Genomic DNA, 56,871 nt, shown 5'->3' with positions numbered 1-56,871 from the left:
TACTGAAAGAGAAGTACGCCATGCATGGCGGTCATCCTTGATTATAGTTTTCAGATTAATGGCTATATGATGGCTCTGCTATTTAATAGCATTATTGAAATCTGCTCGCAAGCACAAACGCCGTTAAATTTTTTGTGGGTTGAAACAGGGCGCTGATACCCGCAGGCCACTGCGTGCTGCCCTGTTTTCGAGCAGTTATTAAAGAGGAGGGTTTTATATTGCCTGGCGCCAAGGTTTGCAGTGGGGGTAACGTATTGATGTCGTTTGATTTGGTGGGCACGAGTTCATTCGCGAAGACGATTCAAACGACATCTATTCGTGCCGTATGTCAGGTCTTCCCGAATGAGTTCGGCCCTGCACAATGATACTGACCTTATTGCCAACCCCCACCCAATGCCAGAAACAGATCAATCTGCCCCATGGCCACCTGGGTATTGGCCGCCGCCAGTTGTGCGCGGACGTCGGTGTAGGTGCGGGTGGCTTGAAGGTCTGCCAGGAACGAGGCACGGCCGGCCTTGTAGAAGCGGTGGGTCTGGTCGGCGGCTTCCTGTGCCGATTGTTCGGCATCTTTCAAGGCATCGCGGCGGTCCAGCAGGGCGGTGTATTGCGCAAGGCCGGTCTGGGTTTCGCGAATGGCATTGAGGACCACGCCATCGAAGCGCGCCAGTGCTGCCTGGGTCGAGGCTTCGGCTTGATGGATGCGGGCACGTGAGCCATTGGACGGGACGGTCCAGTTCAGCAGCGGGCCAAAACCCCAGCGATTGGCCGCCGGTTTACCGAGGTTTTCGAGGATGCCGATGCTGCCGATGGTCGCGCCGATGCTGATGTCCGGGTACAGCTCGCCTGTGGCGACGCCTATCTGCGCGGTGGCCATGGCCAGATGCCGCTCTGCCTGACGCACATCCGGGCGGCGTTTGAGCAGTGCTGCACCATCGCCTACCGGCATGACTTGCGCAATATGTGGCAACTCGTTGCAGGTGCTGACCCCGGCAGGCAGTTTTTCCACTGGTCGGGCCAACAGCATCGACAGGCGGAACAACCCGGCCTGACGCATGGCTTCGTAGCGTGGCAGCTCGGCGCGCAGGGATTTGAATTGCGTCTGTGAGCGGGTGACCTGGGTTTCGTCGCCGCGCCCGGCATCGCGCAGGCGCTGGTTGAGGGTCACGCTCTGTTGTTGCAGGTTCAGCGACTCCTGAGCGATGTCATGTTCTTCATTGGCGGCGCAGATCTGCGTGTAGGCCCGCACGACATCGGCCACCAGGGTGATGCGTGCAGTATCGGCGGCGGCCTGGCTGGCATCGATATTGGCCTGGGCGGCTTCGATACCGCGTTGCAAGGTCCCGAACAGGTCGAACTGATAGGACGTGGTCAGCCCCACATCGCCGACATTGGCGACCGGTACCTTGTCGGCCAGCAGAAAGGCTTCACCCGATTCCTGCAAGCGCTGGACACCGACTGTTGCGCTGTTGGTAAAACCACCGGCGGCCCGGGCTTCGGCCGTTTGATAGCGGGCGCGCTGCAGGTTGGCGGCGGCGACCCGCAGGTCGGTGTTGGAGGCCATGGCCTGTTGCACCAGTTCATCGAGTCGCGGGTCCTTATACAGACGCCACCAGTGTTCCGGCACTGGTGCCGAAACGGTATTGACCGACTGGCCCGCCAGTTCACCTTGCAGGTCCGGGCGATTGATCGCGCCGTCCTTGGGGAGCTCGTAGTTCGGCCCGACCATCTGGCAGGCCGACAACAGTAAACCCAACCCCAGCGTGGCCATGTGCGTGGCGTGTTTCATTGTGCCGCTCCCTGACGGTCGTCGATGATCGATACCGTGGCGGTGCGCCCGGCGATCATGCGGAAGTCCGAAGGCACCTCGTCAAAGGCGATACGCACCGGAATGCGCTGCGCCAGACGCACCCAGCTGAACGCCGGGTTGACGTTGGGCAGCAGGTTCGAGCCGCTGGTGCGGTCGCGGTCTTCGATACCGGCGACGATGCTCACCACATGGCCAGTCAGGCGTGCGTTGTCGCCGACCACGCGGATGTCCACGCTCTGGCCGATATGAATGCCGTCCAGCTTGGTTTCCTCGAAGTAGCCATCGATGTGAAAGGACGCGGTATCCACCACCGACAATACGGCGTGGCCTGCCGTCACGAACTCATGGGGACGCGGCGCGCGGTCGTTGAGATAGCCGTCCACCGGGCTGCGAATCACCGAGCGATCCAGATTCAGCTGCGCGGCATCTACTGCCACCTTTGCTTCATTGAGGGCCGACAGGGCGCGGGCTTCGCGGGACTGGCTTTCTTCCAGTTGCTCGCGGGCCACCAGATTACCCAGGCCACGGTTGCGCTTGTTCTCGCGGCGCGCCTGCTCCCAGGTTTCCTGGCGCTCGGCAACCGTTGCCTGCGCCTGACGCAAGACCAGCTGGAAGCGGTCTTGATCGATGGTGAACAACACCTGGCCTTTGCTGACCTGCTGGTTGTCGCCCACGTCGACTTTCTGGATCAGGCCGGACACGTCCGGGGCGATCTGCACGATGTCGGCGCGGATATGCCCGTCACGGGTCCAGGGTGCATACATGTAATACATCACCATGCGCCAGACGACGACGGTGGCCAGCAGTACAACGAGCAGGGTCAGGACCACACGGCCCAAAGTCAGTAATGGTTTTTTCATGTCATCAGGTATCGACTGAGAGTATCCACGGCGCCGAGCAACAAAGCGTATAGACCTACGTTGAACAAAGCCCGGTGCCATACCAGGCGGTAGAAGTGGGCACGCGACAGCAACGCATGCACCCCGAGAAACAGCAGATAGGCGATGCCCATCAGCGCCAGGAAGGTGGGCACGAAGATGCCGCTGATATCCAGATCACCAATCATGACGGTGCTCCATCGATGCCATAGGGCGGTTGTTCGGTCGTTTCCCCGGCAACGCTGACGATCTCGACGCCTGGCAACAGCGCCAGGCGCAGGCCGCTCAAGGCATGCAGCAGGTGAATGCGCGCCGGGTCCTGGCCCATCCATTGATCGGTCAGCGAGCGACGCGCCCGGTCCATGGTCATCAGCAAGCCTTTGGGCGCTGGCAAGCGTTCGTCTGCCTTGATACAGGCTTTGAAATAGCTGCCGACTTCATCCACCACCTGATTCAGCAAGCCTTGGGCAACGGCGGTGGCACGCGGCGTATAAGCCCGCAGATCGAGGATGTTGAGGGCGACCCGCAATTCGCGCAGGGCAATGCCGGAATCCTGGGCGGTAACGGTCAGGCGCGGCAGTTGCTGCATGAGGCGGTCGAGCATCTGCACGCCCATGTGCCGGTGTTCGGCCAGGGTGGCCGGTTTGCTCAGGCTCACGATGTCGCGCCAACTGAAGCGGGTCAGGCGCTTGAGCGCCAGCTCGACACCGAACGGGCGGAACACCAGCGTCCAGATAAAGGCGAACAACAGGCCGGCAGGCCCTGCCAGATTGGCGTTGAGGAAGTTCAGAAAGTCGGCGTCATAAGCACTCTGGATGCTGATGAAGGACGAGGTGTTGACGATGGTCAGCAGCGTGCCGAGAAAGAAGCGCGGTTGCACCGTCAGCGTGCCTACACAAATGAACGGCACGGCAAAGGCCAGTACCAGCATCGGGAAATCATGCAGGTTGGGCAGCACCACGAACAGATACAGGCTGGCGAACACCACTGACAGCAGGGTCCAGAAAAAGAACCGGTAGATCTGCGGCGCCGGGTCGTCCATGGCAGCAAAGAAGCTGCAAGACACGGCGGCCAGAGCCACCGCGCTGGCGCCGTCTTTCCAGCCCAGCAGTATCCACAGCATCGAAGCGGCGATAATCGCCAGCACCGTCGATGCCACCGAATACAGCATCAGGCCACGGTCCAGAAACGGCGTAAGCCGACCCAGACGCCAGTGCCGATAAACAGCGCGCCAGGGCGATTGATCGTCTGTGTCGATGGCGTATTGCAAGGTGCGGCAGTCGAGCCACAGGTCGATCCATTCGCTCAGCCGATACAGCGCGTTGGAAAGCAGCAGTTGCTCGCGTTCATCCAGTTGTGCGGAATCCGGTTGCAGGCGCTCCAGCTCGCGATGCAGCAACTGCCATTGCTCCAGTTGCGGACCTTTGGCGGTGTTGCCCAGCCAGTTGCGGGCTTCCACCAGCAGTGGCGACAGGCTAGCCAGCAGCTCTGGCGTGCGGCGCTCCAGTGCCCAGAGTGCGTCGTCGAGGGCATCGATCACCGGCAGCAAGTGAATCATGCGTCCGCGCAATTCCATGGCGTTGCGCACGGTCTGTTTGCGCGCGCCCTCATGGCTCAACTGGCTGATGATCAGCTCCAGCGAATTGAAGCTGCCGACCATGGAGTTGCGCAGTGCGCCGACTTCTTCGGCCTGAACACTGCGCCCCAGGAACCGCTCGCTGTAAGCGCTGGCATCGCTGAACCATTTTTCAGTCGTGGCCTGGAACACCGGTTTCAGGCGACGAGGCCAGAACATCGCACCGACCACGGCGGCACAGATGATGCCCAGGAAAATCTCTTCGGTACGCGAGACGGCAATCTCGAAGACGGCTTGCGGGTTGTCCACCACCGGCAGGGAAATCAGCGGCATGGTGTAGCCCGCCAGCATCAGCGCGTAGCTGTTGGCGGTGCGCAGATGCAGGGAGAGAAACAGCAGGGTGCCAGTCCACAGGCCGATCACGATGGCCAGCAGCAAAGGCGTCTGTACGAAGACCGGCACCAGCAATACCGAGGCGGCGGCACCTGCCAGCGTACCGAGGGCGCGATACAGCGCCTTGGAACTGGTGGGGCCGACGAACGGGCTGGAAACGATATAGACCGTCGCCATGGCCCAGTACGGCCGTGGCATTTCCATGATCAGGGCGATATACAGCGCGAGCATGGCGGCGGCGAAGGTGCGCACGCCATAGAACCAGTCGCGGGCAGGTGGAAATCCTGCGAAGAAGCCGTTCACGACTGGCCTGCGTTGTCGGGGTGAGCCGCATCGGCGAAGGCCTTGAACACGCGCAAGGTGGCTTCGAGGTCGGCGGAGTCGATGCCTTTGAGCACATCGGCGCGCAGGCGAGTGAGTTCCTGTTCGATTGCACCGGCCAGCTTGCGGCCGTCTTCGGTCAGGCTCAAGGCCTTGGCGCGGCGGTCGCTGGGGTCTTCGGTACGGCAGACGATGCCGGCAGAGCAGAGCTGGTCCAGCAGACGTACCAGTGTCGGGCTTTCCATGCCGGCGGCCTGGGCCACTTTCACCTGATGCACGCCGTCGCCCAGTCGGGCAATGGCCAGCAACGGGCCTGCGCAGGCTTCGGAAATGCCGTACGTGGACAGCGTGGTCTGGCAGATGCGCCGCCATTGGCGGGAGGCTGCGACCATGCCGCTGCTGATGGCTCTGTGAAGTGAATCGAGTGACATGGGAAAACCGGAAATTTAGTTAGGAGCGATATTGTTAGCGAGGATATTAATAGCTTGCTAACTAATAATATCCTGTAACAAAGTCTTTCCGTCAACTGCAAATTTCCCGACGGTCGTGGAATCCAGCGTCAACTGCCGGTTTTGGCCTGATGGATCGGTAGCACGACCTTGAATGAAGTACCGGCTCCCACCTCGCTTTTGACGCTGATGCTCCCGCCATGCTTTTTGACGATGCCGTAGGAGAGCGACAGCCCTAGCCCGGTGCCTTTGCCCACGGGTTTAGTGGTGAAGAACGGGTCGAAGATACGTTGCATGACCTGCGGCGCCATGCCCGAGCCATTGTCGGTCACCTGTAGCCATACCGTGTCGCCTTCCTGGCCGCTGCGAATGGTGATCTGCCCGCGCTCGTCGCCGATGGCCTGAGCCGCATTGACCACCAGGTTCATGACCACCTGGTTTATTTGCGAAGGCAGGCACTCGATCTGCGGCAGATCGCCGTATTCCTTGATCACGTCGGCCTTGTACTTGATTTCGTTGGCCGCGATGTTCAGCGTCGAGTCGATCCCTTGATGCAGGTCCGCCCACTGCCACTGCTCGTTGCTGTCTGCCCGGGAGAATGACTTGAGGTCCTTGACGATCTTCCCGGCGCGGTCGATCCCTTCCTTGGATTCACTGATCAGCACCGGGATATCGTCGATCAGGTAATCCAGTTCTATGCGTTCGCGCAGGGCGGTCAGTTGCTCCCGTTCAGGGCCTGCGGGGATGGCCTGTTCGATGTTGCGGTAGGCCAGCAGCATTTCCTTCACCTGGGCGAAATAGTTTTCCAGGGTGCCGAGGTTGGAAGAGATGAACCCGATCGGGTTATTGATTTCATGGGCGACCCCGGCTGCCAGTTGCCCGAGCGAGGCCAGTTTTTCCGACTGCACCAGCTGGCTTTCCAGGTGTTTGCGCTCGTCGATCTGATGTTGCAGCTCTTCGCTGGTGCGGGTCAGTTCCTCGGTTCGTTGCTCGACCAGTTGCTCCAGCCGGTCCATCTGTACGGACGCCAGTTCAGTCATTTCCCATTTGGTGGTGAGCACGTGGGCCAGTTGCTGGACTTCAATATCGTTGAAAGGCTTTTTGCGAGTCAGCAGCCGGTCATGGCCTTGCAGGCGGTCTATCAGGGTTTCCCATGAATAGTCCGACTGCGCTGCACAGATCACGACTTGCAGGCGCGGGTCGATCTGCCAGAGTTTTTCGATGATCCGCACATCTTCCGCCAGATGCATGTCGACAAAGGCCAGTGCGTAGGGCAGGTCGTCATCCAGCGCCTGCTGTGCCCTGAACAGGCCATCTTCTGCGTCGTACACACAATCGAGCTGGTAGTGGTGGGTAATGATCGGCATGTCATTGCCGAACAGGGCGGCTTCGATCAGGTAAAGATCCGCCTGACCGCTGCTGTCCGGGACCAGCGCCTTGCGAAAGTCTTCGTGAGTGGCGGGGGTGCTGTCGATCAGGAGGATGCGTCGGTTGGACAGGATTTTCATGGCACACCTGCGGCAACGGTCGAGTGGGTGACAGGAAGCGTCCCTGACTGACTTGAGCATAGCGCTGCGGGTGAGCTTTCATCGGATTTAATCTCAAAGTGCCACTATTTTTTGAGTTCCAGCTATGCTCAGGGCAAGGTCGAAGCGCATGATGACCTGGCACTTCACAAGAACAAATGTGCCACTACCGCTGAGCGAGGTACTCGCGATGGACGACAAGTCTGTTTCTGCCGGTGCATTCAAGCCCAACGTGCTTCTGGTCGACGACGAGGAGCTGATTCTCAGCAGCCTGCGCCGTCTGTTGCGAACCCAGGGGTACACCATCCACTGCGCCACCAGCGGCGAAGAAGCCCTGAACATCATGGCGCAACACCCCATCGATCTGGTGATGAGCGACGCACGCATGCCGCACATGGACGGCTCGACGTTGCTGGCCCGTATCCATGCGCTCTATCCCGGCACCATGCGTTTGCTGCTGACCGGTTATGCGGACCTGGACATGATCGTCAAAGCGATCAACGAAGGTGGCATTCATCGCTATATCAGCAAGCCCTGGAATGACGAAGACATGCTGCTGACCTTGCGTCAGTCCCTGGCCCATCAGCATTCCGAGCGCGAGCGGCAACGCCTTGAGCAACTGACCCACGATCAGAACGAAGCGCTGCAACTGCTCAATGCCACGCTTGAAAAGCGTGTGCTGGCGCGTACGAGCGAGGTGCAGCAGACCGCCGACATGCTCGACCTGGCTTACGACGAACTCAAGCACAGCTATGCCACGACCACCGAAGTCTTCTCGTTGCTGGTCAATCAGCGCCTGCCGGCGGACAAGCAGACCAACCGGCAAATCATCGATCTGGTACGCACCTACTGCCAGGTTCACGGGCTGGACGAAGCCAGCCGACGCGACCTGTGCATGGCGGCCGCGCTGCACAATATCGGCAAGCTTGGCTGGAGCGACAGCATGATCGGCGCGCCTGTCGACCAGTTGTCCCACACCGAGCGTGAGCGTTATCGGGACTACCCGAAACAGAGCGAATCATTGCTCATGACCCTGGACCCCATGCGCGATGCAGCCCGCTTGATTCTGCACCATCAGGAGCACTGGGACGGCACGGGTTTCCCGGACCGGCTCAAGGGCGAGGCGATTCCCTTCGGTTCGCGTCTGCTCAAGCTGGCGGTTGATTTCATCGAGTTGCAGCATGGCCTGATCCTGCAGCGGCGTATGAACAGTGATGAAGCGCTGGTGTTTATCCGCCAGTACAGCGGGCGCTGGTATGACCCCGGCTTGCTGGAAGGTTTCATCAAGGCTTGCGCGGTCTACCGCTCGGATATCACGTTGGGCGATCCGCTGGTCAAGGCCATGAAACCCCGTGAGTTGAGTGCCGGCATGGTCCTGGCCCGTAACCTCAACGCTGATAACGGCATGCTGTTGCTCAATGCCGGCAAGGTGCTCAGCGAAGCTCTGGTCGAGAAGCTGATTGCCTTTGAAGCGATGGAAGGTGCGGCTTACACCGTGTTCATTCGCCTGCCTGAACCGGCTCTTTGTGCTGTCTGAGCAGGAGCCGATTCATTCGTGAGGGGCCTGTATATCCCAAGAGAGTCCATCGCCTTCAATGACGTCTCGCGACTGAAGTCGCCCCTTCACTGAGTAGGAGCGAATTCATTCGCGAGAGGCCCCTATATCCCCAGGAAATTTATCGCCGGAAGCGATGCGGTCGGGGGCTTTTGCTGTGCCCAAAAGGCGATGAACGGTCGTCGTGACAGTCCGTGGTGTGAAAAGTGCCTGGATTTTTAAAAATAATTGCTACCGTCTGTCGGTAAATTCCCGCAAAAAACAGCCGTTCTGGCGATGGCCATTCAAAAAAATGACGCGATCCGTTTGTGATCATTTCCAAATGAATGGCCGCTTAGAGCAAAAATCGCAGTTGTCAAACTTTGGATACAAATAACATCAAAGTAGTGGCTTTGGGGTGTTGATGACTTTCTTTTGACGCCAATTTAACGTTGGGCGGTGTTTAAAAAAGAAACGATTCAGCCGATAGTCAGGACGAATCCAGCGGGCGCCGAACGCCCGTTCCAGAGCCATCCTGCCGGTGCGAATTGCGCACCTTGCGAGCAACCCCATGATCGACCTCGCCACTTGGAATTTGTCCGTACCCGTCGGAACGCCAGCCACCACCATCGATACTCCCAAACTTATGGGCGGTTATCAGGATGGTTACTTTCGCTCAGGAAACACGCTGTTTTTCTGGGCGCCGGTTACCGGCTCCACCACGGAAAATGCCAAGTACCCGCGTACCGAGTTGCGCGAGACCACGGCGGATGGTCGAGCCTACAACTGGGCTTACTCGAGTGCGGACAATTTTCTGCGTGCGTCGCTGACGGTCAATCAGGTGCCTTCGAGCGGCAAGATCGTGATTGGCCAGATCCACTGCTACGGCAGCACCGAGCCGTTGCTCAAGGTCGAGTACCAGTTCAAGGAGAAGTTGCAGACCGGCAATATTGTCGCCAAGTTTCGACGCAGCCCGGATGCAGAAATCGAAGTCATCATGATTGCCCAGGGTGTTCCGCTCAACGAGCGCTTCAGCTACAGCATCCACCTGACGCCTGGCGGGAGTCTCACGGTCAATGCCTACGACCATATCTGGAACGCCAGCCTTGATTCGGCCTGGAGCACCAAGCTGTTCTACTTCAAGGCGGGGGTCTATACCCAGGACAACACCGGGTACACGACTGAAGGGGGCGCGGCTACGTTCTACAAGCTGACCATTGCCCACGACAAGAAGGCTTAACCGGTAAATACCAGGCTGAAGCAGATTCTCCCGGCCTTTGGCTGCGCGACTTCGACGCGACCTCCATGCAAATGCATGATCGCCGCGACGATGGCCAGCCCGAGGCCGTTGGAGTCGGAGCTTTCATGGCGCGACGAGTCGCCCCGGTAGAAGCGGTCGAACAATCGGTCCAGAGTTGCCGCAGGCAAGACGGGGCCTTGATTTTCCACTTCGATCCGCTGTTCATGCTTGAGGGACACGACTCGTACCAGAATCCGGCTGCCTTCGTCGGCATAGCGGATAGCGTTGGCGACCAGATTGCTCAAGGCCCGGCGCAGCAGGATCGGGTCGGCGTCCAGCTTGCCCTGGCCGCTGGCATGCAGTTCCAGTTGCCGCTCTTCGGCCAGCCCCTCGAAATAGCCCGTGACCCGTTGCAGTTCGTCCTGCAATTGAAGTGGTTGACGTTCCAGCACCGCCTGAGCCTCGTCGGCGCGAGCCAGGAACAGGATGCTTTCCACCAGCCGGGAAATTCGCTCCAGTTCTTCAAGGTTGGAGGCCAGCAAGGCTTGATAGTCATCGACGCTGCGATTCTGGCGCAACGCGACCTGACAATGCCCCATCAGCGAACCCACCGGAGTGCGGATCTCGTGGGCCAGATCGGCGGAAAACTGCGTCAGGCGCTGATAGCCGTCATCCAGCCGGTCGAGCATGGCATTGAAGGCGTCGCTCAATTGTTGCAACTCCACCGGAGTGTTTCGGGTATCGAGACGGTTGTGCAGGCTGGTCGGAGAGATACCGGCCGCATGGGCTGCCATCTGCCGCAACGGGCGCAAGCCGCGTCGCAACAGCACATAACCCAGCAAGGCCGTCAGTACAAAAGTCAGCGTCATCGCGGCATAGATGCGTTCACGGAAACTGGCGAGCATGGCCATTTCCTTGACCATCAGGTGCGCGGCCTGCAAGCGCAATTCGACGCCATGGGACATGGCCTGCACCGACGCCGCCCGCAGTGGTACGCCTTGCAGGCTCATGCCGCTGCGCAGGTCGCTGACACTGAGGGGCTGATCCTGAGCGACCGTCGGCAGCTCCGGCAGCGGAGCGCGTTGCGGGTTCACCACAATCACCGGCGGCTTGCCCGGTTCGCCAATGATGAAAATGTCTTCTTCGCTGTCGAGCATGTTCTCGAACAACTGCGGGCTGCCCTTCAGGGTGTCCAGGGTCAGGTCATAGCGCAGCAGTTTGCGAAAATGATCCAGGCGCGCGAGCACCGCATGGTCGCTGCGCTGCATGACGGTCTGCTTGATCGACTGATACAGATACAACCCCGCACCGCCAACGGTGAACATGGCCACCAGGGCAAAAGCCAGGGTCGAGCGCAGGGTCAGGGAAGGCTGGCGTCCGGGTTGCATGGCCGTACCTCGCAGACGTAACCGATACCGCGCACGGTATGGATGAGCTTGATCGGGTAGGGCAGGTCGACCTTGCTGCGCAGGCGCTTGATTGCCACGTCCACCACATTGGTGTCGCTGTCGAAATTCATGTCCCAGACCTCGGAGGCGATCTGTGCCCTGGACAGCACATCGCCCTCGCGACGTAGCAACAGATGCAGCAGGGCGAACTCCTTGTTGGTCAGGACGATGACCTGTTGCTGGCGGGTAACGCGGCGGCGCAGCAGGTCCAGCTCCAGATCGGCCAGATGGAAATGGTCGGCTTCGCGCACCACGCCCCGGCGCAGGATGGTGCGGATGCGCAGCAGCAGTTCGGTAAAGGAGAAGGGTTTGACCAGATAATCGTCGGCACCCAGTTCCAGGCCGCGAATCCGGTCCTGCAACTGATCCCGTGCGGTCAGAAACAGTACCGGCACATCCTGTTTTGCACGCAGTACTTCGATGATCTGCCAGCCATCGATGCCGGGCAACATCACGTCCAGCACGATCAGGTCGTAGCGGTTTTCCAGCGCCATGTGCAGGCCGTCGGCACCGTGTTGAGCCCAGTCGACCTGGTAGCCGGATTCGCCGAGGCCCTTTTTCAGGTACTCGCCGGTTTTGGTGTCGTCTTCAATCAGCAGGATATGCATTGTTGCGCTGGCTACACTCTGGCTGGCGCCATCAATCGCGCCGGTGCCGGCAGTCTACCCAGTTGCCAGCCGCGAGTCGGTGACATTTTTGTCATTGACCGGCCCGGTTTCGAGAATGACAAAAATGTCATTGGCGGGTCATTTTTCAGTACCGGTAGCGGAGCAATGATGGCGCTCCATTCAATCTGCCAGGGAATAACCGATGAAGACTGCGCTTTCCACTACCTTCGGCCTGCTGTTGCTCAGTGCCGCCGTCATGACCCAGGCCGCTGATCTGCCGGTGGTCAAACCGATGCGCGGCACGGTCGAGAGCCTTCAGGCCGACACCTTGAATTTCACTACTCGTGCCGGCCAGCACCAGAGCATTCAACTGACTGAAAAGACCGGTATCCGCCTGGTTTCCAAGGCTGATCTGGACACCATCAAGCCGGAAAGCTTCGTTGGCTCTGCAGCCATTCCTCAGGCCGACGGTACGCTCAAGGCGCTGGAAGTCACCGTATTCGAAGCCAGCCTCAAAGGCAGCGGCGAAGGCCACTACGGCTGGGAAAACGCCGATGGCAGCACCGGCACCATGACCAACGGCACGGTGGGCACCCTGTCCAAAGCCAATGGCCGTACCTTGAGCGTGCTGTACAAGGGCGGCGAGAAACAGTTGGTGGTGCCGGAAGATGTGCCGATTGCCTACGTCGAGCCGGGCCAGCGCAGCGAGTTGAAAGCGGGCGCGAAAATCGTGCTGTTCCCGGCCGATGACGGCAAGTCCGCTCGCGGGATTGCAGTGGGCAAGGATGGGTATACCCCACCGATGTAATCGAACGCGCGTAGGAGCGACCGGGCGGCGATCCGTTTCATTCGCGAAACGTTTCTTCGCGAATGAATTCGCTCCTACGGTTTGCCTATCGGTCAAGGCATACCTCCCACGGCACGAGAGGACAATCATGAAAACCCGTCCCATTCATCCCTGGCCCGTGCGCCTGACCCATTGGGTCAATGCCGTGGGCATGGTCTGCATGTTCATGAGCGGCTGGGCGATTTATAACGCTGCGCCGCTGATGGCTTTTACCTTTCCCAAATCGCTCACCCTCGGCGGCTGGCTGGGTGGTTCGATTGCCTGGCACTTTGCGGTGATGTGGCTGCTGGTGATCAATGGCCTGGTTTATGTGCTGTATGGCGTGTTCAGCCGCCACTTCAAGCGCGACTTGCTGCCGGTGCGTCCTGCCGAGGTGAAGCGCGATATTGCCGATGCCTTGCGCTTTCGTCTGGCCCATATCAAAGGCCGCTACAACGCCGTGCAACGCCTGATGTACTGGCTGGTGCTGGCCATGGGGGTGTTGATCGTGTTGTCCGGGCTGGCGTTGTGGAAACCGGTGCAGTTTCAGGAACTGGCCAGCCTGATGGGCGGCTACGACGCTGCCCGCTGGGTGCATTTCGGCGCGATGGCGGCCATCGGAGCATTCGTTATCGTTCACCTGGCACTGGTCGTGCTGGTCCCGCGTACCTTGTTGCCCATGATTACTGGCGGGCGTCTGCCGGCTGAAAACGGAAACCCCGGCCATGAATGAACCTCGTAAACGCATCACCCAGCGCATCCGTCTTGAGCCTGCACAACAGAAGCAACTGGTGGATATCCAGCGCCGTTCGTTCCTGCGCGCCGGGCTGACGGTGGGGGCCATGTCGATGCTGACCGGCTGCAATCTGCAGGATGGCGATCAGGTGGACAGAGCACTGTGGGCCATGTCGCGCTGGAATGACCGGGTTCAGGCCTGGTTGTTCAACGGCCAGAAACTGGCACCGACCTACAGCAAGGCGCAGATCACCAATCCATTCCCGTTCAATGCCTTTTACCCGGAATACAACGTGCCCGAAGTGGAGCTGTCCGACTATCGGCTGGCGGTGTCGGGGCTTGTGCGCGACAAGCAGCCATGGACGCTGGAAGCCCTGCGCAAACTGCCGCAACGCACCGATATCACGCGCTTGATCTGCATCGAAGGCTGGAGCGCCATCGGGCAGTGGGGCGGCGTACCGCTCAGGACTTTTCTGGAATATATCGGTGCAGACACTACGGCGCGTTTTGTTGGTTTCAAGTGCGCCGACCGTTACTACTCAAGCCTGGACATGCCCACGGCCCTGCATCCACAGACCCTGCTGGCGCTGGACTTTGGCGAAGTCGCCTTGCCGCCCGATTACGGCTACCCGCTGCGGGTACGGGTGCCCACCAAACTGGGCTTCAAGAACCCCAAGCATATCGTCGAGATAGTCGTGAGCAACGAGAATCCCGGCGGGTATTGGGAAGATCAGGGGTATAACTGGTTTAGCGGGATTTAAACAAACACCATATCCCCTGTAGGAGCGAATTCATTCGCGAAAAATGGCCTTCGCGAATAAATTCGCTCCTACACGCCATGTCAATTCAGACCCAGTTTCCCGCGCAAGGTCGACAGGTCTTCGGCCAGGGTGTTGACCGGGCCGACCAGTGCCTTGCGGTCGTTTTCCTTCACTTTGTCATAGGTCTCGAAGCCACCATCCTTGGTCTTGTACTTGGCCAGGATCTTGTCCACGGTGGCGAAGTTCTTGTCGACCTTGGTGGCAAAAGCCTTGTCCTGTTTCTCGATCTGCGGGCGGAACAGGTCGACGATTTTCTTCGCGCCGTCGATGTTGCCCTGGAAGTCATACAGGTCGGTATGGCTGTAGCGGTCTTCTTCGCCGGAGATCTTGGTGGCGGCGACTTCTTCCAGCAGTGCGGCAGCACCGCCGACGACTTTCTCCGGCGGGAAGGTCAGGTCGGCGACGCGGGCTTGCAGGTCGTTCACGTCGGCCATCAGCTTGTCGGCAATCGGGCCTTGGTCCTGGGTGGTGTTCTGCGAGAACAGGGCATATTCCAGACGATGGAAGCCGGTGAAGTCTTCGGCTTCAACGCCTTGCTCGTGATCGTCCACACGGGAGTCGATGGACGCATCCAGGTCGCTGAACAGCTCGGCAATAGGTTCTACCGACTCGTAGTAGACCCGCGTGGGTGCGTAGAGCTTCTTGGCCGTGGCGATGTCGCCTTTCTTGACGGCGTCGGTGAATTCCTTGGTGTGGTTGACCAGTTCATCGATGTTTTCGGTGACGTAGATCTTGTAGTCCGAAACCGGGCCGACCAGATCCAGTGGCGCCGTTGCGGCGAAAGCCGCCAGTGGGGTCTGAAGCAAGCCAAGGGTCAGCAGCAAAGCCAGAGGCGTCTTTTTCATGGTGCTCTTCCGGGTTAGGTGATTGAGGGTCATGCGGTTTGGGCAGTCGGTGCTGCGGCCAGCAATGAGCGGCCGATAAAATCCTTGTCGCCGGTCACGCCGGGCAGGGTGAAGAAATAGCCGCCGCCGAAAGGCTTGAGGTATTCCTCCAGCGGCTCGCCATTCAGGCGGGTCTGCACGGTGATGAAGCCTTTTTCCAGATCGCTCTGGTAGCAGATGAACAGCAGACCCATGTCGAGCTGGCCGTTCTTGTTGACGCCGTTGGAGTAGTTGAACGGACGGCGCAGGATCAGGTTGCGCTGGGTTTCGGGCGTGCGCGGGTTGGCCAAGCGGATGTGCGAGTCCATACGGGTTTTCTTGCCGTGCGGGTCGGCTGCATAGTTCGGCACGTCGCTTTCCACCTTGCCGTCCATGGGGGCGCCGCTGCTCTTGGTGCGGCCGAAAATGGATTCCTGTTCCTGCAAGGGCGTGCGGTCCCAGCGCTCGACGAAGTTGCGGATGAGCCGCACCGCCTGGTAGCTGCCATTGGCGGCCCAGGCGGGTTCGTCGCTGCCGGGCTGGACCCAGACCAGTTCGTTCATGGTCTTCTGGTTATTGGAATCCGGGTTGGCCGAGCCGTCACGGAAGCCCAGGAAGTTGCGCGCACTTTCCGCTGGCTGGCCTGGCTTTTTGGGGGCCTGGGCCGGCACCGTGCCTTCCTGTTTCCAGCGCACCAGCAGCAGGTCCGGCAGGTTCTTGACGATATCGCGCAGGGCGTGAATGTTGGTGTCGGGAGTGTTGGAGCAGAACTGGATGCTCAGGTCGCCGTGGCAACTGCTGGCCTCCAGCGCATCGTTCGGGAAACCTGTCATGCGGCTCAGGCGTTTGGGTTTGACCGAGGCCAGGCCAAAGCGCTCATCGAACAGGGATTCGCCCACCGAAACCGTGATGGTCAGGTTGTCCGGGGTGACCACCGGGCCAAGGATGCCCGAGTCCAGCGGCGGCAGCTTCGGATCGACCTCGGCCACCGGGCCACCGGTCATCAGAAAGGCGATGCGTTCGTTGAGGGTGCGGAACATGCGCTCCAGGTCTTCACGATCGGCTGCCAGCACATCGAAGGCCACCAGCATGCCTGCGGCCGGACGCGGGCTGACGATGCCGCTCTGGTGGATGCCGTGGAACGCATTGTGGTCCTGGGTCTTGTCGCTGTTCGGTGCTTCGGTGACCTGAGCGGTGGAGGCGGCCAGAGCATTGCCGCTCAGGCTGCTGCCCGCCAGTGCTGCACCGGCGGCACCCAGCCCCAGCAGAACACGGCGACGCTGGAGGGAGTGGGGCGCGTTATCGGATTCCGGGTTTTTCATCGTAGTCACTTGTTCACATCTGTCAGAGGTCGGAGAGGCCGAGAGCCGAGTCGATTCCGTCGAGCGCATCGGCCAGAGCCTTGGCTTTGTCGGCTATCGATTGACGCTGCGTTGCATCGACCTGATCGTAAGGTCGATAGCCATCGTCTGTTTTCAGTGCCTTGAGTTGTTCATCCAGAGCGTTCGATGCGCTGTCGATGCGCTGCAACTGGGCGCCTGCGCTCTTGGCCAGCAGAGGACGCAACAGGTCAATGACCTTGCGTGTGCCTTCCAGATTGGCGGCAAAGCCATTGAGGTCGCTGTGGCTGTAGCGCTCTTCTTCACCCTTGCTGCGCACTTCAGCCAGACTGCGCATGTTGCGGGCGACGATATCGGCCAGTTGTTCCGGTGCCAGGGTCTGCGCCAGCAGTTGCTGCTTGAGGCTGGTGACATCGGTTTGCAGGCGCTGCGCCACGGGGGCGAGGCCTTCGATGTTGCGTTGCTGGAACAGGGCGTATTCGATGCGATGGAAGCCGCCGAAGCCCGGGTCTTGCTCGCGTTTTTCGTAGTAGTCGGCGCGGGCGTTGATGGCGTTGTCCAGCTCGGCCAAGCGCTGTGCGGCAGGGGCAATGCGCTGATAAAGCGTGCGCGCCGGGGTGTACGCTGCTTGTGCTGCGCTCAGGTCACCGGCTTCGATGGCCTGTTGCAAAGCGTTGACGGCCTTGATCAGCGCCGAGCTTTGCTGGCTCAGGTACACGCGGTATTCGGACAGCGGGCCGATAAACGCCACCATGGACGGACGCGCTTTTGCCTTGGCTTCAGACTCGGCAGTCGGGGTGACATGCAAGGTGCCACGCGGGTTGCTCAGCAGGCCGCAGGTGATGGCGTAGTCACCGGGCTGCAAGTTGGCATTGATCACCTGGCTCAGGCCGGGCGCGATGTTTTCCCGCTCTTCGACCACCAGCACGCCATCGAGAATTTCCCATTCGACGGCACGTTCGGAGCGGTTGACGATGCGAAAGGCATTCTTGCCCGCAGGCACGGTCAGTGCGTTGGGTTCGCAGTTGTGGGCGTGGATGTTGACCACGGTTTCGTTGCCGCTATTGGCGGCACGCTTTTTCGAGGCCACTTGCGAGGCGTAGTAGAAGAGTCCACCGGCAGCGATCATCAGGATCACAGAACCGGCGACTGCCAATCGCAAGGCACGGGGAGGCCTGGCTTTACCGGAAAGCTCAGAGGAAGGGTTCGACATGTAGGCCCTTATTCGTTTGTGACGGAAGTGGGGGAGTGCTGCTGTTTTTCTGTCGGGGTGTGGGGCAGAAAGAACAGCACCAGCGCACCGATCAGGTAGATCAGGTAGGCACTCAGGGTGCTGACGGTGGGCGCGTCCTGATAACCGAACATGCCAGCCAGTATCGAACCGAGCGGGCCGTCCATCGGCAGGGTTGCGCTGAAGTCGATGACCACATCCTGCAAGTGGTTCCACACACCGGCTTCATGCAGTGCCTGCACGGAGTTGGACAGAATCCCGGCAGCAACCACGAGGATGAACAGCCCGGTCCAACGGAAGAACAGGCTGAGGTTCAGGCGCATGCTGCCGCTGTAGATCGCCACGCCGAAACCGATGGCCAGCAGCAGGCCGAGCAGAGCGCCCAATGGCGCGCTGGAGCCTTCGCTCTGCTGGAAGACGGCGAGCAGGAAGAAAACGGTTTCCAGGCCTTCGCGGGCCACGGCGAAGAACACCATGGCGATCAGGGCGTAAGTCTGGTTTTTCGAGCCGGCAAGGGCGGCGTCCAGGGAGGCATGCAAGGCATGCTTGATGGAGCGGGCTACCTTGCGCATCCAGAACACCATGGAACTGAGAATGCCGACCGCTATCAGGCCGACGATGCCCTCGAACAGCTCTTGCTGCTTTTGCGGGAATTCGGCGCTCATCAGCTCAAGGCCACCGCCAACGAACAGTGCCAGGGCGGCGGCGAGAAATACGCCGATCCAGACCGCAGGCATCCACTCGCCGCGGCCGGTCTGTTTCAGGTAACTGGCGATGATGCCAACGATAAGCGCGGCTTCAATGCCTTCGCGCAGCATGATCAAAAACGGAACAAGCATGGTTCACCGGGGTAAAGGCTTCAGGGTGAGATGTTTCAGCGAGGTGTTTGGCTGAAACAATAAGTAACATAATGATACTCATTCCCGAATGAGAGCCAGTGGTTTTTCCGGTGATGCCGATGCTGTTCAGGTCAGGTTCAGGTAGTGAGAGCGGTGCTCCGTAGGAGCGAATTCATTCGCGAAGACAGTGTTTCAAACGACATATATCTGTCGGATGTACCTGATCTTCGCGAATGAATTCGCTCCTGCCGGGGGCGCTGTTCAGCTCTTTGGTAGCGAGCAGCAGCCCAGTTCATTGAGGATGCGATACGCGATGCGAACCCGTGCTTCATTGGGGTAGTTCTTGTTGGCGAGGATCACGATGCCGAGTTTCTTGCCGGGTACAAAAGCGATGTATCCACCAAAGCCATTGGTCGAGCCGGTCTTGTTGATCCACACGTCTTGCTGCGCAGCAAGGGGTGGACTCAAGGCTGTGGCGGGCCGGGTTTCGTAGGCCATCTTGTTGGAGTTGCCTTCGAGCAGTGTCTCCAGTCTGACAGGGAGTGTGTACTGCTCCCAGATCAGGTCCTGGGTCATGGAGCCTGATTTGAAATAGCCGATCCGGGTGTCCGCGAGGGCGCGTTGCAGCGCGGGAGACGTCTGCACCATGCCCATGTTCGCTTCGACAAAGCGGATCAGGTCACCGCTGCCGGACTTCATGCCATAGGCTTCTGCGGCCAGTACACCGGGATTGAGCCTGACGGGCTCATTCTGCTTGTTGTAACCCTGCGCATACCAGGACTGCCGGTTGGCAGGCACATCGAGGTAGCTGTTGGTCATGCCCAGTGCCGGGTACAGATGCTGCTCCATCGCGACGTTGAACGGCAGTTTCATGCGGTTGGCCGCGATCATGCCCAGCAGGCCAATACTGGGGTTGGCGTAACTGCGGTGAGCACCGGGCAGGTATTGGGGCTGCCAGGCCTTGAAGTAGCTCATCATCTGCTCGTTATCCCGTATCGTTTCGGGAAATTGCAGTGGAAAGCCACCGGCAGTGTGGGTGCCCAGATGAAAGAGCGGCACCTTGCCCAGCCGGCTGCCGTACAACTGGGGAATATAGGTGTCGATGCTGGAGGTCAGGGAAAGCTGGCCGTTGGCTTGAGCCCAGGTGGCGAGGGTCGCGGTGAAGAGCTTGCTGATCGAGCCCAGTTCGAACAGCGTGTCGTTGCTGACTTTCTCCTGGTTGTCTCTGGACGAAACCCCGTAGTCATAGAAACGCCGCTGGCCATTGTCGGTGACGGCAATGGTCATTCCGGGAATGTTGTACTGCTGCATGACGCTCATGATTTCGTCATGCACGGTTTTATCAAGAGCTGGCGTCTTGCTCTCGGCAACGGCGACACTGCTGATCATGAGCAGCAGTGCCGGTGCAGCACATGCTTTGATCCATTGCATTTGAAGCTTCCTCGTATTCGGTGAGGGAGCAGACCCTACCACTTGGCTTTGTACGAAAAGTGGCTGCGCTCGGTGATGCTGCGTTAAAAACAGGCTCGGAATGCTCATTTACACCAGTAAAGTCGGGCGCGACTCCGACCGTTCCTCGCCTGTTTTTGCCTTGCCTGACCTTCGCTCGCCGACTTTTCGTATAAAGCCTTGCATGAAAGGGCTCAATAAACGTTCTTTCTCAAGATATGACCCATGTGTTTCAGACCGCTCAGTTGTCATGCGCTCCGGCGCGTTTGAGCAGTTTCTTGCAGCGCTCGGACAGATGGATCACACGCAAGTGTTTCCCGGCATTGCTATAGCGTTCGCGCAGGGTTTTCAGCGCGGCAATGGCCGAGTAGTCGACGAAGTTCAGATGACGGCAGTCAATGGTGACGTTCTTCGGGTCGCTGGCCGGGTCGAACTGGTTGAGAAACGGCGTGGTGGAAGCAAAGAACAGGGTGCCATGCATCAGGTAGATCTTGCTGCCGTCCTGCTCAAGATGAGTGTCGGCGTAGAGTTCGCGGGCTTGCTGCCAGGCAAAGTTGAGGGCCGCGATGATGACGCCGAACACGACGGCTGCGGCCAGATCGGTGAGCACGGTGACGATGGTCACTGCGATGATCGCCAGTACATCGTTCATGGGGATCTTGTGCAGTACTCGCAACGAAGCCCAGGCAAAGGTCTGCTGGGACACCACAAACATCACGCCCACCAGCGCGGCAAGCGGGATGCGCTCGATCAGCGGCGACAGGAACAGCACGAACATCAGGATCATCACGCCAGCCACAACGCCGGACAGTCGACCGCGTCCGCCAGAGCTGAGGTTGATGGCTGTCTGGCCGATCATGGCGCAACCGCCCATGCCGCCGCAGAAGCCGGACACCATGTTGGCTGCGCCCAGGGCCATGCACTCGCGGTTGGAATGGCCACGGGTTTCGGTGATTTCATCGGTGAGGTTCAGTGTCAGCAGGGTTTCCAGCAGGCCTACCATTGCCATCAGCACGGCATAGGGCGCCACGATCTGCAAGGTTTCCAGATTCCACGGTATGTCGGGCAAGGCCAGGGTCGGAAGGCCACCGGCGATGCGCGCCATATCACCCAGGGTGTGGGTCGGCAGTTTCAGCAGGTACACCAGCAGGCCCACGCTGAGTATCGCCACCAGCGCCGGTGGTACGGCACGGGTCAGGCGTGGCAGCAGATAGACGATGGCCATGGTCAGGGCGACCAGCCCCAGCATCAGGTACAGGCTCTGGCCGCTCAGCCAGACACCGCCGCTCTTGAAGTGCTCCATTTGCGCGAGGGCGATGACAATGGCCAGGCCGTTGACGAAGCCGAGCATTACCGAATAGGGCACCATGCGCACCAGCTTGCCAAGACGCAGCAGGCCGAAAGCAATCATGATCAGCCCGCCCAGTATCACCGTGGCGAGCAGGTACTGCGCGCCATGCTGTACCACAAGGGCCACGATCACCACGGCCATGGAGCCCGCCGCGCCGGAAATCATGCCCGGTCGCCCGCCGAACAGGGCGGTCAGGGTGCAGATGATGAACGCGCCATAAAGCCCCATCAGCGGATTGAGATGAGCCACCAGGGCGAAGGCGATGCACTCGGGCACCAGGGCAAAGGAAGTGGTGAGTCCGGCCAGGACTTCGGTGCGGATGCGCAGTGGTTTCATGACTTACCTGAGGGCGAACGTACTGCGTTACAGCCGTCGGCATACAAAAGAAGGGTGCAGATGTTACGAAATCTGCGTTTAACCGACCAGTTAAAAAGTAGTCATGTGCGACTATCATCTGCCTCGTGCTTCTATATGCTTGCAAACTTTCCTGAAGCCTAAGGTGCGTTCTCGATGGATGTCGTGTCTCCTCTGGATGCTTATGAACGAGCGGTCCAGCGTGGTTTTCAGCCTGACGAGGCGCAACTCCAGGCTGCCCGACAGTTACAGGCGTGCTATCTGGCACTGACGCAGAACGGCGCGACCCCCAAGGGCGTTTATCTGTGGGGGCCGGTAGGGCGCGGCAAGACCTGGCTGATGGACCGCTTTTTCGAGAGCTTGAGCGTACCGGCCCGGCGTCAGCATTTTCATCACTTCATGCGCTGGGTTCACAAGCGCATGTTCGAGTTGATGGGCACGCCCCACCCACTGAAGGTCGTGGCTCAGGAACTGGGCCGCGAGGTGCGCGTGCTGTGTTTCGATGAGCTGTTCGTCACCGATATCGGCGATGCAGTGATTCTCGGCGGCCTGTTGCAGGTCATGTTCGAGGAAGGCGTGGTGCTGGTCTGTACTTCCAACCAGCCACCGGATCAGCTGTACAGCCATGGCCACAACCGTGAGCGCTTTCTGCCGGCCATCGCCGCGATCCAGCATTACATGGATGTGGTGACGGTGGACGGCGGCGAAGATCATCGCTTGCATCCCGGCCAGTTGCATCAGCGTTATTGGGTCGCCGAACCTGGCCGCGCCAGTGCGCTGGGCGACATCTTCAAGGCCTTGAGTGGCGGGCAGGCGGTGTATGACTCGCAGGTGATGCTCGGCTATCGCAGCATCAATGTGGTACAGCACACCGACACGACGGTGTGGTGCCGCTATCGCGATCTGTGCGAACAACCTCTGGCGGCCATGGATTTCATTGCCCTGTGCGACCGGTTCTCAGGGATCCTGCTCAGTGAAGTCCCAGCCCTGAGCGCAGCCCAGCGCGAAGCGAAAATCGCCCGAGGCACCGAAGACGGTGTCGAGCAGGTCGTGGCGGGGGATCGGGAGTTGCCGCAGTTGTCACCCAACGATGACGGCGTGCGGCGTTTCATTGCGCTGGTGGACGAATGCTACGACCGGCGTATCCCGCTCTATATCGAAGCGCAGACCTCCATGGAGGAGCTGTATACCCAAGGCTATCTGTCATTTGCCTTTCGCCGCACCCTCAGCCGCTTGCAGGAAATGCAACTGGAGCGCTTTACCGGGCATTGATCGGTCAGGCCTTCAAACCGCATCCCGACGGCGCTGGGCCAGCATATGCCTGGCGCCCTCGATGACCAGCACCACGACTGCCAGCCAGATCGGCAGGTAAGTCAGCCATTCGTCATGGCCAATGCTTTCGCCCAACAGCAGCGCGACACACACCAGCAGTACCGGCTCCACATAACTGAGCAGGCCGAACAGGCTGAACGGCAGAATACGGCTGGAAAGGATGTAGCTGATCAGAGCCGATGCACTGATGATGCCCAGCAGCGGGATCAGGAAGTAGAGTTTGGGCGCCTGCTGCACAGCCAGTGGGTCGCCATTGAAAATGAACCACAGGCCAATGGGCAGCATGAACAGCATGTCGAACCAGAGCCCGCCCAGATTATCGGTCTTGAGCCTGCGCCGCAGCACGAAGTAAAGCGGGTAACCCAGAGCCACCAGCAGGGTTTCCCAGGAAAAACTGCCCAGCCGCCACAGTTCGTGGCCCACGCCGATCATGGCAAATGTGGCGGCGATCTTTTGCAGATGCGACAGGTGTTCGCCGTACACGATACGGCCCGTGGCGATCATGGTCAGCGGCAGCAGGAAATAACCCAGGGACACTTCCAGGCTGCGCCCGTGCAACGGCGCCCACATGAAGATCAGCAGTTGCGCGCCCAGCAGCAACGAGGACAGCAGAATGCCGAACACCAGCAGCGGCTGGCGCCTGATGCGCCCGGCCAGCGTACGCACCAGTTGCCAGTCGCCACTGACGAGCATGAACAGCGTGGCGCAAGGCACCGTCAGCAACATGCGCCAGCCGAAGATTTCCTCGCCGCTCAGCGGTGTCATCAGCGAGGTATAGAAATACAGGACCCCGAACAGCACCGAAGCCAGGACCGACAGCACGACACCTTTATACACAGCGGCCTCTTTGATGGATGGGCGAGCGGGATGCACTGCAAAGGTGCGTAGTCTAGTGCGAAGGTTTGAAAATAGCTGGAGTATTTCTGCCGTCAGGGGGCGTACATATCATGAAGTGGGAGGGGCCTTGGCCGCGACTTCACTGACAGGCAACACATTTTCAACGTCGGAACATGCTGTCGCGGCACAGGCCTCTCCCACAGACACCGGATACATCGCCCCATTTGTGAGCATTGCACATGTGGAACGCTCCCTGACTTTGCTAGTCTGTTGCGCTTGTCAGCACGATTCTGTCTGACATTCTCAAGGAGCTTGCATGACCTCTTTCAGCCACGAGGCCCAGATAACAAAGGCCCGGCAGGAACAGTCTTCCACCCGGATAGCGTTTTTCATTGCCGGTTTCAGCGTGGCTTCCTGGGCACCGCTGGTGCCTTATGCCAAGGCCCGTGTCGGTCTGGATGACGGCACACTGGGTTTGTTGTTGCTGTGCCTGGGAATGGGCTCGATCCTGTCCATGCCTTTGGCGGGTGCGCTGGCGTCGCGTTACGGTTGCCGCCGTTTGCTGGTCATTTCGACCCTGTTGATCTGTCTGTGCCTGCCCTTGCTGGCCACGGTTTCCAGCCTGCCGCTGCTGGTGGCGACTCTGTTTCTGTTCGGCGCGAGCATGGGCGGTGTGGATTGCACGGCCAATATCCAGGCGGTCATTGTCGAGCGGGCCAGCGGCAAGACCATGATGTCGGGGTTTCATGGCCTGTTCAGCCTTGGCGGTATCGTGGGGGCTGCGGGTGTCAGTGCCTTGCTGAGCCTGGGGGCTTCGCCGATGATCGCCATGCTGGTGGTGGTCGTGCTGACGCTCATCGCACTGGCCAAGGCTGCGCCACATCTATTGCCTTATGGCAGTCAGTCCGACGGGCCGTCATTTGCGATTCCCCGTGGCGTGGTGCTGTTCATCGGCCTGCTGTGCTTCACCGTGTTTCTCGCCGAAGGGGCGATGCTCGACTGGAGTGCGGTGTTCCTCAGTTCGCTGCGCGGTGTTGAAACGTCTTATGCCGGGCTTGGGTATGCGGTGTTTGCCGTGACCATGACCCTTGGGCGTCTGTTCGGTGATGCCGTCGTGCGGCGTGTCGGTTCCAATCGGGTCATCATTCTGGGCGGGTTGTGCGCTGCCAGCGGTCTGGCGATTGCCACGCTGGTGCCGGCCTGGGAAGCGGCTTTGTTGGGCTATGCGTTGGTGGGCGCCGGTTGCTCGAACATTGTGCCGGTCTGCTACAGCGCCGTCGGTCGTCAGAAGACCATGCCGGAAAGCGTCGCGATTCCGGCGATTACCACGGTCGGTTATGCGGGGATTCTGGTCGGGCCTGCCGCCATCGGCTTCATTGCCCATGTCAGCAGCCTGGAGCTGGCGTTCATGATCGTTGCCGTCATGCTGTTGGGCGTAGCGATCAGTGGCAGCCAGCTCAAGACCTGAGGCTGCCTATGCGTTACAGCTTGCGCGCCATGCCCGAGACACGAATCGAACTGCCGATCTGTTCCGGGATTTCGGCGCGCAGGCGTGACGGGCTGCCCATGTCTTCGCCTTGCAGAATGTCGATGACACCCCCGTGAGGCCAGCCGATGTCGCGCAGGTAACCGCCCAGCGCTGCCGTTGCTGCGCCGGTGGCCGGGTCTTCGTAGACGCCTCCAAAGGCGAACGGATTGCGGGTATGGAAGAACTGCCCGCTTTCGGCAAACGCCAGCAGGATGGTTGCCCAGCCTTCGCGCACCATCAACTGGCGTCCGGCTTCCTGGTCGTATTGCATGGCCTTGAGCTTTGAGCGGCTTTTGAGCGCCAGTACCAGATGCCCGGCGCCGCCGTTGATCGCTGCGGGTGGAATGCGTTCATCCAGATCACTGTGCTCATAGCCGAACAGGTTCAAGGCTTCCTCCAGCAATTGCGGGCTGATGGCTTTGCTATGAGTCGGTGGCGACTGCAAGGCGGCTGAGATCAGCGACCCATGGGCATGGCCTTCGACCGTGATCTGCGCCTGGTTGAGAGTGAGGTTGAACAGCCCGTCGCCCTTCAGCCCGGCCAGCGCTGCGCCGAGGGCGATGGTGGCGTGGCCGCAGAAGGGCACTTCGGCCAGGGGAGAGAAATAACGCACGCGCCAGCCACCTTCGACCGGGGCGGCGAAAGCCGTTTCCGAAAAACCGACGTCGGCGGCAATGCGTTGCATGGTGCTGTCATCGGGCAGCGCATCGCCAATCCATACACCGGCCGGGTTGCCGCCTTGATCGCCGTCGCTGAAGGCAGCCAGTTTGAGAATTTCCGTGGTCATGTCGGGCAGACCTTATCGTCACTGTGGGTCGATGATTGTGCCCGAACCCTTTCATTGCAATCCAACGGCAAATGCATTCAGGACCGTGAGGCCTCGCCACATCTGGACAGGCGGCGCTGCATGACCCGCTCGCGCACGAGGTCGTAGGCCCAGTTGAACAGCATGGTGTAAGGCAGGAACAGCAGCAGAATGCCGATATCCAGCAGGAAGGCTTCAAGCAGGCTGATGGACAACCACCAGGCGGCCAGTGGCACCACGGCGAGAATCAGCCCGCCTTCAAAACCCAGCGCATGAAGCAGTCGTTTGCCTATCGACATGGCGAAGCCGAACCGGGCTCTCAACTTGTCGAACAGGGCGTTGTAGACCATGTTCCAGATCATGGCCACTGTGGAAATCATCACCGTCATGGCCCCCATCATGCCGAGCGAATGCCCCATGATCCAGGCCAGCAGAGGCGCGATCATGATCACGCCGAACACCTCGAACAAGCTCGCATGCAGGATGCGCTCCTTGAAGGATTTGCTGGGCACAGCTGGGTGATTGTGGTTTGTCTGGCTCATTACAGATGACCTTTTGTGTTGCGGTAGAGTGCATTCTCATCGGTCATTGGGCTAAAGTGAAAATCGTTTCCATCGGAAAAACCGATAGTAGGTCGTCCATGAGTTTTTCACCCGAAGCCCTAGAAGCCTTTGCGCAGATCGTCGAACTGGGTTCTTTCAGCGCCGCTGCCCGTCGTCTGGGCAAGAGCCAGTCCACCATCAGCGAAGCCATTGCCCGCCTGGAAATCGATCTGGGGGTGGAGTTGTTTGACCGTTCTGCCCGCCAGCCGGTCCTGACCGAAGCGGGCAAGGCCATGCTGGGGCGAGTCGAGGATGTGCTCAGTGCTTCGGATCGCCTGCGCCGCACCGCCGGGCGCCTGGCGCAAGGTGCCGAACCGCGCCTGACTCTGGTGCTGTCCGATGCCAACCAGTTTTCCGAATTCGAGGCGCGCATGACGGAACTGGACCAGCGCTTTCCCGAACTTGAGCTGGAGTGCGTGTTTGCCGAGCATGGCGACGCGATCAACCTGATCCAGTCGGGGAGGGCGTCATTGGGTCTGTTATCGGCACAAGCGAGTTATCCGCCGGAAGTCGGTCATGCAACCATTGCCGAGTGCGCGGATTTCGGCCTGTTCGTGGCGCACAAACATCCGCTGGCCGCACTGGAGCAGGTGAGTTATCAGCAGCTGTCCCAATACCGGGCGTTGCGCCTCAATACCCTGATCGAGCACAGCATTCCCACCGACGATTTACCCACCAGTGGCTATCGCAACTGGTCAGCGCCCAATTACCTGTTGTTGATGGACATGGCCGCCTTCGGCTTTGGCTGGTCGGCACTGCCGCGCTGGCTGGTGTCGGGCTATGCCGGTGGGCGCTTGAAGGAACTCAAGGTTCCTGGCTGGCCGCGCAGCTCGGCAGTGGATGTGATCTGGTCGCGCCAGCGAGGCCTGGGACCGGCAGGGGCGTGGTTGCTGGAGACGCTGGTGCCAGCTTAGGCGTAATACTGATTAATCAAGGCACACACAAACTTGTAGGAGGCAGCTTGCTGGCGAAAAAGGCCTGAAAACCGCCAGATATTCTGCGTCTGTACGTGAAGTCGCCAGCAAGCTGCCTCCCACAAAGTGATTCATGACCTTATTGATCGGCTACCGGCCATTTTCTACAGGCAAATAAAAACCCGCCGAAGCGGGTTTTTCCCAAGACCATTCCAACTCCCTGTCGGCTGCCTTCCCGGCGATGGTCGATCATCCTTGATCCTGGCGAACTCCTTGTTCACCAGTTGTTGGATCCAATCTTACGAGCCTTGGCGAAGGGCAAAAAGAGCGAATTGTCCTCGGCTCGTGTAAGCCTTTGGCTATACGTCGAGGTAAAAATCTCCCACTGATGGCCGCGAGAATAAAAGGCAGGGTGTTCAAGAAAGGGTGAGCCCTGCATTGGCTGCCTCTAACGCCTTGTCATTGCTGGTTAATCCTTCCGGTAGCGCAGGGCGTCGACCAGCAGTTGAAAGGCGGGAGTATTCTGCCGACGGCTAGGATAGTAGAGGTAGTAACCCGCAAACTCAGGGCACCAGTCGTCCAGCACTCTCACAAGGCGTCCGGCTTCGACATGGCGTATCACTTGGGAGTCGAGTAGAGACGCGAGCCCGAATCCGGCAAGCGCCGCTTCCAGGATCATCTCGGGGCGGTTGAATGCAACTTGTCCCGAGACGCGAACCTGGGTCTGCCGACCCTCTTTCTCGAACTGCCACGCGGACATTCCACCCAGTGTCGGAAACCTGCGATTGATGCATTGATGATTGGCGAGTTGCTCTGGATGAGTCGGGACTGGATGCCTGGCCAGATATGCCGGTGAACCCACGATGACGCAGCGTTCCATGGGGCCAATAGGTATGGCGATCATGTCCTTGCTCACGTTCTCACCCAGGCGAATGCCTGCGTCATAGCGCTCGGCAACGATATCGACGAAGCCGTTATCGACAGTGACCTCGACTTCGATGTCAGGGTATTTGGGAAGCAGGCGATTCAGCGCAGGCCACAGGATGGTCTCGGCCACGTGATCTGCTGTCGTGATGCGGATGGTCCCGGCAGGTTTGTCACGCACATCGGTCAGGCTTTCCAACTGAGCCGTGATGTCGGCAAGCGCGGGCTTGAGTGTTTCAAGCAGCCGTTCCCCGGCATCGGTGGGGGACACGCTGCGGGTGGTGCGGGTGAGAAGACGCACGCCTAGCCGCGCTTCCAGCCTGCGGATCTTATGGCTCAGCGCCGATTGGGATGTTCCGAGACGGCCCGCAGCGCGGGTGAAGCTGCATTCTTCGGCAACGGCCACAAAAGCCATCAGGCTGCCCATCTCTTCCTGAAACATTTAGTCACCCTTGTCATGAACTGTGCGCCGATACGCCTTCAGGATCTTATAGGCTCCCCGTTTCACTGCCTATCTCCGGTTTATATATGACGTTGCGTCATATACCCATTCGATATTGCCTACTTAATCTTTCGGATCTTCCCGGTCAATAATCGGCGCTATAGCACCGCGCCGAGCGCTCGAATGACTGAAAGGAGATTTCATGAAAAGCAGCTTCTACGGACGAATGGGCTGGGTGACCTCAGGGTTCCTCTCGGTCATCTCGGCGGGTGTCCATGCCGCATCTTCCACCACCGTTGCAGATGCTTTTGACATCATCCCTGAACGACCTTCAAGCGTCTTCGCAGACGCGACCGCCACCCACGTGCCTGTCGCGCCGAGTCTCCATGCAACTGACTCGGTGTTCATCGATGTCGACAAGGACGGCGATCTGGATGTGGTGGTATCCGTCGAGCATGGTGTGAATCGCCTTTATCTCAATGACGGTCATGGCCGATTGACCGTTAAACCGGGCGCCTTTGGAACGGTGGTGCATGACAGCGAGCATGTCCGGGCCGCTGATTTGAATGCTGATGGCAACATGGACGTGGTATTCGTGGCTGAAGCCGATGAGGTGCATCAGCTTTTTCTGGGTGACGGGAAAGGCGGATTTACCGACGCCAGTGATCGTTTGCCTGAAACCAGCCAAGGCAATGCCCTGGCGTTGGGTGATGTCAATGGAGACAACCTGCCCGACATCCTGATTGGCAGCACAGGCGAAACGGATTACGCGCCCGACGCGAAGATTGTTCCAGCACGAAACCTGCTATTTCTGAACGACCCCAAGCGACCTGGCCATTTCATCAATGCCACGCAAACCCATTTGCCAAAGACCAACGATCAAACCGAAGGGGTGGTTTTGGCTGACATGGACGGTGACGGGGATCTCGATATGGTGCTGGCAAGCCCGGCGTTACCGAACCGGCTCTTGCTGAACGACGGGAAAGGGCATTTCAAGGATGCTTCCGACCGACTCGACCTGCGCGTACCGATGGAAACCCGGGAAGTACACGTTGCCGACATGAACCGCGACGGCCATCTGGATATCGTATTTTTCAATATCACCAGCAATAACTTCGGGTGGGACAAGGATCCTCAAACCCGGATTCTGGTGAACGATGGCAAGGGGCGTTTCCTGGATGAAACAGCGCAGCGGTTCCCCGCGCACACGTTTTCAAGCTGGGCCGGGACAGTGGTGGATTTCAACGGCGACGGGCACCCCGATCTGCTCGTCGGTGCAATTCAGATCCCGGGGTTCGTTCCGCTCCAGTTGCGTGCGTGGCAGAACGACGGTCAAGGCCATTTCAAGGATGTCACCGCCGATGTCGTACCCGGCATCACTGTAGGGCGTAGCTGGAGCATGGGGCGCGGTGATCTGGACGGCGATGGCAAGGACGATGTCTTTATCGGCGGTTGGGGAACCCAGGCACGGCTGCTGCTCAGTGACAAAGAGGGGTATCGGAGTTCGTTGCCGCCCATGACGCAGTTGACCCCGGTTTCACGCTAGGGTTGTTGTGTTGGATCGATCAGGTCTTTCGAGACAGTACCGGGTGTGGAGCACGTTTCTCTGCCGTGGCACTTGACGGTATGTTTGACAAGTAGCCGCCCAAAGCGGCTGCTTTGTATTTTATTTCAAGGTTGAAGCCGTGTTTCATACGTATCTCACTATTGCTTGCCTCTATGTCCTGGCGCGGTGTGTTTATCCGCTGAAGATTTCGAAGTTCGCACGCTTGTTGATAGCCATCGGTCTGCTGATCATTTCCAAGTATCACTATGGGTCCTTGTTGATCTATGGAGACATGTGGTCGCCAGAGTTACCTTTTGGGGTCGTACTTATCCTGGGCTGGCTGTTCTGCGCCTTTGTGTTGCTCACGGTGTTCACGTTGATCAGTGATGTGGCGGGCCTTGCTCTGATAGTGTCCGGGCGTCGGCCAGTATTCACGCGGATAGCCCCCAGGTTGCGGGTCGGCTCGGTCGTGGTGGCATTAGGTCTGGCGGCAGTGGGGGTCCAGCAGGCGACCAGGGTTCCGGAGGTTCGCAGGGTTGAACTGGCCATTGATAACCTGCCCCCGGAGTTCAATGGATTCCGTTTCGTACAGCTCAGCGACCTTCATATCAGTCGGCTGTTTCCTGAGCGCTGGGCCCGCGCAGTGGTCGATCGAACCAACGAACTTTCACCTGACCTTGTGCTGATCTCCGGCGACCTTATCGACGGCTATACGCAGGCAAGACGTAACGATGTAAAACCTTTGGCAGACCTGCAGGCGCGATACGGCGTGATCGGTATCCCCGGCAATCACGAGTATTACTTCGATTACTCTGCGTGGGCACCTGTGTTCAAGGGCATGGGGATAAAAATGCTGGAGAACCAGCATGTGGTACTTCAGCAGGGGAGTGCGGCCCTCACGATTGCAGGTGTCACGGATGATGTCGCCCCGAAATACGGATTTGCAGGCCCGGATCTGGCCCGGGCACTGGCCGGAGCCCCGGCCGGCGCACCAACGATTCTGCTCAGTCACAGGCCCGAAGGGGCAATGAAAAATGCTGAAGCAGGCGTTCAGGTGCAACTGTCCGGTCATACGCATGGGGGCATGATCGTGGGGTTTGATCAAGTCGTTGCCGGTGCCAACGAAGGGTATGTATCCCGCGGCTATGACGTGGGCCGGATGAAGTTGTACGTGAGCAATGGCACAGGATTATGGATGGGGTTCCCTGTTCGGCTGGGTGTCCCTTCCGAGATAACTGAATTTGTACTCAGGCCAGCAGGTTAAGTCTGTGGAAGGCCTGTACTTGTAAGTGATCGGGCAGGACCAGGCTTTGTACGAAAAGTGACTGCGCTCGGTGATGCTGCGTTAAAAACAGGCTCGTGCGCGAGTCCGGGCTCTCTGGGGCGAGCAAGGGGTGACGGTATTGTCCTCATACTCAAGCTGATATCATTCGCGAGTTCACAGATTGAGTGGAAAACATGAACCGTCGTAAGAAAATACAGCAGCTATTGAAGGCTCACGCCAAAAAGGCCAGTGCCAAATTGGCACCGAAAAACAAGCCGAAATACATCTGTAAAGCTGACCGACTGAAGCTGGCTGCTGAACCCGTTCAGGACGCGAACGTTTCATCTGCTGGCGACTCCCTGTGAAGGCGCGCCAAGGGGCAGGCAATATTCATAGCGCCAGGGAGATATGGTTGGGCTCGTACTGGCCTGCTGTCGCCAGGATCTCGCTCGAAATTTTCAGCGCACGCCATTGAACGCATGCCCGAAGCTTTTCTACAGGCAAATAAAAACCCGCCGAAGCGGGTTTTTCCAAAGACCATTCCAACTCCCTGTCGGCAGCCCTCCGGGCCATGGTCGATCGTCCTTGATCCTGGCGAACTCCTTGTTCACCAGTTGTTGGATCCAATCTTACGAGGCCTGTCGAAGGGTAGAAAGAGCGAATCGTCCTCGGGTTGTGTAAGCCTTTGGCTATGCGTGGCGTGAAATTTCCCTGATCCATTTCGGACGCAGGCTGCCTGCGCGCTGATCCATCTGGCCGCGACGGCTGTATTCCAGACTATGAACAGAGTATCAAGAGGCAAGGCAGGTTCTATTGTTGCGTGTGCAAAATAGAAAGGATAAGTCTTATAAGTCAAAGGTTTTACTTGATTACAGGCACGCTATCTTTTCGGTTTTAGCCAGCGTTTTTCCATTGTTGTCAATAAGCGCTATTTGTAGATCCGGGCCAGCGTTTTTTTCAACCAACGTATAATGTTGGTCAGCCATGAAGTTGTCATAAGCGAGTGTGGCCAGGCAGCGGCGATGGCTCTGTTGGTAGCCGATCTGCACAAGGCCCAGCTCCAGTTCGTGTTTCCCTTCCGATACCTGGAACTGTGTCAGGCTTTGGGGGCGCTGCTGATCCAGCCGTCTGGCGGTCATTTCATTGCCAATCCGTGCTTGTAGGTGAACGACGGATTCACCACTTTTAATAGCAGGAGATTTTGTTGAACATGCGGTCAGAATCAATATGGAAAACATGAGTAACGTGGATTTTAACAAGTTCATAGTACGGCTTCTCTGTCTAAAGATAGGGTGGGTGGCTTATATGAAGTTAATGTTTATGGCCGCAGGGAAACGACATGCAGGCCAAAACGATGGCGCATCGGTTTTCTGGCACGGGCAGCCAGGTCGATAACTTGATGTTTTCGTATTGTGTTGGAGTCGGCTTATTCTATGCGTGAGCATGTTCTGCCGCATCGCAAGATGCTGCAAGCCTCTATGCACAGGATTGTATAATCCTGCCTCGAGGGATCTCGCTTTGAGGGGGGCTGTGGTGAGCGCTTACCGAAAAACCAGCTTTCACTTTTCTACAGACAAATAAAAACCCGCCGAAGCGGGTTTTTCCCAAGACCATTCCAACTCCCTGTCGGCTGCCTTCCCGGCGATGGTCGATCATCCTTGATCCTGGCGAACTCCTTGTTCACCAGTTGTTGGATCCAATATTACGAGCCTTGTTGAAGGGTAAAAAGAGCGAATTGTCCTTGGGTCGTGTAAGCCTTTGGCTATACGTTGGATCTGAAATTTCCCTATGCCCTTCGCCCGCGAAAGGGATCAAGCGACGATCCTCTCAGCTTGAACGCCTGTGGAATATCAGCGAAGCTGCCGCCGCATCAATCAATGGATATCGGGAAGTTACGCATGACGCTCAGAGTGATGGTGGTCGGTGGCTATGGAAACTTCGGCAGTATCATTTGCCGCCATCTGGCCGCTGTACCCGATATCGAGCTGGTGATTACAGGGCGTGATGCGCAAAAGCTGTCCGGCAAGGTCGAGGCACTTGGGCGGCAGTCTGGCAAGACCGTGCAAAGCTGGTGCGGCAATGCCATGGGCGCTGACCTGAAGCCGGCACTGGTGCAAATGGGCATTCAGTGGGTGATTCACACGGCTGGTCCGTTTCAGGGGCAATCCTATGCCATTGCCGAGTCCTGCATCGAGGCTGGCGTCAATTACTGCGACTTGTCCGACTGCCGCCACTTCGTCAACGGCATTTCAGCGCTCGATGCACGCGCCAGAGCGGCGGGCGTGGCGATCTTCAGCGGTTGCAGTTCCGTGCCTTCGCTGTCTTCGGCCATCATCGATCAACACCGCCATCGCTTTACCCGCATCGACACCATCAACCATGGCATTTCTTCGTCAGCGAAAATGCCGGGCCTGTCGACCATAGAAGGTGTGCTGGCGTACGCCGGCAAGCCGATCAGCCAGCTCAAGGAAGGGCAGGTGCATGCGGTGCCGGGCTGGCAGGGACTGACCTTGCGCAAGATGCCGATGATGGGCACCCGGCTCCTGGCCAATGTCGATGTCCCCGATATGGATATTTTTGCCGGGCGCTATGGCGCCAGGAACCTGAGCTTCAAGGCCGGGTCGGGCTTGAAACTCGGAGGTGTCGCCAACTATTTGCTGGCTCTGGCAGTGAAGGCGGGGTTGATCCGTTCTGTTCCTGTGTGGGCTGCGAGGCTGCATCGCTGGGGGACGTGGTTTGAGCGTTTTGGTGACGGAAAAAGTGCGATGTTCATTGATGTTCACGGCGGCGACCATGACGCCAGGCCGTTGCTGATGACGGTGCAATTGACGGCTTCCAATGACAAAGGGCCGGAAATTCCCAGTTGTGCAGCCGTCGCCCTGATGGAAAAGGTCAATCGCGGTTACAAGCCTGAACCCGGTGCCCGGGCCTGCGTGGGAGAGATTACCGTTGACGAGTACCTGGCAGCGATCAACGAGCCGTTGAATATCCATCTGTCAGTACAGTTTTCCGACACGTAGCGCTGACCGATGACTTATCTTCTCCTGAAATACACCCACATCATCGCGGCGATTTTCCTGTTTGGTTTCGGCATGGGGTCTTACCTTTACCTGATCGCCGCAAGCCGCACTGCCAACCCGCACGTCATCGCACATGTCGCCAGAATGGTGGTGCGCTTTGACACCTGGATTACCACCCCGGCGGGTTTTGTGCAGATCATCACCGGTTACCTGCTGACCCGCATCATGGGCCTGCCCCTGACCACGGAATGGGTACTGACCTCGCTGGTGATTTTCCTGTGTGTCGGCTCACTCTGGCTGCCGGTGCTGATCCTGCAAAATCAATTGCAGGCGATGGCTCTGGCCGCAGTCAACTCGGGTGCAGAATTGGGGGCGGAGTATCGGTCGATTTACCGGAAGTGGTTCTGGATGGGCGTGCTCGGGTTTGCGGGCATGTTCGTTATTGTGATGATCATGGTGACGAAGATGGCGCCATGGCAGTTTGTCGGGTTATTGCTTTGAATATGCCCCGATAACTTACTGCATCCACTGGATGCCGCTGGATCGTTGAAAGTGGAGGGCCTATGACCTGAGCCGATAAGCCCTCCTTCCCGATTGGTAAACCTGCCAAGGGCATCGATACAAGGAGTGGTTACCGGATCAGCTTCAACGTCTGGAGGTGAGTGGGTTTGGAACACAGCGATTCTGCTGCCGAAACAAATGACAGAAAGTGTGCTGTGGTCGTGTGTTCATCAAGGGCGGCTTGACTAGACCAGGCCTCATAAATGACGAACGTTCCAGAGTGCTCTGTATCGACGTGCAGCACATAATGAATACAGCCCGGCTCTGCCCGGGACGCAGAGACAAGCACACTCAGCATTTCAGCCAATCGGGATTCTTCACCGGCAATCGCCTTCAGGGTCGCGATGATATGAACCTGTGTGTTTTCTAATTCAGTGGTGCTCATGGCTAATCCTTGGCAATTCATTTGAGTGACACAGAAGGTATCGTTTATACGCTCTGTCGCTCGATGACAATCTTTCCGATGGCATGACCTGACTCAAGACGCGCATGCGCAGCGCTGACTCCTGATGCCGTAAATTCATGACGGCTGTCGATCAAGGGTTGAATCAGGCCTCGATCAACCAGTGCAGCCAGACGCTCCAGGATGTCGCCATGATGTTTTCTGTCTTCGTCATGAATGATGGAGATGGCCATGAATACAAAGTCGAGTCGCAGAGCCTTGAAATGCATGTCGGTAAGGTCGTAAGTGTCGTAACCAATGATCGATACGACATGCCCTTTGCGTTTTGCTGCTTTCAGCGAGTTTTGTAAGACTTCGCCTCCCAGGGTGTCGAAGACCGTATCAAAACCTTTGCCCTGGGTAATTCGCTGACTGTATTCCAGCGGCTTTTCGCTGCGATAGAAAATCACTTCATCGGCACCCAGGCGGCGGGCTGTTTCCGCTTTTTCAGGCGTCGAAACCGTTGTTGATACCCGCGCCCCCATGACCTTCGCCAACTGAACGGCGATATGACCGACCCCGCCGGTACCTCCGTGGACCAGAACGTTATCGTTGGGTTTGATCGAGGCTCTGTCGATTAGCGCTTCCCATGCGGTAATGGCCACCAGTGGCAAGCTCGCGGCCTCTCCAAAGGACAACGATTCAGGTTTGAGAGCGAGCATGTTTGCGTCTGCCTCCATCTGATCGGCCAAGGCACCTGGAATGCCGACGATACCGCCGAAGCACCCGTAGACTTCATCGCCAGGTTTGAAGCGGGTCACCCCGTCACCGACTGAACTGATCACTCCGGAAACATCGATGTGGAGAGTGGCAGGGAACGTGAGGCCATCCGTGCCCTCGCTGCCTCGGCGAATTTTCGTATCCACTGGATTCACGCTGGTCGCGCGAATATCAATGATGACGTGACCGGGACGGGCGACGGGGTCAGTGGTGTCTATTTCAATAAAGACATGGCAGTCGCCATGCTGATTGATCGCGATAGCTTTCAAAAGTAAACCTCATAGAATTCGAGAACCCGATGCTTGGGCATTTCGTTACGATTCAGCGCCTGCCGTGGTTATAGCGTGAGATATCAATACTTTTTCTCCAGGAGGTTCTGAACAGAATCAAGCAGTTCGGCTCGGCTCATTTGCCAGAAAAACCGACCACGCCTGATGAACTCCTGATAAAGGAGGTGACCGCCACGCGATTCAATCAGTTGTGAAAACTTATCGATTTCTTCCGACTTGAATCGGCTGTTGCCGGTCATGATCAACACCACTTCCTTTCCAGAAAGATCTCTATCCCTGACAAAAGTCCACAGCGGTGGTGCAGGACGGAACATCCAGGTAGGCGACACCAGATAAATGCGTTTTGCAGACTGAATATCAACCGCTTCAACTTCGATTTCAGGAAAAGCCTCAGCCTCGGCGTCTGCTATCGCTTTGCGTTGTCCCTGAAAGCTCAATGGGTAATTCGCGTTGATCCTGGCGATTGGCGTATTGAGCCGCGTTGCCACTTCGTGCGCGACGGCTTCCGAATGCCCGGAACGGGAGTAGTACACAACAACATACTCATGGGGTACGTCGGCAGTGGCCTTGAATCCAGGGCTTCCCACATAGGTTTGATCCTTCACCGCCATAGCGGTGAAAGCACTCAGGCTCACGACAACTGCGACTAATGCCAGAGCAATCACGTAGCGATGACTGAGGCTTTTTTTCGCAGGATCACCTGGTTTCCCGGCCACTAATCGTCATGCGCCAGAGAGGATGACAGCGTACGATGTGCATTGGCCTGTTCGAGCATGAGTCTGGCTTTGGCCTCAAAAGCTTCCAATGCATCTGTACCGCCCACGAAACGAGAAGGTGGGGTTGCACTGCCGGCAAGGGTGACAATAGCCAGCGCGAGTTTTGCTGGATCTCCCACTTGCTTACCGCTCATGCCACTCAACACAGTGACCGTTTCACGTGTTTTTTCCGCATAGTCCTCAATAGTGGGCTCGACAAATGTCGTCGAGTCTCTGGTCAGTAGTTCTGTCCGGAAAAAACCAGGCTCCACGAGCATTGTCTTGATTCCAAACTGATCAACCTCCGATGCCAGAGATTCCATCCATCCCTCCACGGCGAACTTACCGGCGGCATAGGCACTGCAGAACGTCCCCCCGACAATTCCGGCGGTTGAAGAAATAGTCACGACGGTGCCAGAGCGTTGTTTACGCAGTACAGGGAGGACCGCGCGAGTAACGTTCATCGGTCCGAACAACAATGTTTCGATCTGACTGCGAACGTGCTCTTGGGTAAGCTCCTCGAAAAATCCAGCGTAAAAGTTACCCGCGTTATTGATGAGTACATCGATCTTGCCGAACTTTTCAATGGCCAGCGCGACGGCTGCTTGTGCATCTTCAGGTTGGGTGATATCCAGTTTCACCGTGAGCAAATCCGGGTGGCTTCCCACTGCAGTTTCTACCTTTTCAGCGTCACGCCCGGTAGCAACCACCGCGTATCCTGCCGCCAATGCAAACTTGGCCAGGTGAACGCCCAGGCCTCTGCTGGCACCGGTGATGAGCCATACACTTTTCTGCGTCATTTGATTTTCCTCGCCTTCAGGGTAAGGGAGCGCCAGGCTTCAGGTCTGAGACATCCCCTCGTTTCATACTTATTCTCTCGCCAAGGCAGCGTTGAGGGGTTGCAGACTTCGTTTGAAATATTGCCTAAAACGACGAATAGCAGAGTGATGCAGGAAAACTTCGCGTATTGCATACGTTGTAACTAATTGTAAGTAATTGGAACGAGCAAGTATTGCCGCGAAATGGGCAACAGTGTGATCAGGCAGCTCATACATACTCCGCCAAACGTCAATCAAGGTGTTTGGACGCTTTATCGCGTCGTCGGGCGAGTAAATGTATGGGGAATAATGAAGTACGCTTTGCCTGCAATACATGTGGCGTGTGTTGCAAGGGCCGTCTGGTTCCTCTCACGCTGGGTGAGGCCAGGCGCTGGCTGGAAAGAGGGCATGAGGTCGCGGTGCTACTGGAGGCTTTTGACGAGTTTCACTGGCCTGGTGAGTCCGACAGATTCAACCATAATGCGGGTCGTTCAGTTCCGGTTGAAAGCGGTAGTCATCAGATTAATGTGACCCCGATTTTTGCAGGTAATGCACTCACTCAATGCCCTAATCTGGATGACCAGAATCGTTGCGGTATTTACGAAGAGCGCCCGTTGGTTTGCCGAATTTATCCGTTGGAAATATCACCCTTTATTGCCTTGGATCCCGCCAAGAAGATTTGCCCCCCCGAGGTATGGGAAACCGGAGAAGTCATTTTCTCTGATCGCGTTACTGATCCTGTGGTGCTCGATCAGATCAATGAGTCCAGGCGCTCTGACAGGAATGATGTCGGGGCCAAAGTGGCTATTTGCGAATCGATGGGAATGACCGTTGCTGCCTGGAAGGAAGACGCGCTGGCGGTTTATCTGCCTCTCGGGGATGAGTTGAAGACTGCTATTGAGCGATTTGACCTGGGGCAGAGCAAGCCGGGCGAAGTGCATTGGCGGGTGCATATTGAGAACGAGAATTTGCGAGAAACACTTATCAAGCGTGGGGCTCACGTCGATAGTGGAGATTCGCCCGACTATATTTTTTATAAGTTGTAGCGCGGGAATAGATGCTCGAGGTGTGCATTTAAAACCCGGCTGATATACGCCAAGAGGCAGAGGAGTATTGCCCATCTGAAAGCGCATCATTTTGTGCAGTCTTTCGCTTCTATCAGGCAAATAATGAATACACCTTCATGGCCATAATTTGCTCATTCTGATCAATAAGCGGATTAACTCATGAGCTCGTTATTTTCACCTTATACATTGAAGGACGTCACACTACGCAACCGCATCGTGGCATCACCCATGTGTCAGTACCAGGCCGTAGAAGGGGCGTTGAATGGCTGGCACAGGACCCACTACGAGGCATTGGCAAAAGGCGGAGCCGGTCTGGTCGTGGTTGAAGCGACTTCAGTCAATCCTGAGGGCCGTATCACACCGGGCGATGCGGGAATCTGGAGTGACGATCACGTTACCGGTTTTGCGGAAGTTGCCTTGTTAATCAAGAACGCCGGAGCAGTGCCCGGTATTCAACTGGGTCACGCAGGGCGCAAGGCTGGATGTACGCCACCCTGGGTAGGAGGGCATCCACTTGAAGCGTCAGACCCGCAGCACTGGCAGCCTGTGTCATCGAGTGCTCTTCCTTACGTCCCTGACTCCTCTTACCTCCCTGACGAGCTGACGGTCGAAGGAATTAAAAGCATACAAGAAGATTTTGCGTCCGCCGCTGCGCGTGCTCACCGTGCCGGTTTCGAGTGGCTGGAATTGCACTTTGCACACGGTTTTCTCGGCCAAAGCTTCCTGTCTCCCAAGACAAATGTTCGCACTGACGAATACGGCGGATCGTTGCCCGATCGAGCGCGTTTCCTGCTCGAAATTGTCGCGGCGGTCAAGCAGGCCTGGCCATCAAATCTTCCGCTGACGGTCCGTTTCGGAACGGTCGACTTTGGGGAAGACCTCGAAGCATCAATGGCAGAGTCGATTCAGGTTCTCCAATGGTTGCAGGAAGGCGGCGTGGATTTTGTGGACTGCTCGCTTTCCCTGGCTGTGCCTGGCGAGCCAGTGCCATGGGGTCCCAACTTCATGGTGCCGTTTGCCGAGCGTGTGCGTGCCGAGACGGACCTGCCCGTCGGTACGAGCTGGATGATTACCGACGCCCATGAGGCGGATGGATTCATTCGTTCCGGCTCCCTGGATCTTGTGTTCTTTGCACGGACGCTGTTGGCAAATCCTCACTGGCCATTCCAGGCAGCACGTGCGTTGGGTATTCCTGATCCGGCTTCAGTGTTGCCGACACCCTACGCTTACTGGCTGCAGAACTGGGGCTGAATGATTCTGCCGAGCGCTCCTGCCTGAATGAATGGGCAGGACGCTCTCGATAAATGAGTCATTTGTCTTGTGCCTGATTTATAGGCTGTATCTCAAACCCGGAGAATCATTAGATGAGCAAGTCTGTTTCATACATCAAAGAAGCCAGCGCCTCATTACTCATTGCGGGTGCGCTTGTATTTTCCAGTCTGAGCGCTGCCGATGGTGCTGAAGCCATATCTGGTCCGGCAGCACCGGACAACGCTACGACGTCCTACTTGAGCGCCTGGTCTGGCGACGAACTCAATCGCATCATCAAGGCAGATGACCTCAAGATTTCTCCATTTCGCGAGGATGGCGTGACTTACGGAACGCCCACCTGGATATGGTGCGTGGAAGTGGATGGCAACCTCTATGTGCGTGCGTACCACGGCAAGGCATCTTCCTGGTACAAGGCTGCCATTCGTGAAAAGGCCGGGCGCATCATCGCGGCTGGAATGACCCGCGATGTAAGTTTTGAAGGCGTTGACGGTGCTATCAATGAGCGAATTGATCAGGCCTATCGCGCCAAATACAGCAGCAGCCCTTATCTCGCGGACATGATCAGCGATCAAGCGAAAGGCGCAACGGTAAAAATCTCTCCCAAGGCATCCTGATGTCTTCTAAGGCGCTACTTCTAAATGCTGAACCCATCATTTCGGGCAGTCATTTTTCTTGAAATGTATTGTTACGAGCAGCCTGGGTCTCTAGCAATTAATTGGATTGGGCAATAAACGCATTTTTTCCGGCAAATCTGCCTGGGGCTGGCCAACCATACTTGATCGCAGAATGGCGCCTGATGAGTGGGTGCAGCGCTTTCGGACATTATTGGAGAGGCCATCATGGCAGACCGCAACAGACTTCAGCTCACCATCAACGGAGCACCTCAAGCCTTTGAGCTTGACCCTCGCACGACGTTGCTGGATGCGCTTCGCGAGCATGCATTCCTTCCTGGTACCAAGAAGGGTTGCGACCAGGGTCAGTGTGGTGCTTGTACGGTTCATGTCGAGGGTGAGCGGGTTTTGAGTTGTCTGACGCTTGCGGCTCAGGTCGCGGGTCGTGATGTGACGACCATTGAAGGCTTGGTCAAGGCGGACGGCACGCTGCATGCCGTGCAGGCTGCTTTCGTTGAGTTTGATGCGTTTCAGTGTGGCTACTGCACGCCGGGACAGATCATGTCCGCAGTGGCCTGCATCCGCGAGGGGCATACAGGGTCGGATGACGAGATCCGCGAATACATGAGCGGCAACATTTGCCGGTGCGGAGCCTACCCACATATCGTCACTGCAGTACGCACTGCGGCTGCCCGCTTGCAGGGGGAAAAGGCATGAGAGCGTTTGACTATATTCGTGCCAGTGATGTCGCCAATGCGAGGCAAGAAGTCGTCTTGCCGGAAACCCGTTTTCTGGCCGGAGGGACAACACTACTCGATCTGATGAAGTGCGGCGTGGAGCGTCCTGCCCGGCTGGTTGATATCGGTCATCTGGACGGCCTGAATGGCATTAGTGTCGGCGCCCGGCAGATCAGTATCGGGGCTTTGGCGAAGATGAGTCATGTTGCCGCCAACCCTCACATTCAGGCTCAGGCACCTGTACTCAGCGAGGCCCTCTGGCGCGCTGCTTCCCCCCAGCTGCGGAATATGGCCACGATTGGCGGCAATCTGATGCAGCGCACGCGATGCACTTATTTTCGTGACCCCAGTGCTTATCCTGAATGCAATAAACGTAATCCAGGTTCTGGATGCGCGGCGCTGAACGGGTTCAATCGCAACCATGCCGTGCTGGGAACAAGTGATGGATGTATTGCCATCTATCCTGGCGACTTTGCAGTGGCGTTGGTTGCATTTGATGCCAAGGTTTTGATTCGGGGTGCAAGCGACCGTCAGGTGCTTGCCGAAGACTTCTACCGGTTACCTGGCGCACGCCCGGACATTGAGCACGACCTTTCAGGCGGCGAGATGATTATCGGCATTGAGGTGCCTGTGGTCGCCGCCCTCAAACGCTCCCATTACCTGAAAGTGCGTGATCGCGCCTCCTATGAGTTCGCTGCTGCAAGCGCTGCTGTCGGGGTCGAGTTCGAGGACGATGGCAAAACCATCAAGGATGTCCGCATTGCTATGGGCGGGGTCGGTACCAAGCCTTGGCGTTCACGTGCTGTAGAGCAGGCTTTGGTGGGTAAATCATTCACCGAAAAAGTGATTCGTGAGGCCGTCCGACACTCCGTCAACGGCGCTCAGGCCCGTGAGCACAATGGCTTCAAGATAGTTCTGGCACCTCGCGTCGTTGCGCGAGCACTGATGACCGTTGGAGGTCTGGTATGAGCGATCTCTTCAACCCCAGGGTTTATCGCCGGACACTGCTCAAGACCGCTGCTGCGGGCTCAGCTGTCGCGTATACCGGCCTTGCGCTCAACCCTCTGACGGGTGAGGCAGCGCCGCTGATGGAGAAGGAGCGAAATGGTTCGCTGGGTGAGCGTGCATCTCGGCAAGACGGCGGCCTCAAGGTAAGAGGGGAGGCCCGTTATGCCATTGAACAGGCCATCGAAGGAATGCTTTACGGCGTTGCAGTGCAATCGACCATTCCCGCAGGCCGCATCACTGCAATTGATGTCAGCAGGGCTGAAAATGCGCCGGGGGTGATTGCCATTTATACGCATCTAAACCCGCTCGCCATTCAGCCAGCCACCCCATTCATCAAAGGTGGCTCTGCCACTGAAAACTTCACGCCCCTGCAGGATGATCTGGTGCGCTGGAATGGCCAGCATATTGCTCTGGTGGTGGCGCAAACGTTCGAGCAGGCGACTGAAGCTGCGAATCTGGTCAAGGTCACTTACGAGCAAACGACAGCCATCATCGACCCGGATGATGCGCGTGCGAAACCCCAGCCTGTCGATGACCTGCAGGCAAAGTGGGGAGACGCGCCTGCTGCCCTCGCAGCGGCAGCGGTCAAGATCGAGGGTATCTACACCACACCACGTGAGTACAACGTTCCGATGGAACCCCATGCCTGCATCGCTCACTGGGACGCCGATAAACTCACGGTCTATGAGTCGAGCCAGTGGGTAGGCGGTGCGCGTAATGTCATTGCCCAGTGGATGGGGCTTGAGATGGCCAAGGTGCGAGTCGTTTCACCTTTTGTGGGGGGCGGGTTCGGTTGCAAGGTTGCGCCCCATCCTCATGTCGCCATGACCTGTGCCGCGTCAAAGGTATTAGGTCGCCCCCTGAAAGTTTCGTTGACGCGCCCTCAAACGTTTACAAGCTTTGGTGGCCGGCCCCGGACAAGTCAAAAGCTGGCGTTGGGAGCAACCCCGCAAGGCACGCTGGTTTCGGTCGTGCATGAAGGCTGGAATGAGACCGCCATTGATGACACGCACCTGGAACCCAGCACATCGGTGACCGCACTGATGTATGCCACTCCCAATATGCTCGCCCGGCACAGCATCATCCCTGTAAACACTGTCAATCCTGGCTGGATGCGTGCACCTGGCGAAAACATCAGCACCTATGCGCTTGAAACTGCCATGGATGAGCTGGCCGTTGAACTGGGTCTTGATCCGATCGAACTGAGGCTGCGTAACTGGGCGTCCAAGGATCCCAGAGCCAATGTTCCCTGGACGACACGGCGTCTTAGAGAAGGATACGCAGCCGGTGCAAACGCATTCGGTTGGGCCAACCGTAACCCGAAGCCACGCTCGATGCGTGAAGGTCGCGAGCTGATTGGCTGGGGCATGGCCGCAGGAACCTACCCTGTGTGGCGAACGCCTGGGGAAGCGAAGATCATCATCCATCGCGATGGCCGGATAGAGGTCCTGAGCGGCGGTACCGATCTGGGGACGGGCACCTACACGATTCTGGCGCAAACAGCCGCCGAAGTACTTGATGTACCGACCAGCGCGGTCAAGGTCAGCCTCGGCGATACTGATTTGCCACGGGCTTCGGTCGCGGGTGGTTCGCAGCTTGCCAATAACCTGACAGGCGCTGTTTACAAAGCGGCGAAAGTCGCTCGTAACGAGATGCTGCGAGTCGCTACAACTGACCCGAAATCGCCTCTGCACGGGATGGATATCTCAAACCTGGTATTCAAGAACGGGCGCATCAAACCTTCACAGAGACCAGGCGACGGTATCGCGTTGGGTGACCTGCTGAAAGCGATTGGCAAAGAGCGATTCGAGATATCAACCGACACCTTCAAGGCAGGTGCCACCGAGGCCGATCGTGATGCTGCCGCCCACGGTTTCAGCCAAATGCTGCCTGCGACTCATGGCGGGGTGTCCGCTCACAGCTGGGGTGTCCATTTCGTCGAGGTTCGAGTGGACGAAGACTTCGGTACGGTCAAGGTCAAGCGCATGGTGGCAGCGTTCGACAGTGGCAGGGTGTACAACCCTAAGCTGGCGGAGAGTCAGTGGATGGGCGGGATGATCATGGGAATCGGGCAGGCCCTTTTTGAAGAGGGCCACATTGATCGCCGAGACGGCCGCATTGTCAACGCAAGCCTTGCTGACTACGTTGTTCCCGTGAATGCCGACATGCCTGAAATCATCACTATCGATGTCGGCATACCTGATCTGCAGGCAAGTGCCCTGGGCGGCAAGGCCGTGGGTGAGCTTGGGATCGTGGGAGTAGCTGCTGCCATTGGCAACGCGGTGTATCACGCAACCGGAAAGCGCATTCGTGATCTCCCTTTTACCCTTGATAAGCTGCTTGCCTGATCCATGAACAGTCTAGATCTTCAGGTTGTTCAACAGGCATCGACTTGGCTGGAACAAGGCCAGGGTGTGTGGCTGTGTACTGTCCTCTCAACGTTTGGGTCTGCGCCTCGTGGGCCCGGCGCCATGCTGGTGGCGCTGGCGCAAGGAGGGTCCTGCGGTTCACTGTCAGGCGGGTGTGTGGAGGAAGACTTTCTGGAGCGACTGGGTCGCCACGAGTTCGAGCCTCACAGCCAGATCATTCGATACGGGGAGGGCGGGTTTACTCCAAACCTGCAGTTGCCGTGTGGCGGCGTGCTTGATGTTCTCGTTGAGTATTTCGAGGCTGACTGCTCCGGGCGTGAGTATTTTGCGAGGCTTGAACAGGCTCTGCATGGACGTCAGTTAATCGTGCGTCGTGTCATTCTGGGGACGCGCGATGCCTACATGGAAAACGCTGACATGGAGTGCGCGCCGGTCACCGTTGAGCCTGGGCAAGTGCGGTTGAGGGTCGGGGCCGTTCGACGGCTTTTGATCGCAGGTTTGTCACCCGTGGCTGAGTTTTGTGCCAGTTTCGCGGTTGCGTTGGGCTACGAGGTCATCGTGTGTGATCCGCGTGCCGAAGTGATATCGACTTTCCGGATGCCAGGTGTCGCACTGTTTGAAATGCTGCCAGCGACCTACATCGCTCAAGGCGGCTGTCACGCATCAACGGCTGTCGTCGCGTTGACCCACGATCCTCGTCTGGATGACCTGACGCTGATGGAGGCAGTAAGGACGCCTGCATTTTACATCGGGGCAATGGGTTCGCGGCGAACCAGCGAAAAACGTCTTGAGCGCGTGAGGCGTATTGGAGGGCTGGACGATGAGGGCATCAACCGCATCCATGCACCCATCGGGTTGAATCTGGGCAGCAAGACACCTGCCGAGATAGCGCTGGCGGTCATGTCCGATATCGTTCGGGTGAGTAATGGGATCAGCAAAAACGTACTCTAGTGGCGCATCGGGGAAAATCATGAATTCAGCTTTCAAAGATATTTGCACTGTCACTGGTAGTGCCCGCCTGGCTGAGCGAATGGGACAAGTTCTTCGACAGGAAGGTGACCACTACAGCGCGATTCCAGGGCTCAGCTTTCATCGTCGTAACGCTGTAACAGAGCCACTGCACTGCATCTATGCGTTAGGGCTTGGCTTGACGCTGCAGGGCGGGAAGCAAGTCATGGTGGGAGAAGAGGTTCTGGCCTATGGCCCCGGTCAGTCGATGGTGACAAGCGTCGACATTCCCGTCATCGCAAATGTCACCCGTGCCAGTGCGTCCCAACCTTTCATCGGGATGATTCTGGCGCTGGACAGCACAATGGTTGTGCAGGTAGCAGAGCGATTGAAGTTATCTCAACGAATGAAAGATGAGGGGTTTCGTCCCGTCACCGTTCACGCGCTGGATACTCACATACTGGATGCGCTGGAGCGTCTGATCGCCTTGCTGGACGATCCGTGTTTGATAAACGCTCTCGCGCCGCTCATTGTCGAGGAAATAGTCGTGCGCCTGTTGAACGGCCCTCATAGCCTTCAATTGCTTCATATCGTAAGTGCCGGCTCACCCAGTCAACACATTGCCAGATGCCTGTCCTGGCTGAAGCTGAACTTCCGGCAACACCTCAAGGTCGATGAGCTGGCAGTGAGTGCCCATATGAGCCCTTCCACTTTCCGTCAGCATTTTCGGGCGGTTACGGGCATGAGCCCATTGCAGTATCAGAAGCAGCTCAGGCTTCAGGCAGCACGACAAATGATGTTGAGCCAGAATGTGGATGCCAGCAGCGCCGGTGGACTTGTCGGTTATGAAAGCTCCTCTCAATTCAGCCGCGAATACAGTCGCCTGTTTGGTGAACCTCCTCAGCGTGATATCAAACGTATGCGGTTGCAGTAGAGCAGATCTACCACTTTAGACGCAGGACTCGGAGTTTATGGACAGTGAGCAACAGGAAGACCTGCGACGTATCGTCATTCAGGAACAACGTCTCCGGCTTAAAGCCTTCGACAAAGCGGCTGCATGGGAGCTTGGCCTCAGATTGAAGACCCTGTGTGAAGACGCGGGGTTAAGCACTACGATTGAAATCAGACTCGCTCGCGAGACCGTGTTTTTTTACTCGATGCCCGGAACGGCTTCGAGCAATGCTGACTGGGCTCGCCGTAAACGCAATGTGGTGGAATTGATGGGGCAGAGTTCTTATCGGGTGGGCCTGTCATTTGAAGACGGTCATTCGCTGGAGGCTTCCATGGGGCTTCCACCCGCCGATTATGCATGCCACGGTGGCAGCTTTCCCCTGCACGTCGAGGGTGTTGGATTCATTGGTGTCGTGACTGTGTCCGGCCTGCCTCAGAGGCAAGACCATGCGTTAGTCGTCAGGGCGCTGGCCGAGATGTGTGATGTTGAGCTGGCGGACGTGGCACTGACACCGTGATCGGAAATGTTGCGCTCAAGCAGCACAGCACCAGGACGGGTGGCTGGTTTAATGCCGATCAGTTCAGGCACAAACAAAACGTGTGGGAAGTCGCCAGCAAGCTGCCTCCCACAAAGTGACACATTCATCAGTGACTCACTTGGAGTCGTCAACAAACCCCATCTGCTCAGCGTATGTTGAGCGCTTGCTCCTGAGGGCCGGTCTGGATCAACGCTCCGGCCTTGCATTGATATGAGAATCATTATCAATTATTATCGCCGCTTCTTTCGGGAGGCAAGTCGTGGGCGAGGATCGTATAGGGCTTCTCTATGCAGAGCACAATAGCTGGCTGACGGGCTGGCTTTACCGTCGTCTGGGTTGCAACAGCCAGGCGGCGGATCTGGCGCAGGATACTTTCCTGCGCATCCTCACTTCACAGCGTAGAACCGGCGAAACCCTGACCCTGGACCGCCCACGGGCCTATCTGGCGACGGTGGGCCAGCGGCTGGTTTGCGACTATTTCCGTCGCCAGTCGCTGGAGCGGGCCTATCTCGACATGCTCGCCACGATGCCCGAAGCTTTTGCCCTGTCGCCGGAAGAGCAATGGCAGATGCGCGAAACCCTGTTCCAGCTCGATGCATTGCTCGACCGCTTGAAGCCCGTTGTGCGTGCAGTATTTCTACTGGCACAGATCGATGGCCTGACCTATGTGCAGATCGCCCGCGAGCTGGGTATTGGTGAGCGCACAGTCAAGCGCCATATGGCCACTGCCTTTGAAGCCTGCATCCTGAGCGATGTAGCGTTTTAATGTCTGCGCAGGCCCCGATCAGTCGTGACGTCGCGCGCCAGGCCGCCCATTGGCTTGTGCTGATGCATGAGCAGCCACTGAGCCTGGCTCAACAGCAAGCTTGCGCGCGGTGGCGCGCTATCGATCCCGAGCATGAGCGCGCCTGGCAGCGTGTGCAGCATGTGCAACAACAGCTCGGTGGTCTGCCGCCCGCGCTTGCCATGGGCACCCTCAATCGCGAACGACGTCAGGCCTTGAAGACGCTGCTGGTGTTGGCTGCCATCGCACCCGCTGGCTACCTCGGCTACCGCTTTGGCACCGAGCAGGGCTGGATGGCTGACTATCGCACCCGCGTAGGCGAACGGCGGCAACTGACACTCGCGGACGGAAGTGTGGTCGACCTCAACACCGACAGTGCCATCGACGTGCAATTCGATGCCGGGCAGCGGCTGATCCGTCTGGTCCGCGGGGAGATATTGATCAGCACCGGCATTGACTCTGCTCGACGCCCTTTGCGAGTGGCCAGTGAACAAGGGCTTATGGAACCTTTGGGGACGCGCTTCAGTGTGCGCCAGCTCAGTGGCACCACACAGCTGGCGGTGCTGCAAGGCCGGGTTCGGGCAACGCCTGCGCGCACCGCGTCACAGGTTGTAGAGGCAGGCGAGCAAGTGTCTTTCAGCGCAGATGCCTTCGGCCCGTTACGTCCTGCCAGCGAACTGGCTACACGCTGGACGCAAGGCGAACTGGTGGCCGATAACTTGCCGCTGCGCGATTTCCTCCAGGAACTGACCCGCTATCGCCCAGGCCGGCTGCACTGTGATGAAAGTGCATCGGCCTTGCGTATCAGCGGTGGCTTCCAGCTCGACAACAGCGACGCCATTCTCGCCGCGCTGCCGACTACTCTCCCGGTGACAGTGAGTTATCGAACCCGTTATTGGGTGACGGTGAGCAAGGCATGATCTTTTTTTGGCCCGTTTTTTCACGGTGCCCGTCCTTAGTAGTGAATCTGTAATCACCAAAGGACATTTTGCTCCATGACCCATTCTCGTATCCTGCGCGCGGCCACACGCAACACGCTCGCACTGTCATTGCTGACCTTTGCTTTGGCCGCTCAGCCGCTGCGTGCCCAGGCAGACGGAGAGACCCGGCATTACAGCGTCCAGGCGGCGAGTCTTTCCCAGGCGCTGGCCGGTTTCAGTTCGCAGGCGAAAATTACCGTGCAATTCGCCCCGGAGCTGGCTCAGGGCTTGAGTTCACCGGGATTGGAGGGCGATTACAGCGCGGAGCAGGGCCTCGCCAAACTGCTGGCGGGTTCCGGGCTTGGGGCTGTGCAACTGGGCGATCGGGTTTATGGATTGGTTAAAGTCAGTACCGAGGCCGGCACGCTGACGATGCCCAATGTCGATATCAACGCCCGCACCACGGTCGAGGGTTCTGAAGCCGCAGGCTATGTGAGTGAAAACATCAGCAATGTCGGCGCTCTGGGCGGCATGAAACTGCAGGACACGCCTTACTCCATGAGCGTGACTTCCCAGGCGCTGCTCAAGAACATGCAGGCCACCTCGACCGACGACGTATTCAAACGCAATCCCTTCGCCCAGCTTTACTCCCCGAAAACCGCCGGCTACGCCAGTGCTATCACCATTCGGGGTTTCGGTGGTTCTTCAAGCCTGAACATCGCCAACGACGGCCTGCGTTTCAGCACACTGGCCGATGGCGGCAACTTCATCGAAGACACTGAACAACTGGAAGTGGTAACGGGCCTCACCGGTTTCCTGTATGGCCCGGCGTCTCCCGGCGGGTTGGCCAACTACGTGCTCAAACGGCCGACCTATGAGCGCTACAACAGCGTCACACTCGGCAATGCGGGTGGCGAAAACTACTACCTGCACGGCGACTTCGGTGGCCCGATCGATAGCGAAGGCAAATTCGCGTACCGACTCAACGTCCTGACTCAGGATGGCGAAACCGCAATCGACCTTCAAAAGCGTCGTCGGCAGATGGTCAGCCTGGCACTGGACTGGAACGTCAGCGACGACCTGCAGATCCAGTTCGACGCCTCTCACAAGGAAAGCCAGACTCGCGGCCTGACTAGCTATTGGTTCTTCGCCAACGAAGCGTATCGCTCAAGCGCTTCATCACTGGATACCGACAAGCTGTACAGCCAGAAATGGGCCTTCTCCGACAACCAGACCGACAAGGCAGGCGTGCGGGCCAAATGGCGCCTGAACGATACGTTCAGCCTGCGTGCAGCTTTTGCTGCACAGCAATACACCCAGGAATACACTTACACCGGCCCGCAGATCGATGCGCCAGGCGTGTATACACAGCCGCTGTATGCTTTTGCCCCTCTGGAAACCCGCGAGTACTCAGGCTATCTGTTTCTCGACTCGTTGTTTGCAACCGGCCCGCTGGATCACAAGTTGACGCTGGGCTATCAGGGCAATACCGCGCGCACCCTGATGTACACCGACCATACCCCGAGCCAGCAACAGAGTTCGGTGACCGGCACCGCCGTATCGCTCAGCCAGCAGCCGCAGGTGAGCAAGCCGGGTTATTCCATTGGTCATGGTGCCCGGCACCTCTCCAGTACCAGCGACACCCACAACCTGTTGATCGGCGACATCATCACATTCAACGAGCAGTGGTCGACCATCCTCGGTGCAACCCACACCCAGATCATCGCCTACACCAACAACTTCGCCACAACGACCACCACGCCGCGCAAGACCGAATATGACAAGAGCCTGACCTCACCCAGCGTGTCGCTGATCTACAAGCCAGTGCCCTGGCTGACCACCTATGCCACCTACATTGAAGGTTTGCAAAGTGGCAGCGTCGCACCCGCCAACGCAATCAACGCCGGGACCGCCCTGGCGCCGCAGATCAGCGAACAATACGAAATCGGAGCCAATGCCAGCCTCGGCGACACGCTGGTGACGCTGGCGCTGTTCAACATCGAAAAGCCCAATGCCTTCCGCAATACGGCTCGTCTTTACGTTGCAGATGGCTTGCAGGAGAACAATGGCCTGGAGTTCAGCGTGACCGGCAAGGTTACCCCGCAACTGACGCTTGTCAGCGGCCTTACCCTGCTTGATCCCGAAGTGAAAAAGAGCTCCACCTCGGCAAACGACGGCAACTCGCCCATCAACGTGGCCAAACAACTGGCCAAGGTCTATGCCGAATACGACATTGCCTCCGTACCAGGCTTTGCCGTGACCGGCGGCGCGTTCTACACCGGCAAGCAATACGCCGACGAGGCCAACAACTACACCTTGCCAGCCTTCACCACATTCGACGCCGGAGCCCGCTACCGCCTGCCGCTGGGCGACAACAGCCTGACCCTGCGAGCGAACGTGAGCAACCTGACGGACAAGAAGTATTGGCTCAATACCAGTTATCTAGGGGATCCGCGGACTGTGGCTTTTTCGGCGCAGTTGGAGTTTTGATAAACCTGCAATCACAGGTACATGACGCTGGCAGTGGTAGCTTCAACGTGTGCGGCTGAGGCTACCTTGCTATGTCAATGCAGATCGCAACATATGGGAGGTTCTTTCCATCCATCAGGGAGTGGTGTGAGTATGCACCTGCCCAGTACCTGGCTTTTCGAGACAAGAATCTTGCTACCCAGCGGATAGGTTGAAGGTGCGTCAGAACTAACCTCGCACGTGCCGATATCTCCACCAGAGTAAGGAATGAGAAATACAACTTTGCCGTCCTGGAATGTTCGCGGCACGACATTTTCGACGCTGTACTCGTCGGGCGGCAGCAGGGCGTCAAGCAAAAAAAACAGCCCACTGGATGCTCCGAAAAATAGCATCGCATACGATGTCCACTTTCTTGCAATGGATAGAAAAGCCACGCGCATGTCCTGTAGGAAAATAACCGTCGCAAGAAGCCGACTGCCTGAAGTTTGAAGCTACCGGATGCCGGTATATATACCAATACGAGAACGCTGTGTGCTCGTGAAACGCAGGTATAAAAAATTTCAAAAAGCTTGAGCACTTCGGGTAAAGTGGCGCCGCCCGAAAATTGGATTCGGGTTATATATCATGGGGAAACATCGTGAAGTCCTTTAGTAAAGTCATCGCTGCTGCAGCATGTGGTCTGGTTCTGGCGGGTTGCACCGGCACAGCCATGAAGACTCAGCAATACGATAGCAACCAGTACACCGTTGTCGGTCACAGTGAAGCAAGTGCTACAGGCCTGATGCTGTTCGGTCTGATCCCTATTCGTCAGAACGATCGTTTTGTTCGCGCTCAAAACTCTGCAATCCAGGCGAAAGGTGGCGATGCGCTGATCAATACTCAAGTGCAGGAAAAGTGGTTCTGGGCCTGGGTCCTGAACGGCTACACCACCACGGTATCCGGCGATGTTATCAAGCTGAAAACTGCTAAATAATCAGCACTCAGCTTTAGAAAGCCCGGTTCGCCGGGCTTTTTTGTTTCTGGTGATTGGGGAGGGGGCTACGCTTCGATTACACGAATCGGCGCAGTAATTTCCAGGCGGCTTCTGCTAGTCTGCCGGGCCAGTCAGCTAACAAGGCGGCCCAATCAATGTTCACTATACGTGTCATGACCATGGACGATTACGACGCGGTCATCGACCTCATGAGGCGTACTCCAGGCATCTCCTTGCGTGATGCTGATTCTCGTGAATCGACCTCCAGATACTTAGAACGAAATCCCGGGATGAGCTTTGTTGTTGAAGTCGGAACCGTTCTCTGCGCTTGCATCATGTGTGGACACGATGGCCGCAGAGGATATTTGCAGCATCTGGTTGTTCTTCCTCAGTATCGGCGGCAAGGCATAGCAAATGCCTTGGTAGAGCGCTGTCTTTCGAGTCTTGAGAAACACGGAATACTTAAATGTCACCTCGATGTTTTCAAGACCAATTCAACGGCTGCCAACTATTGGCATAGCCAGGGTTGGCAGCTCAGATCTGATATCGATCGGTATTCGTTTATCCGGTCGGATAATGAGAACGTATGACTAATGCCGATCAGTCAAGGTACACACAAAACGTGTGGGAGGCAGCTTGCTGGCGAAAAGGCCTTGAAGCCGGCAGATATTCTGCGCCTGCATATGAAGTCGCCAGCAAGCAGCCACCCATATCCTGATTTCAGCGCATTTCAATCCCGTTCAGAGAACGATCAACCACGGTCTTGGCCATTTCCACCAGATGCATAACGGAAAGTGCCAGGTGTCGTTGCGTTCCACTCAAATGGTCACTGCTTTCATAGGCTGTGGCGGCAGCGCAACTGAGCAGTTCCGAGGCATAGCTCAGGGATTGTTCAAGCGTGGTGTTCGGGCTGGAAAGGGAAGGGTGGTCAAGAGGTAAAGCGGGTGCGGCATTGAGCATGTTGGAGATTCCTAACGCTATGGGGAATGCTGCCAGTTCTCGCTACTAAACGATAAAGGCGGCGGCTGTGCGAAGGTTAGTAGACCGGGCGTTAGGATCCGGCGCATCCGAAGATGCCCTACGCACAGCCACCATAAAGTGCAGTGAAATATTTCACTGACGGTAGGGTGACACCATGCGGACCAACGACCCGGGCTACTAAACCCGATCACTGCGATGCAGCGACCGACGCACATTAGTGGCCTGAATGGGGGGAGCGCAAGGGGGTAGGATTTTCTAGGAAATTTCGTTCGAGAGAAAGGGAAAAGTCGTGTGGGGTTGTGGTGGGGTATTACGGATTTTCTTTGGTGGGCTGTGGCGGTGAGGTTTTTCGGGTAGAACGAACCCATGCCGCCGTAGGCCGACCGAAGTTTGGTTATTCCTGACGGATCCGAGTCGGTTAACTGTGATAGAGCATTCCGCATCCATTGGCTCCTGTGTTTTTCACCGTCGTTTTTAAGAAATACCGTGGCGGTTATGTATTAACGTCGTCTAGTGACATTTGTTTTGGTTGTTGTTTGGAGAGCTGTTGGCTCCATGTCAAAAAAGGATGTTCATTGCCAATAATAAATCCATTTGGATATGGTTGAGCCTTCTACAGTTTGTAGTCTAGATCAGAGTCTGTGATGCTAGAAATAAATTCTTATTCCTTTGAAGAGCTTGTGACCGGTTACTTATAAAGCGGGCGGCCTTCAGCTCAGTGGCGGATGGGTGTGGCGAACGAAATCTTTCAAAGCAAGGTGATGCGACAAAGGACAGTGTGTGGCATTATAAGGCCATTAATCATGCGCTGAGACTCAAGATGGAACTGAATAAGTCAAGAAAAGATAATGCAAGCCCTCGACTGGGCCTACGAGAGACCTGTAAATGGATTATCGGGTATCGATTCTGTCAGGAGCTCGTAGCTAGCTACGCCAAGGGCGTGCTGCAAGACATCGGCATTGCCGTCGGTAATAAATTGGCAATGAACGCCGTAAAGTCGATTTCCGGTAAGGCACTGATAGATATAAAAAAGTAGGCTTCAAGCTGTTCACCAAATTTGGTGAAAAATTCACAATTAACCTCGGTAAAGCCGTGCCTCTCTTAGGCGGGGTGATTGATGGGAGTTTCGATGCATTCACACCAAAAGAACTTTCTGTGGCATAGCTATCTGTCTGAATGATGGTCGGATTTGTCTAGCCTAGGAGTAGTTGCTAGTCAAAATATTAAATTTTATGAAGGTGGTTGGGAGTAGATAATTTGTTCCCTTACTTAAAGTTGCATATCGTGATGCGGCCTATCTTAGAAGGCGTTGGCTAGTTGTGATTAAGGGGGTTGCGTACAACCCAATGTTTTATGTGTGGGGGTGCTCGGTGTCGAATATTGGTTGAACCGTTTTTTTTTTTTTTGAATGTGATCTTCACAAATATTAGCAAGGAGGCGTGATGAGTAAAGCATTCCTGTCGCACAGCAGTAAGGACAAAGGATTCGTTAAAGGCGTTGCAGATGCTCTTGGTAGCGCACTCTGTCACTATGATGAGCGAACTTTTGAACCCACTGGTGATTCGGCTGACGAGATACTTTCAGCTTTGGAGGACTCTGAGGTTTTTGTCTTGTTTCTTTCTGCCAACTCTTTAAATTCACCATGGGTCCAAAAAGAAATAAAATATGCTAGGCATATGTTTTTTGAAGGGAAAATTACTGCTGTTGCAATTTTTCCCTTAGATAAAACCCCGCGTGACACATTGGAGCCATGGCTGCGTCCTTTTGTGGTACAGACTTTGATGGTCCAAAAGCTTGTGGGACTAAGAATTCGTTCGATGCTCATAATGCCAGATACTATTTCGTCCTCTCGATTTATTGGTAGAGACAGCGAACTTTCTAGTTTAAAGTCGATGTTAAGGGATCGCTCCGTCAGCAAACCATCTGCTGTAATGATTTCTGGTATAGGCGGAATCGGAAAGCGTCGTTTGTTGGGGCGCGCATATGAAGATCTTTATCCATTTATTCCCAAGCACTGGGTGCAGATAGAGTTAGGATCGTACGAGGGTGAAGCTGTACTTTACGAGCGAATGCTCGAGTATTTCGAGCCCTTATCGGATTGGGCAGCATCTCTGAAAAAACTTGAAATATTTCTTGGGCTAACTCCCGCAGAGAAAACATTAGAGTTAGCAAGGGTTTTTAGTGAAATTGAAAAGACAAAACAGGTTGTTGTCTTGATTTTTTATAATGATATAGTTAACTCTGATGGTAATCTGGAAGAGTGGCTGATTAGTGCAATTAGGGCTTCAAGTCCGAGTTATCCTGTGCTGGCAGTTTCTACAGTTCGCGGCCCTGGACCTAGGTCGTTAGCTTCAATTAGTGATATTCCATATTTAAAATTAAATAGCATTGAAGATAAAGATGCGAGGCATCTTTTTGAGTTGTTATGTGACGATATTAAGGTTGTTGTTCCGGAGTCTCTAACTGATCAAGTGGTTGCATCAGTCGGCGGTCATCCGGGGCTTTTAGAGTTGTCAGCAAAATTAATGAAAGCAGCTGGTGCGGCTCGTTTTAGAATTGAGCTTTCTTCCAGTGATGGCAAGTCGGCATTGGAAGAGTATGTCGAAAAGGCGCTCGAGAACGTTCCTTTATCGGATGCTGAGAAGTCTATCATCCTTCTAGTGGACGAATTGGGAGGCGCGACGCCAGAGGATGTCTTGTTCGGATTTACCAATGATCAGCATTACGAACATGTATCTGTCTCACTCGCTAAACTTTTAGATTACGGGATGCTTGAAGACTCAGGAGAAACCCTAAGAGCAGCTTCCCATCTAAGATTGGTAATACGTAGATGGAAAAACCATAAGGCTCTTC

At 57.1% G+C, this 56,871-nt stretch carries 54 protein-coding genes and 1 pseudogene (1 of these 55 running past the window's edge); 28 read left to right on the top strand and 27 right to left on the bottom strand.

The window, feature by feature from the left end; translation table 11 throughout:
• Positions 1-373: 373 nt before the first annotated feature.
• The 7 genes and pseudogenes from Q6A51_RS05925 to Q6A51_RS27460 all read right to left on the bottom strand — a co-directional run.
• Positions 374-1,786, bottom strand: coding sequence for an efflux transporter outer membrane subunit (locus Q6A51_RS05925; RefSeq protein ID WP_304574337.1), 1,413 nt, complete (start codon positions 1,784-1,786; stop codon positions 374-376).
• The gene (locus tag Q6A51_RS05920; RefSeq protein WP_201018461.1) at positions 1,783-2,667 is read right to left on the bottom strand and encodes an efflux RND transporter periplasmic adaptor subunit; all 885 of its coding nucleotides are present in this window, start codon (positions 2,665-2,667) and stop codon (positions 1,783-1,785) included. The genes Q6A51_RS05925 and Q6A51_RS05920 overlap by 4 nt, the downstream gene beginning before the upstream one ends.
• Positions 2,664-2,873 (bottom strand): DUF1656 domain-containing protein, encoded by a 210-nt coding sequence (locus Q6A51_RS05915; RefSeq protein ID WP_201004645.1) that lies wholly within the window; start codon positions 2,871-2,873, stop codon positions 2,664-2,666. Before Q6A51_RS05915 ends, Q6A51_RS05920 begins: the two co-directional genes overlap by 4 nt.
• On the bottom strand, positions 2,870-4,957 hold the full coding sequence (locus Q6A51_RS05910) for an FUSC family protein (protein WP_201018462.1): 2,088 nt from the start codon (positions 4,955-4,957) through the stop codon (positions 2,870-2,872). Before Q6A51_RS05910 ends, Q6A51_RS05915 begins: the two co-directional genes overlap by 4 nt.
• Positions 4,954-5,406 (bottom strand): MarR family winged helix-turn-helix transcriptional regulator, encoded by a 453-nt coding sequence (locus Q6A51_RS05905; RefSeq protein ID WP_201004643.1) that lies wholly within the window; start codon positions 5,404-5,406, stop codon positions 4,954-4,956. The genes Q6A51_RS05910 and Q6A51_RS05905 overlap by 4 nt, the downstream gene beginning before the upstream one ends.
• 128 nt (positions 5,407-5,534) lie before the next feature.
• Positions 5,535-6,203, bottom strand: coding sequence for an ATP-binding protein (locus tag Q6A51_RS27465; RefSeq protein WP_374063412.1), 669 nt, complete (start codon positions 6,201-6,203; stop codon positions 5,535-5,537).
• A gap of 57 nt (positions 6,204-6,260) precedes the next feature.
• A pseudogene (locus tag Q6A51_RS27460) lies at positions 6,261-6,347 on the bottom strand (hypothetical protein); the annotation flags it as partial.
• A 793-nt stretch (positions 6,348-7,140) separates the two neighbouring features.
• Between Q6A51_RS27460 and Q6A51_RS05895 the strand changes: the two are divergent.
• Together Q6A51_RS05895 and Q6A51_RS05890 are read left to right on the top strand one after the other, a co-directional pair.
• Positions 7,141-8,487 carry an HD domain-containing phosphohydrolase gene (locus Q6A51_RS05895; RefSeq protein ID WP_201018599.1) on the top strand — a complete coding sequence of 449 codons (1,347 nt, stop codon included), beginning with the start codon at positions 7,141-7,143 and terminating at the stop codon, positions 8,485-8,487.
• 568 nt (positions 8,488-9,055) lie between these two features.
• Positions 9,056-9,724, top strand: a complete 669-nt coding sequence (locus Q6A51_RS05890) for a polysaccharide lyase family 7 protein (RefSeq protein ID WP_201018464.1) — start codon at positions 9,056-9,058, stop codon at positions 9,722-9,724.
• Here Q6A51_RS05890 and Q6A51_RS05885 read toward each other — a convergent pair.
• Positions 9,721-11,112: a heavy metal sensor histidine kinase gene (locus Q6A51_RS05885; RefSeq protein WP_304574336.1), complete on the bottom strand. Its 1,392-nt coding sequence runs from the start codon at positions 11,110-11,112 to the stop codon at positions 9,721-9,723. The two genes, Q6A51_RS05890 and Q6A51_RS05885, sit on opposite strands and share 4 nt — an antisense overlap.
• Positions 11,085-11,780, bottom strand: a complete 696-nt coding sequence (locus Q6A51_RS05880; RefSeq protein ID WP_201004637.1) for a heavy metal response regulator transcription factor — start codon at positions 11,778-11,780, stop codon at positions 11,085-11,087. Before Q6A51_RS05880 ends, Q6A51_RS05885 begins: the two co-directional genes overlap by 28 nt.
• Positions 11,781-11,982: 202 nt before the next feature.
• On the opposite strand from Q6A51_RS05880, the gene Q6A51_RS05875 reads away from it, so the two are divergent.
• The 3 genes from Q6A51_RS05875 (at position 11,983) to Q6A51_RS05865 (ending at position 14,102) form a co-directional block, all read left to right on the top strand.
• The gene (locus Q6A51_RS05875; RefSeq protein ID WP_025260836.1) at positions 11,983-12,588 is read left to right on the top strand and encodes a hypothetical protein; all 606 of its coding nucleotides are present in this window, start codon (positions 11,983-11,985) and stop codon (positions 12,586-12,588) included.
• A 127-nt stretch (positions 12,589-12,715) separates the two neighbouring features.
• Positions 12,716-13,339: a cytochrome b/b6 domain-containing protein gene (locus Q6A51_RS05870; RefSeq protein ID WP_201018467.1), complete on the top strand. Its 624-nt coding sequence runs from the start codon at positions 12,716-12,718 to the stop codon at positions 13,337-13,339.
• Positions 13,332-14,102, top strand: a complete 771-nt coding sequence (locus Q6A51_RS05865) for a molybdopterin-dependent oxidoreductase (RefSeq protein ID WP_201018468.1) — start codon at positions 13,332-13,334, stop codon at positions 14,100-14,102. The genes Q6A51_RS05870 and Q6A51_RS05865 overlap by 8 nt, the downstream gene beginning before the upstream one ends.
• Positions 14,103-14,182: 80 nt before the next feature.
• On the opposite strand, the gene efeO (Q6A51_RS05860) is transcribed toward Q6A51_RS05865, so the two are convergent.
• From efeO (Q6A51_RS05860) to Q6A51_RS05835, 6 genes are all read right to left on the bottom strand, one after another.
• Positions 14,183-15,007: an iron uptake system protein EfeO gene (efeO, locus tag Q6A51_RS05860; protein ID WP_304574335.1), complete on the bottom strand. Its 825-nt coding sequence runs from the start codon at positions 15,005-15,007 to the stop codon at positions 14,183-14,185.
• Between the two features lie 29 nt (positions 15,008-15,036).
• The gene (gene efeB / locus Q6A51_RS05855) at positions 15,037-16,347 is read right to left on the bottom strand and encodes an iron uptake transporter deferrochelatase/peroxidase subunit (RefSeq protein WP_304574334.1); all 1,311 of its coding nucleotides are present in this window, start codon (positions 16,345-16,347) and stop codon (positions 15,037-15,039) included.
• A 22-nt stretch (positions 16,348-16,369) separates the two neighbouring features.
• Positions 16,370-17,578 carry an iron uptake system protein EfeO gene (efeO, locus tag Q6A51_RS05850; protein ID WP_304574333.1) on the bottom strand — a complete coding sequence of 403 codons (1,209 nt, stop codon included), beginning with the start codon at positions 17,576-17,578 and terminating at the stop codon, positions 16,370-16,372.
• Positions 17,579-17,586: 8 nt separating this feature from the next.
• The gene (efeU, locus tag Q6A51_RS05845; protein WP_304574332.1) at positions 17,587-18,435 is read right to left on the bottom strand and encodes an iron uptake transporter permease EfeU; all 849 of its coding nucleotides are present in this window, start codon (positions 18,433-18,435) and stop codon (positions 17,587-17,589) included.
• Positions 18,436-18,696: 261 nt separating this feature from the next.
• Positions 18,697-19,866: a class C beta-lactamase gene (gene ampC / locus Q6A51_RS05840; protein WP_304574331.1), complete on the bottom strand. Its 1,170-nt coding sequence runs from the start codon at positions 19,864-19,866 to the stop codon at positions 18,697-18,699.
• 259 nt (positions 19,867-20,125) lie between these two features.
• A complete protein-coding gene (locus tag Q6A51_RS05835; protein ID WP_304574330.1) occupies positions 20,126-21,571 on the bottom strand; it encodes a SulP family inorganic anion transporter in 1,446 nt (481 codons plus the stop codon).
• Positions 21,572-21,745: 174 nt separating this feature from the next.
• Between Q6A51_RS05835 and zapE the strand changes: the two genes are divergently transcribed.
• Positions 21,746-22,861, top strand: a complete 1,116-nt coding sequence (zapE, locus tag Q6A51_RS05830; protein ID WP_304574329.1) for a cell division protein ZapE — start codon at positions 21,746-21,748, stop codon at positions 22,859-22,861.
• Positions 22,862-22,873: 12 nt separating this feature from the next.
• Here zapE and rarD read toward each other — a convergent pair whose 3' ends face one another.
• The gene (rarD, locus tag Q6A51_RS05825) at positions 22,874-23,758 is read right to left on the bottom strand and encodes an EamA family transporter RarD (RefSeq protein WP_201018475.1); all 885 of its coding nucleotides are present in this window, start codon (positions 23,756-23,758) and stop codon (positions 22,874-22,876) included.
• A 316-nt stretch (positions 23,759-24,074) separates the two neighbouring features.
• On the opposite strand from rarD, the gene Q6A51_RS05820 reads away from it, so the two are divergent.
• Complete coding sequence (locus Q6A51_RS05820) at positions 24,075-25,226, top strand: MFS transporter (RefSeq protein WP_201004623.1); 1,152 nt, start codon at positions 24,075-24,077, stop codon at positions 25,224-25,226.
• Positions 25,227-25,239: 13 nt separating this feature from the next.
• Here the strand turns inward: Q6A51_RS05820 and Q6A51_RS05815 are convergent, their stop codons facing one another.
• Positions 25,240-26,073: a PhzF family phenazine biosynthesis protein gene (locus Q6A51_RS05815; RefSeq protein WP_201018476.1), complete on the bottom strand. Its 834-nt coding sequence runs from the start codon at positions 26,071-26,073 to the stop codon at positions 25,240-25,242.
• A gap of 77 nt (positions 26,074-26,150) precedes the next feature.
• Entirely contained in the window at positions 26,151-26,633 is a 483-nt protein-coding gene (locus tag Q6A51_RS05810) for a multidrug/biocide efflux PACE transporter (protein WP_304574328.1), read from the bottom strand.
• Positions 26,634-26,731: 98 nt separating this feature from the next.
• Between Q6A51_RS05810 and Q6A51_RS05805 the strand changes: the two genes are divergently transcribed.
• Positions 26,732-27,607, top strand: a complete 876-nt coding sequence (locus Q6A51_RS05805; protein ID WP_201018478.1) for a LysR family transcriptional regulator — start codon at positions 26,732-26,734, stop codon at positions 27,605-27,607.
• Between the two features lie 469 nt (positions 27,608-28,076).
• On the opposite strand, the gene Q6A51_RS05800 is transcribed toward Q6A51_RS05805, so the two are convergent.
• The gene (locus Q6A51_RS05800; RefSeq protein WP_201018479.1) at positions 28,077-28,973 is read right to left on the bottom strand and encodes a LysR family transcriptional regulator; all 897 of its coding nucleotides are present in this window, start codon (positions 28,971-28,973) and stop codon (positions 28,077-28,079) included.
• Between the two features lie 202 nt (positions 28,974-29,175).
• Here Q6A51_RS05800 and Q6A51_RS05795 point away from each other — a divergent pair, with 202 nt between their 5' ends.
• From Q6A51_RS05795 to Q6A51_RS05785, 3 genes are all read left to right on the top strand, one after another.
• A complete protein-coding gene (locus Q6A51_RS05795) occupies positions 29,176-30,519 on the top strand; it encodes an FG-GAP repeat domain-containing protein (protein ID WP_304574327.1) in 1,344 nt (447 codons plus the stop codon).
• Between the two features lie 139 nt (positions 30,520-30,658).
• Positions 30,659-31,783, top strand: coding sequence for a metallophosphoesterase (locus tag Q6A51_RS05790; RefSeq protein WP_304574326.1), 1,125 nt, complete (start codon positions 30,659-30,661; stop codon positions 31,781-31,783).
• 194 nt (positions 31,784-31,977) lie between these two features.
• Positions 31,978-32,148 (top strand): DUF2986 domain-containing protein, encoded by a 171-nt coding sequence (locus Q6A51_RS05785; protein ID WP_201018482.1) that lies wholly within the window; start codon positions 31,978-31,980, stop codon positions 32,146-32,148.
• Between the two features lie 504 nt (positions 32,149-32,652).
• Here the strand turns inward: Q6A51_RS05785 and Q6A51_RS05780 are convergent.
• Positions 32,653-33,048 carry a PA0061/PA0062 family lipoprotein gene (locus Q6A51_RS05780; RefSeq protein WP_201004615.1) on the bottom strand — a complete coding sequence of 132 codons (396 nt, stop codon included), beginning with the start codon at positions 33,046-33,048 and terminating at the stop codon, positions 32,653-32,655.
• A gap of 633 nt (positions 33,049-33,681) precedes the next feature.
• Between Q6A51_RS05780 and Q6A51_RS05775 the strand changes: the two genes are divergently transcribed.
• Both Q6A51_RS05775 and Q6A51_RS05770 read left to right on the top strand, forming a co-directional pair.
• The gene (locus tag Q6A51_RS05775; protein WP_304574325.1) at positions 33,682-34,803 is read left to right on the top strand and encodes a saccharopine dehydrogenase family protein; all 1,122 of its coding nucleotides are present in this window, start codon (positions 33,682-33,684) and stop codon (positions 34,801-34,803) included.
• Positions 34,804-34,812: 9 nt separating this feature from the next.
• Complete coding sequence (locus Q6A51_RS05770; protein WP_304574324.1) at positions 34,813-35,304, top strand: DUF2269 family protein; 492 nt, start codon at positions 34,813-34,815, stop codon at positions 35,302-35,304.
• A 130-nt stretch (positions 35,305-35,434) separates the two neighbouring features.
• Here Q6A51_RS05770 and Q6A51_RS05765 read toward each other — a convergent pair whose 3' ends face one another.
• The 4 genes from Q6A51_RS05765 to Q6A51_RS05750 form a co-directional block, all read right to left on the bottom strand.
• Positions 35,435-35,749 (bottom strand): putative quinol monooxygenase, encoded by a 315-nt coding sequence (locus tag Q6A51_RS05765; RefSeq protein WP_304574323.1) that lies wholly within the window; start codon positions 35,747-35,749, stop codon positions 35,435-35,437.
• A 44-nt stretch (positions 35,750-35,793) separates the two neighbouring features.
• Positions 35,794-36,795: a zinc-dependent alcohol dehydrogenase family protein gene (locus Q6A51_RS05760; protein WP_304574322.1), complete on the bottom strand. Its 1,002-nt coding sequence runs from the start codon at positions 36,793-36,795 to the stop codon at positions 35,794-35,796.
• A gap of 83 nt (positions 36,796-36,878) precedes the next feature.
• A complete protein-coding gene (locus tag Q6A51_RS05755) occupies positions 36,879-37,532 on the bottom strand; it encodes a flavodoxin family protein (protein ID WP_201004606.1) in 654 nt (217 codons plus the stop codon).
• Positions 37,532-38,371, bottom strand: a complete 840-nt coding sequence (locus tag Q6A51_RS05750; RefSeq protein ID WP_304574321.1) for an SDR family oxidoreductase — start codon at positions 38,369-38,371, stop codon at positions 37,532-37,534. Before Q6A51_RS05750 ends, Q6A51_RS05755 begins: the two co-directional genes overlap by 1 nt.
• A gap of 317 nt (positions 38,372-38,688) precedes the next feature.
• Between Q6A51_RS05750 and Q6A51_RS05745 the strand changes: the two genes are divergently transcribed.
• From Q6A51_RS05745 to Q6A51_RS05690, 12 genes are all read left to right on the top strand, one after another.
• On the top strand, positions 38,689-39,435 hold the full coding sequence (locus tag Q6A51_RS05745) for a YkgJ family cysteine cluster protein (protein WP_201018486.1): 747 nt from the start codon (positions 38,689-38,691) through the stop codon (positions 39,433-39,435).
• 180 nt (positions 39,436-39,615) lie between these two features.
• Positions 39,616-40,707, top strand: coding sequence for an NADH:flavin oxidoreductase/NADH oxidase (locus Q6A51_RS05740; protein ID WP_304574320.1), 1,092 nt, complete (start codon positions 39,616-39,618; stop codon positions 40,705-40,707).
• Between the two features lie 113 nt (positions 40,708-40,820).
• On the top strand, positions 40,821-41,342 hold the full coding sequence (locus tag Q6A51_RS05735) for a DUF2255 family protein (RefSeq protein WP_304574319.1): 522 nt from the start codon (positions 40,821-40,823) through the stop codon (positions 41,340-41,342).
• Between the two features lie 225 nt (positions 41,343-41,567).
• A complete protein-coding gene (locus tag Q6A51_RS05730; protein WP_201004598.1) occupies positions 41,568-42,056 on the top strand; it encodes a (2Fe-2S)-binding protein in 489 nt (162 codons plus the stop codon).
• The gene (locus Q6A51_RS05725) at positions 42,053-43,045 is read left to right on the top strand and encodes an FAD binding domain-containing protein (RefSeq protein WP_201004596.1); all 993 of its coding nucleotides are present in this window, start codon (positions 42,053-42,055) and stop codon (positions 43,043-43,045) included. The genes Q6A51_RS05730 and Q6A51_RS05725 overlap by 4 nt, the downstream gene beginning before the upstream one ends.
• Complete coding sequence (locus Q6A51_RS05720) at positions 43,042-45,432, top strand: xanthine dehydrogenase family protein molybdopterin-binding subunit (protein ID WP_304574318.1); 2,391 nt, start codon at positions 43,042-43,044, stop codon at positions 45,430-45,432. Before Q6A51_RS05725 ends, Q6A51_RS05720 begins: the two co-directional genes overlap by 4 nt.
• Before the next feature lie 3 nt (positions 45,433-45,435).
• A complete protein-coding gene (locus Q6A51_RS05715) occupies positions 45,436-46,404 on the top strand; it encodes an XdhC family protein (RefSeq protein ID WP_304574317.1) in 969 nt (322 codons plus the stop codon).
• A 19-nt stretch (positions 46,405-46,423) separates the two neighbouring features.
• Positions 46,424-47,335 (top strand): AraC family transcriptional regulator, encoded by a 912-nt coding sequence (locus Q6A51_RS05710; RefSeq protein ID WP_304574316.1) that lies wholly within the window; start codon positions 46,424-46,426, stop codon positions 47,333-47,335.
• A 37-nt stretch (positions 47,336-47,372) separates the two neighbouring features.
• On the top strand, positions 47,373-47,870 hold the full coding sequence (locus tag Q6A51_RS05705) for a heme-degrading domain-containing protein (protein ID WP_304574315.1): 498 nt from the start codon (positions 47,373-47,375) through the stop codon (positions 47,868-47,870).
• 280 nt (positions 47,871-48,150) lie between these two features.
• Complete coding sequence (locus Q6A51_RS05700) at positions 48,151-48,657, top strand: sigma-70 family RNA polymerase sigma factor (protein WP_304574314.1); 507 nt, start codon at positions 48,151-48,153, stop codon at positions 48,655-48,657.
• The gene (locus Q6A51_RS05695; RefSeq protein WP_304574313.1) at positions 48,657-49,595 is read left to right on the top strand and encodes a FecR domain-containing protein; all 939 of its coding nucleotides are present in this window, start codon (positions 48,657-48,659) and stop codon (positions 49,593-49,595) included. Before Q6A51_RS05700 ends, Q6A51_RS05695 begins: the two co-directional genes overlap by 1 nt.
• Positions 49,596-49,670: 75 nt before the next feature.
• Positions 49,671-52,085 carry a TonB-dependent receptor gene (locus tag Q6A51_RS05690; RefSeq protein ID WP_304574312.1) on the top strand — a complete coding sequence of 805 codons (2,415 nt, stop codon included), beginning with the start codon at positions 49,671-49,673 and terminating at the stop codon, positions 52,083-52,085.
• A 74-nt stretch (positions 52,086-52,159) separates the two neighbouring features.
• Here Q6A51_RS05690 and Q6A51_RS05685 read toward each other — a convergent pair whose 3' ends face one another.
• On the bottom strand, positions 52,160-52,498 hold the full coding sequence (locus Q6A51_RS05685) for a hypothetical protein (protein ID WP_304574311.1): 339 nt from the start codon (positions 52,496-52,498) through the stop codon (positions 52,160-52,162).
• A 203-nt stretch (positions 52,499-52,701) separates the two neighbouring features.
• On the opposite strand from Q6A51_RS05685, the gene Q6A51_RS05680 reads away from it, so the two are divergent.
• Both Q6A51_RS05680 and Q6A51_RS05675 read left to right on the top strand, forming a co-directional pair.
• On the top strand, positions 52,702-53,037 hold the full coding sequence (locus Q6A51_RS05680) for a hypothetical protein (protein WP_200993291.1): 336 nt from the start codon (positions 52,702-52,704) through the stop codon (positions 53,035-53,037).
• Between the two features lie 155 nt (positions 53,038-53,192).
• On the top strand, positions 53,193-53,627 hold the full coding sequence (locus Q6A51_RS05675; protein ID WP_304574310.1) for a GNAT family N-acetyltransferase: 435 nt from the start codon (positions 53,193-53,195) through the stop codon (positions 53,625-53,627).
• 130 nt (positions 53,628-53,757) lie between these two features.
• On the opposite strand, the gene Q6A51_RS05670 is transcribed toward Q6A51_RS05675, so the two are convergent.
• Both Q6A51_RS05670 and Q6A51_RS27455 read right to left on the bottom strand, forming a co-directional pair.
• Positions 53,758-53,997 carry a DUF6124 family protein gene (locus Q6A51_RS05670; RefSeq protein ID WP_304574309.1) on the bottom strand — a complete coding sequence of 80 codons (240 nt, stop codon included), beginning with the start codon at positions 53,995-53,997 and terminating at the stop codon, positions 53,758-53,760.
• 17 nt (positions 53,998-54,014) lie between these two features.
• Complete coding sequence (locus Q6A51_RS27455; protein ID WP_405046127.1) at positions 54,015-54,515, bottom strand: DUF6966 domain-containing protein; 501 nt, start codon at positions 54,513-54,515, stop codon at positions 54,015-54,017.
• A 945-nt stretch (positions 54,516-55,460) separates the two neighbouring features.
• Between Q6A51_RS27455 and Q6A51_RS05665 the strand changes: the two genes are divergently transcribed.
• On the top strand, positions 55,461-56,871 hold the 5' portion of the coding sequence (locus Q6A51_RS05665) for a TIR domain-containing protein (protein ID WP_304574308.1). 1,145 nt of this gene lie beyond the right edge of the window; the window shows 1,411 of its 2,556 coding nt (coding positions 1-1,411); its start codon is at positions 55,461-55,463; the stop codon falls past the right edge of the window.

The sequence above is a fragment of the Pseudomonas serbiensis genome (genome assembly GCF_030580745.1).
Lineage (GTDB): Bacteria > Pseudomonadota > Gammaproteobacteria > Pseudomonadales > Pseudomonadaceae > Aquipseudomonas > Aquipseudomonas serbiensis.
The sequence above is the reverse complement of the archived record's forward strand: the minus strand, read 5'-3'. Positions and strand labels throughout refer to the sequence as shown.

Coding starts and splice junctions, on each gene's coding strand:
- Q6A51_RS05925 (WP_304574337.1), bottom strand. CDS start 1,786: ATGAAACACGCCACGCACATGGCCACGCTGGGGTTGGGTTTACTGTTG.
- Q6A51_RS05920 (WP_201018461.1), bottom strand. CDS start 2,667: ATGAAAAAACCATTACTGACTTTGGGCCGTGTGGTCCTGACCCTGCTC.
- Q6A51_RS05915 (WP_201004645.1), bottom strand. CDS start 2,873: ATGATTGGTGATCTGGATATCAGCGGCATCTTCGTGCCCACCTTCCTG.
- Q6A51_RS05905 (WP_201004643.1), bottom strand. CDS start 5,406: ATGTCACTCGATTCACTTCACAGAGCCATCAGCAGCGGCATGGTCGCA.
- Q6A51_RS27465 (WP_374063412.1), bottom strand. CDS start 6,203: ATGCTGCTGGCCTACCGCAACATCGAACAGGCCATCCCCGCAGGCCCT.
- Q6A51_RS05895 (WP_201018599.1), top strand. CDS start 7,141: ATGGACGACAAGTCTGTTTCTGCCGGTGCATTCAAGCCCAACGTGCTT.
- Q6A51_RS05890 (WP_201018464.1), top strand. CDS start 9,056: ATGATCGACCTCGCCACTTGGAATTTGTCCGTACCCGTCGGAACGCCA.
- Q6A51_RS05885 (WP_304574336.1), bottom strand. CDS start 11,112: ATGCAACCCGGACGCCAGCCTTCCCTGACCCTGCGCTCGACCCTGGCT.
- Q6A51_RS05880 (WP_201004637.1), bottom strand. CDS start 11,780: ATGCATATCCTGCTGATTGAAGACGACACCAAAACCGGCGAGTACCTG.
- Q6A51_RS05875 (WP_025260836.1), top strand. CDS start 11,983: ATGAAGACTGCGCTTTCCACTACCTTCGGCCTGCTGTTGCTCAGTGCC.
- Q6A51_RS05870 (WP_201018467.1), top strand. CDS start 12,716: ATGAAAACCCGTCCCATTCATCCCTGGCCCGTGCGCCTGACCCATTGG.
- Q6A51_RS05865 (WP_201018468.1), top strand. CDS start 13,332: ATGAATGAACCTCGTAAACGCATCACCCAGCGCATCCGTCTTGAGCCT.
- efeO (WP_304574335.1), bottom strand. CDS start 15,007: ATGAAAAAGACGCCTCTGGCTTTGCTGCTGACCCTTGGCTTGCTTCAG.
- efeB (WP_304574334.1), bottom strand. CDS start 16,347: ATGAAAAACCCGGAATCCGATAACGCGCCCCACTCCCTCCAGCGTCGC.
- efeO (WP_304574333.1), bottom strand. CDS start 17,578: ATGTCGAACCCTTCCTCTGAGCTTTCCGGTAAAGCCAGGCCTCCCCGT.
- efeU (WP_304574332.1), bottom strand. CDS start 18,435: ATGCTTGTTCCGTTTTTGATCATGCTGCGCGAAGGCATTGAAGCCGCG.
- ampC (WP_304574331.1), bottom strand. CDS start 19,866: ATGCAATGGATCAAAGCATGTGCTGCACCGGCACTGCTGCTCATGATC.
- Q6A51_RS05835 (WP_304574330.1), bottom strand. CDS start 21,571: ATGAAACCACTGCGCATCCGCACCGAAGTCCTGGCCGGACTCACCACT.
- zapE (WP_304574329.1), top strand. CDS start 21,746: ATGGATGTCGTGTCTCCTCTGGATGCTTATGAACGAGCGGTCCAGCGT.
- Q6A51_RS05820 (WP_201004623.1), top strand. CDS start 24,075: ATGACCTCTTTCAGCCACGAGGCCCAGATAACAAAGGCCCGGCAGGAA.
- Q6A51_RS05815 (WP_201018476.1), bottom strand. CDS start 26,073: ATGACCACGGAAATTCTCAAACTGGCTGCCTTCAGCGACGGCGATCAA.
- Q6A51_RS05810 (WP_304574328.1), bottom strand. CDS start 26,633: ATGAGCCAGACAAACCACAATCACCCAGCTGTGCCCAGCAAATCCTTC.
- Q6A51_RS05805 (WP_201018478.1), top strand. CDS start 26,732: ATGAGTTTTTCACCCGAAGCCCTAGAAGCCTTTGCGCAGATCGTCGAA.
- Q6A51_RS05800 (WP_201018479.1), bottom strand. CDS start 28,973: ATGTTTCAGGAAGAGATGGGCAGCCTGATGGCTTTTGTGGCCGTTGCC.
- Q6A51_RS05795 (WP_304574327.1), top strand. CDS start 29,176: ATGAAAAGCAGCTTCTACGGACGAATGGGCTGGGTGACCTCAGGGTTC.
- Q6A51_RS05785 (WP_201018482.1), top strand. CDS start 31,978: ATGAACCGTCGTAAGAAAATACAGCAGCTATTGAAGGCTCACGCCAAA.
- Q6A51_RS05780 (WP_201004615.1), bottom strand. CDS start 33,048: ATGAACTTGTTAAAATCCACGTTACTCATGTTTTCCATATTGATTCTG.
- Q6A51_RS05775 (WP_304574325.1), top strand. CDS start 33,682: ATGACGCTCAGAGTGATGGTGGTCGGTGGCTATGGAAACTTCGGCAGT.
- Q6A51_RS05770 (WP_304574324.1), top strand. CDS start 34,813: ATGACTTATCTTCTCCTGAAATACACCCACATCATCGCGGCGATTTTC.
- Q6A51_RS05765 (WP_304574323.1), bottom strand. CDS start 35,749: ATGAGCACCACTGAATTAGAAAACACACAGGTTCATATCATCGCGACC.
- Q6A51_RS05750 (WP_304574321.1), bottom strand. CDS start 38,371: ATGACGCAGAAAAGTGTATGGCTCATCACCGGTGCCAGCAGAGGCCTG.
- Q6A51_RS05745 (WP_201018486.1), top strand. CDS start 38,689: ATGGGGAATAATGAAGTACGCTTTGCCTGCAATACATGTGGCGTGTGT.
- Q6A51_RS05740 (WP_304574320.1), top strand. CDS start 39,616: ATGAGCTCGTTATTTTCACCTTATACATTGAAGGACGTCACACTACGC.
- Q6A51_RS05735 (WP_304574319.1), top strand. CDS start 40,821: ATGAGCAAGTCTGTTTCATACATCAAAGAAGCCAGCGCCTCATTACTC.
- Q6A51_RS05730 (WP_201004598.1), top strand. CDS start 41,568: ATGGCAGACCGCAACAGACTTCAGCTCACCATCAACGGAGCACCTCAA.
- Q6A51_RS05725 (WP_201004596.1), top strand. CDS start 42,053: ATGAGAGCGTTTGACTATATTCGTGCCAGTGATGTCGCCAATGCGAGG.
- Q6A51_RS05720 (WP_304574318.1), top strand. CDS start 43,042: ATGAGCGATCTCTTCAACCCCAGGGTTTATCGCCGGACACTGCTCAAG.
- Q6A51_RS05715 (WP_304574317.1), top strand. CDS start 45,436: ATGAACAGTCTAGATCTTCAGGTTGTTCAACAGGCATCGACTTGGCTG.
- Q6A51_RS05710 (WP_304574316.1), top strand. CDS start 46,424: ATGAATTCAGCTTTCAAAGATATTTGCACTGTCACTGGTAGTGCCCGC.
- Q6A51_RS05705 (WP_304574315.1), top strand. CDS start 47,373: ATGGACAGTGAGCAACAGGAAGACCTGCGACGTATCGTCATTCAGGAA.
- Q6A51_RS05695 (WP_304574313.1), top strand. CDS start 48,657: ATGTCTGCGCAGGCCCCGATCAGTCGTGACGTCGCGCGCCAGGCCGCC.
- Q6A51_RS05690 (WP_304574312.1), top strand. CDS start 49,671: ATGACCCATTCTCGTATCCTGCGCGCGGCCACACGCAACACGCTCGCA.
- Q6A51_RS05675 (WP_304574310.1), top strand. CDS start 53,193: ATGTTCACTATACGTGTCATGACCATGGACGATTACGACGCGGTCATC.
- Q6A51_RS05670 (WP_304574309.1), bottom strand. CDS start 53,997: ATGCTCAATGCCGCACCCGCTTTACCTCTTGACCACCCTTCCCTTTCC.